General features: G+C 37.5%; 66 protein-coding genes (2 of these 66 running past the window's edge). 46 read left to right on the top strand and 20 right to left on the bottom strand.

What is annotated here, in order from left to right:
* Positions 1-75: the start of an aldo/keto reductase gene (locus FA584_RS00650; RefSeq protein WP_167749954.1), read on the bottom strand. It extends 945 nt beyond the left edge of the window; only the first 75 of its 1020 coding nucleotides appear in the window; it begins with the start codon at positions 73-75; its stop codon lies beyond the left edge, outside the window.
* A gap of 92 nt (positions 76-167) precedes the next feature.
* Between FA584_RS00650 and pyrC the strand changes: the two genes are divergently transcribed.
* The 4 genes from pyrC to FA584_RS00670 are packed head-to-tail and all read left to right on the top strand — an operon-like array spanning position 168 to position 3531.
* Entirely contained in the window at positions 168-1175 is a 1008-nt protein-coding gene (gene pyrC / locus FA584_RS00655; RefSeq protein ID WP_167749955.1) for a dihydroorotase, read from the top strand.
* Positions 1165-1830 carry a response regulator transcription factor gene (locus tag FA584_RS00660; RefSeq protein WP_167749956.1) on the top strand — a complete coding sequence of 222 codons (666 nt, stop codon included), beginning with the start codon at positions 1165-1167 and terminating at the stop codon, positions 1828-1830. The genes pyrC and FA584_RS00660 overlap by 11 nt, the downstream gene beginning before the upstream one ends.
* Positions 1820-2668, top strand: coding sequence for a sensor histidine kinase (locus tag FA584_RS00665; RefSeq protein ID WP_167750666.1), 849 nt, complete (start codon positions 1820-1822; stop codon positions 2666-2668). The genes FA584_RS00660 and FA584_RS00665 overlap by 11 nt, the downstream gene beginning before the upstream one ends.
* A gap of 32 nt (positions 2669-2700) precedes the next feature.
* Positions 2701-3531, top strand: coding sequence for a PilZ domain-containing protein (locus FA584_RS00670; protein WP_167749957.1), 831 nt, complete (start codon positions 2701-2703; stop codon positions 3529-3531).
* A gap of 24 nt (positions 3532-3555) precedes the next feature.
* Here the strand turns inward: FA584_RS00670 and istB are convergent, their stop codons facing one another.
* From istB to FA584_RS00690, 4 genes are read right to left on the bottom strand one after another with little or no spacing between them, the layout of a single operon-like run.
* A complete protein-coding gene (istB, locus tag FA584_RS00675; protein ID WP_025344704.1) occupies positions 3556-4374 on the bottom strand; it encodes an IS21-like element helper ATPase IstB in 819 nt (272 codons plus the stop codon).
* Positions 4365-4709 carry a hypothetical protein gene (locus FA584_RS00680; protein ID WP_191342066.1) on the bottom strand — a complete coding sequence of 115 codons (345 nt, stop codon included), beginning with the start codon at positions 4707-4709 and terminating at the stop codon, positions 4365-4367. The genes istB and FA584_RS00680 overlap by 10 nt, the downstream gene beginning before the upstream one ends.
* Positions 4684-5136: a DDE-type integrase/transposase/recombinase gene (locus FA584_RS00685; protein ID WP_191342067.1), complete on the bottom strand. Its 453-nt coding sequence runs from the start codon at positions 5134-5136 to the stop codon at positions 4684-4686. Before FA584_RS00685 ends, FA584_RS00680 begins: the two co-directional genes overlap by 26 nt.
* Positions 5060-5479 carry a helix-turn-helix domain-containing protein gene (locus FA584_RS00690; RefSeq protein ID WP_167749959.1) on the bottom strand — a complete coding sequence of 140 codons (420 nt, stop codon included), beginning with the start codon at positions 5477-5479 and terminating at the stop codon, positions 5060-5062. Before FA584_RS00690 ends, FA584_RS00685 begins: the two co-directional genes overlap by 77 nt.
* A gap of 199 nt (positions 5480-5678) precedes the next feature.
* Here FA584_RS00690 and FA584_RS00695 point away from each other — a divergent pair, with 199 nt between their 5' ends.
* Complete coding sequence (locus tag FA584_RS00695) at positions 5679-5966, top strand: hypothetical protein (RefSeq protein ID WP_167749960.1); 288 nt, start codon at positions 5679-5681, stop codon at positions 5964-5966.
* 29 nt (positions 5967-5995) lie between these two features.
* Here FA584_RS00695 and FA584_RS00700 read toward each other — a convergent pair whose 3' ends face one another.
* From FA584_RS00700 to FA584_RS00720, 5 genes are all read right to left on the bottom strand, one after another.
* Complete coding sequence (locus FA584_RS00700) at positions 5996-6961, bottom strand: amino acid ABC transporter permease (protein ID WP_167749961.1); 966 nt, start codon at positions 6959-6961, stop codon at positions 5996-5998.
* A 3-nt stretch (positions 6962-6964) separates the two neighbouring features.
* Positions 6965-7768, bottom strand: a complete 804-nt coding sequence (locus FA584_RS00705; protein ID WP_167749962.1) for a transporter substrate-binding domain-containing protein — start codon at positions 7766-7768, stop codon at positions 6965-6967.
* A gap of 26 nt (positions 7769-7794) precedes the next feature.
* The gene (locus tag FA584_RS00710; RefSeq protein ID WP_087437453.1) at positions 7795-8535 is read right to left on the bottom strand and encodes an amino acid ABC transporter ATP-binding protein; all 741 of its coding nucleotides are present in this window, start codon (positions 8533-8535) and stop codon (positions 7795-7797) included.
* 98 nt (positions 8536-8633) lie between these two features.
* On the bottom strand, positions 8634-8948 hold the full coding sequence (locus FA584_RS00715) for a cytochrome C (RefSeq protein WP_096045538.1): 315 nt from the start codon (positions 8946-8948) through the stop codon (positions 8634-8636).
* A gap of 16 nt (positions 8949-8964) precedes the next feature.
* On the bottom strand, positions 8965-9279 hold the full coding sequence (locus FA584_RS00720; protein ID WP_167749963.1) for a c-type cytochrome: 315 nt from the start codon (positions 9277-9279) through the stop codon (positions 8965-8967).
* A 177-nt stretch (positions 9280-9456) separates the two neighbouring features.
* Here FA584_RS00720 and FA584_RS00725 point away from each other — a divergent pair, with 177 nt between their 5' ends.
* The 22 genes from FA584_RS00725 to FA584_RS00830 all read left to right on the top strand — a co-directional run bounded on the left by FA584_RS00725 (position 9457) and on the right by FA584_RS00830 (position 33295).
* Positions 9457-10362, top strand: coding sequence for a DMT family transporter (locus tag FA584_RS00725; protein WP_167749964.1), 906 nt, complete (start codon positions 9457-9459; stop codon positions 10360-10362).
* A 138-nt stretch (positions 10363-10500) separates the two neighbouring features.
* Positions 10501-10872 carry a Fur family transcriptional regulator gene (locus FA584_RS00730; protein WP_096045541.1) on the top strand — a complete coding sequence of 124 codons (372 nt, stop codon included), beginning with the start codon at positions 10501-10503 and terminating at the stop codon, positions 10870-10872.
* On the top strand, positions 10869-11351 hold the full coding sequence (locus FA584_RS00735) for a hypothetical protein (protein ID WP_167749965.1): 483 nt from the start codon (positions 10869-10871) through the stop codon (positions 11349-11351). Before FA584_RS00730 ends, FA584_RS00735 begins: the two co-directional genes overlap by 4 nt.
* A 9-nt stretch (positions 11352-11360) precedes the next feature.
* A complete protein-coding gene (nfo, locus tag FA584_RS00740) occupies positions 11361-12203 on the top strand; it encodes a deoxyribonuclease IV (RefSeq protein ID WP_167749966.1) in 843 nt (280 codons plus the stop codon).
* Positions 12204-12222: 19 nt separating this feature from the next.
* On the top strand, positions 12223-13440 hold the full coding sequence (locus FA584_RS00745; RefSeq protein ID WP_167749967.1) for an OmpP1/FadL family transporter: 1218 nt from the start codon (positions 12223-12225) through the stop codon (positions 13438-13440).
* A 2-nt stretch (positions 13441-13442) separates the two neighbouring features.
* A complete protein-coding gene (locus FA584_RS00750) occupies positions 13443-15008 on the top strand; it encodes a fatty acid--CoA ligase (RefSeq protein WP_167749968.1) in 1566 nt (521 codons plus the stop codon).
* Positions 15009-15099: 91 nt separating this feature from the next.
* Positions 15100-16833, top strand: coding sequence for an ATP-binding protein (locus FA584_RS00755; RefSeq protein ID WP_167749969.1), 1734 nt, complete (start codon positions 15100-15102; stop codon positions 16831-16833).
* Positions 16834-17025: 192 nt separating this feature from the next.
* Positions 17026-17415, top strand: coding sequence for an NAD(P)H-quinone oxidoreductase subunit 3 (locus FA584_RS00760; protein ID WP_096047761.1), 390 nt, complete (start codon positions 17026-17028; stop codon positions 17413-17415).
* Positions 17397-17906: a NuoB/complex I 20 kDa subunit family protein gene (locus FA584_RS00765; RefSeq protein WP_087437461.1), complete on the top strand. Its 510-nt coding sequence runs from the start codon at positions 17397-17399 to the stop codon at positions 17904-17906. Before FA584_RS00760 ends, FA584_RS00765 begins: the two co-directional genes overlap by 19 nt.
* Positions 17903-18703 carry an NADH-quinone oxidoreductase subunit C gene (locus tag FA584_RS00770; RefSeq protein WP_167749970.1) on the top strand — a complete coding sequence of 267 codons (801 nt, stop codon included), beginning with the start codon at positions 17903-17905 and terminating at the stop codon, positions 18701-18703. Before FA584_RS00765 ends, FA584_RS00770 begins: the two co-directional genes overlap by 4 nt.
* Before the next feature lie 2 nt (positions 18704-18705).
* Entirely contained in the window at positions 18706-19932 is a 1227-nt protein-coding gene (nuoD, locus tag FA584_RS00775) for an NADH dehydrogenase (quinone) subunit D (protein ID WP_096045548.1), read from the top strand.
* A gap of 8 nt (positions 19933-19940) precedes the next feature.
* Entirely contained in the window at positions 19941-20180 is a 240-nt protein-coding gene (locus FA584_RS00780; RefSeq protein WP_096045549.1) for an NADH-ubiquinone oxidoreductase subunit E family protein, read from the top strand.
* Positions 20180-21025 carry a hypothetical protein gene (locus FA584_RS00785; protein WP_167749971.1) on the top strand — a complete coding sequence of 282 codons (846 nt, stop codon included), beginning with the start codon at positions 20180-20182 and terminating at the stop codon, positions 21023-21025. The genes FA584_RS00780 and FA584_RS00785 overlap by 1 nt, the downstream gene beginning before the upstream one ends.
* Positions 21022-23499 carry an NADH-quinone oxidoreductase subunit G gene (locus FA584_RS00790; protein ID WP_167749972.1) on the top strand — a complete coding sequence of 826 codons (2478 nt, stop codon included), beginning with the start codon at positions 21022-21024 and terminating at the stop codon, positions 23497-23499. Before FA584_RS00785 ends, FA584_RS00790 begins: the two co-directional genes overlap by 4 nt.
* The gene (gene nuoH / locus FA584_RS00795) at positions 23492-24484 is read left to right on the top strand and encodes an NADH-quinone oxidoreductase subunit NuoH (protein WP_167749973.1); all 993 of its coding nucleotides are present in this window, start codon (positions 23492-23494) and stop codon (positions 24482-24484) included. The genes FA584_RS00790 and nuoH overlap by 8 nt, the downstream gene beginning before the upstream one ends.
* A gap of 9 nt (positions 24485-24493) precedes the next feature.
* Entirely contained in the window at positions 24494-25108 is a 615-nt protein-coding gene (gene nuoI, locus FA584_RS00800) for an NADH-quinone oxidoreductase subunit NuoI (RefSeq protein WP_167749974.1), read from the top strand.
* 7 nt (positions 25109-25115) lie between these two features.
* Positions 25116-25670, top strand: a complete 555-nt coding sequence (locus FA584_RS00805) for an NADH-quinone oxidoreductase subunit J (protein ID WP_087437469.1) — start codon at positions 25116-25118, stop codon at positions 25668-25670.
* A complete protein-coding gene (nuoK, locus tag FA584_RS00810; protein WP_087437470.1) occupies positions 25667-25969 on the top strand; it encodes an NADH-quinone oxidoreductase subunit NuoK in 303 nt (100 codons plus the stop codon). Before FA584_RS00805 ends, nuoK begins: the two co-directional genes overlap by 4 nt.
* A 2-nt stretch (positions 25970-25971) precedes the next feature.
* On the top strand, positions 25972-27828 hold the full coding sequence (gene nuoL, locus FA584_RS00815; RefSeq protein WP_167749975.1) for an NADH-quinone oxidoreductase subunit L: 1857 nt from the start codon (positions 25972-25974) through the stop codon (positions 27826-27828).
* Positions 27829-27838: 10 nt separating this feature from the next.
* Complete coding sequence (locus tag FA584_RS00820; protein WP_167749976.1) at positions 27839-29365, top strand: NADH-quinone oxidoreductase subunit M; 1527 nt, start codon at positions 27839-27841, stop codon at positions 29363-29365.
* On the top strand, positions 29365-30858 hold the full coding sequence (gene nuoN, locus FA584_RS00825) for an NADH-quinone oxidoreductase subunit NuoN (protein ID WP_167749977.1): 1494 nt from the start codon (positions 29365-29367) through the stop codon (positions 30856-30858). Before FA584_RS00820 ends, nuoN begins: the two co-directional genes overlap by 1 nt.
* 40 nt (positions 30859-30898) lie before the next feature.
* Positions 30899-33295 carry a DUF7494 domain-containing protein gene (locus FA584_RS00830; protein WP_167749978.1) on the top strand — a complete coding sequence of 799 codons (2397 nt, stop codon included), beginning with the start codon at positions 30899-30901 and terminating at the stop codon, positions 33293-33295.
* A gap of 9 nt (positions 33296-33304) precedes the next feature.
* Here FA584_RS00830 and FA584_RS00835 read toward each other — a convergent pair whose 3' ends face one another.
* Together FA584_RS00835 and miaA are read right to left on the bottom strand one after the other, a co-directional pair.
* Positions 33305-34723, bottom strand: a complete 1419-nt coding sequence (locus FA584_RS00835) for an aldehyde dehydrogenase family protein (RefSeq protein WP_167749979.1) — start codon at positions 34721-34723, stop codon at positions 33305-33307.
* A gap of 17 nt (positions 34724-34740) precedes the next feature.
* Positions 34741-35637 carry a tRNA (adenosine(37)-N6)-dimethylallyltransferase MiaA gene (miaA, locus tag FA584_RS00840; RefSeq protein WP_167749980.1) on the bottom strand — a complete coding sequence of 299 codons (897 nt, stop codon included), beginning with the start codon at positions 35635-35637 and terminating at the stop codon, positions 34741-34743.
* Between the two features lie 131 nt (positions 35638-35768).
* Here miaA and mqnP point away from each other — a divergent pair, with 131 nt between their 5' ends.
* From mqnP to FA584_RS00855, 3 genes are read left to right on the top strand one after another with little or no spacing between them, the layout of a single operon-like run.
* Positions 35769-36638: a menaquinone biosynthesis prenyltransferase MqnP gene (gene mqnP, locus FA584_RS00845; protein ID WP_088437174.1), complete on the top strand. Its 870-nt coding sequence runs from the start codon at positions 35769-35771 to the stop codon at positions 36636-36638.
* Between the two features lies 1 nt (position 36639).
* Positions 36640-37170, top strand: coding sequence for a hypothetical protein (locus FA584_RS00850; protein WP_167749981.1), 531 nt, complete (start codon positions 36640-36642; stop codon positions 37168-37170).
* Positions 37160-37675: a DUF6115 domain-containing protein gene (locus FA584_RS00855; RefSeq protein ID WP_167749982.1), complete on the top strand. Its 516-nt coding sequence runs from the start codon at positions 37160-37162 to the stop codon at positions 37673-37675. The genes FA584_RS00850 and FA584_RS00855 overlap by 11 nt, the downstream gene beginning before the upstream one ends.
* Before the next feature lie 49 nt (positions 37676-37724).
* On the opposite strand, the gene FA584_RS14960 is transcribed toward FA584_RS00855, so the two are convergent.
* Positions 37725-39173: a methyl-accepting chemotaxis protein gene (locus FA584_RS14960; RefSeq protein ID WP_167749983.1), complete on the bottom strand. Its 1449-nt coding sequence runs from the start codon at positions 39171-39173 to the stop codon at positions 37725-37727.
* Positions 39139-39651 (bottom strand): PAS domain-containing protein, encoded by a 513-nt coding sequence (locus FA584_RS00865; protein WP_191342068.1) that lies wholly within the window; start codon positions 39649-39651, stop codon positions 39139-39141. The genes FA584_RS14960 and FA584_RS00865 overlap by 35 nt, the downstream gene beginning before the upstream one ends.
* A gap of 127 nt (positions 39652-39778) precedes the next feature.
* On the opposite strand from FA584_RS00865, the gene moaA reads away from it, so the two are divergent.
* Positions 39779-40747, top strand: coding sequence for a GTP 3',8-cyclase MoaA (moaA, locus tag FA584_RS00870; protein WP_167749984.1), 969 nt, complete (start codon positions 39779-39781; stop codon positions 40745-40747).
* Here the strand turns inward: moaA and FA584_RS00875 are convergent.
* On the bottom strand, positions 40729-41883 hold the full coding sequence (locus FA584_RS00875; protein WP_087437481.1) for a molybdopterin molybdotransferase MoeA: 1155 nt from the start codon (positions 41881-41883) through the stop codon (positions 40729-40731). The genes moaA and FA584_RS00875 overlap by 19 nt on opposite strands.
* 80 nt (positions 41884-41963) lie before the next feature.
* On the opposite strand from FA584_RS00875, the gene FA584_RS00880 reads away from it, so the two are divergent.
* From FA584_RS00880 to mnmL, 15 genes are all read left to right on the top strand, one after another.
* Positions 41964-42374, top strand: coding sequence for a hypothetical protein (locus FA584_RS00880; RefSeq protein WP_087437482.1), 411 nt, complete (start codon positions 41964-41966; stop codon positions 42372-42374).
* Position 42375: 1 nt separating this feature from the next.
* Complete coding sequence (locus FA584_RS00885; RefSeq protein WP_087437483.1) at positions 42376-43044, top strand: 16S rRNA (uracil(1498)-N(3))-methyltransferase; 669 nt, start codon at positions 42376-42378, stop codon at positions 43042-43044.
* Between the two features lie 97 nt (positions 43045-43141).
* Positions 43142-43342, top strand: coding sequence for a 50S ribosomal protein L31 (rpmE, locus tag FA584_RS00890; protein ID WP_025343427.1), 201 nt, complete (start codon positions 43142-43144; stop codon positions 43340-43342).
* 12 nt (positions 43343-43354) lie between these two features.
* The gene (gene rsmI / locus FA584_RS00895; protein ID WP_167749985.1) at positions 43355-44167 is read left to right on the top strand and encodes a 16S rRNA (cytidine(1402)-2'-O)-methyltransferase; all 813 of its coding nucleotides are present in this window, start codon (positions 43355-43357) and stop codon (positions 44165-44167) included.
* A gap of 91 nt (positions 44168-44258) precedes the next feature.
* Positions 44259-44942, top strand: coding sequence for a 23S rRNA (guanosine(2251)-2'-O)-methyltransferase RlmB (gene rlmB / locus FA584_RS00900; protein WP_087437485.1), 684 nt, complete (start codon positions 44259-44261; stop codon positions 44940-44942).
* Positions 44935-45861 carry a hypothetical protein gene (locus tag FA584_RS00905; RefSeq protein ID WP_087437486.1) on the top strand — a complete coding sequence of 309 codons (927 nt, stop codon included), beginning with the start codon at positions 44935-44937 and terminating at the stop codon, positions 45859-45861. The genes rlmB and FA584_RS00905 overlap by 8 nt, the downstream gene beginning before the upstream one ends.
* Positions 45858-46673: a hypothetical protein gene (locus FA584_RS00910; protein WP_167749986.1), complete on the top strand. Its 816-nt coding sequence runs from the start codon at positions 45858-45860 to the stop codon at positions 46671-46673. The genes FA584_RS00905 and FA584_RS00910 overlap by 4 nt, the downstream gene beginning before the upstream one ends.
* 13 nt (positions 46674-46686) lie before the next feature.
* Complete coding sequence (locus tag FA584_RS00915) at positions 46687-47898, top strand: LL-diaminopimelate aminotransferase (protein ID WP_167749987.1); 1212 nt, start codon at positions 46687-46689, stop codon at positions 47896-47898.
* Between the two features lie 3 nt (positions 47899-47901).
* Positions 47902-49173 (top strand): homoserine dehydrogenase, encoded by a 1272-nt coding sequence (locus FA584_RS00920; RefSeq protein ID WP_096045572.1) that lies wholly within the window; start codon positions 47902-47904, stop codon positions 49171-49173.
* Complete coding sequence (locus tag FA584_RS00925) at positions 49173-49499, top strand: YraN family protein (protein WP_167749988.1); 327 nt, start codon at positions 49173-49175, stop codon at positions 49497-49499. The genes FA584_RS00920 and FA584_RS00925 overlap by 1 nt, the downstream gene beginning before the upstream one ends.
* Positions 49500-49584: 85 nt before the next feature.
* Entirely contained in the window at positions 49585-49905 is a 321-nt protein-coding gene (trxA, locus tag FA584_RS00930) for a thioredoxin (protein ID WP_087437491.1), read from the top strand.
* 123 nt (positions 49906-50028) lie between these two features.
* Entirely contained in the window at positions 50029-50961 is a 933-nt protein-coding gene (locus FA584_RS00935; RefSeq protein WP_167749989.1) for an NAD(P)/FAD-dependent oxidoreductase, read from the top strand.
* 18 nt (positions 50962-50979) lie between these two features.
* Positions 50980-51747: a 4-hydroxy-tetrahydrodipicolinate reductase gene (gene dapB / locus FA584_RS00940; protein ID WP_096045575.1), complete on the top strand. Its 768-nt coding sequence runs from the start codon at positions 50980-50982 to the stop codon at positions 51745-51747.
* A 19-nt stretch (positions 51748-51766) separates the two neighbouring features.
* Positions 51767-53104, top strand: a complete 1338-nt coding sequence (gene purF, locus FA584_RS00945) for an amidophosphoribosyltransferase (RefSeq protein ID WP_096045576.1) — start codon at positions 51767-51769, stop codon at positions 53102-53104.
* Positions 53104-54057 (top strand): tRNA modification radical SAM protein MnmL/YtqA, encoded by a 954-nt coding sequence (mnmL, locus tag FA584_RS00950; RefSeq protein WP_167749990.1) that lies wholly within the window; start codon positions 53104-53106, stop codon positions 54055-54057. The genes purF and mnmL overlap by 1 nt, the downstream gene beginning before the upstream one ends.
* Positions 54058-54078: 21 nt before the next feature.
* Here the strand turns inward: mnmL and FA584_RS00955 are convergent, their stop codons facing one another.
* The 5 genes from FA584_RS00955 to FA584_RS00975 form a co-directional block, all read right to left on the bottom strand.
* Positions 54079-54618, bottom strand: coding sequence for a DUF2393 family protein (locus FA584_RS00955; RefSeq protein WP_167749991.1), 540 nt, complete (start codon positions 54616-54618; stop codon positions 54079-54081).
* 10 nt (positions 54619-54628) lie between these two features.
* Complete coding sequence (locus FA584_RS00960; protein ID WP_167749992.1) at positions 54629-55165, bottom strand: DUF2393 family protein; 537 nt, start codon at positions 55163-55165, stop codon at positions 54629-54631.
* Entirely contained in the window at positions 55155-55838 is a 684-nt protein-coding gene (gene hisIE / locus FA584_RS00965; RefSeq protein WP_167749993.1) for a bifunctional phosphoribosyl-AMP cyclohydrolase/phosphoribosyl-ATP diphosphatase HisIE, read from the bottom strand. The genes FA584_RS00960 and hisIE overlap by 11 nt, the downstream gene beginning before the upstream one ends.
* Positions 55835-56923: an SPFH domain-containing protein gene (locus FA584_RS00970; protein WP_167749994.1), complete on the bottom strand. Its 1089-nt coding sequence runs from the start codon at positions 56921-56923 to the stop codon at positions 55835-55837. The genes hisIE and FA584_RS00970 overlap by 4 nt, the downstream gene beginning before the upstream one ends.
* 90 nt (positions 56924-57013) lie before the next feature.
* Positions 57014-57671, bottom strand: the 3' portion of a protein-coding gene (locus FA584_RS00975; protein ID WP_167749995.1) for a branched-chain amino acid transaminase. Its footprint extends 257 nt past the window's final position; 658 of the gene's 915 nt are visible here — the last part of the coding sequence; its start codon lies beyond the right edge, outside the window; it ends in the stop codon at positions 57014-57016.

The following is a 57671-nucleotide window of genomic DNA, read 5'->3' on the forward strand; positions in this document are numbered from 1 at the left end:
ACTGCCAAAGCTCATTGTACCCATACAAATGGGTGTCACTCTTAGTCCACTTTTCCCGATGTAACGATATTCCATCTCTCTTGCCTTTTCTCTTTTTTCAAAGTATAACATTTTGGCGATGCTTTGATATAATTAAATTTCTTCGAATAAGATCAAAAAGGTTTTGGATGACACATACACTTTTTTCTCCTTTAGATATGCATTTGCATTTACGTGATGAAACGATGCTCAAAGTGGTTGCTCCATTGAGTGCACACAGTTTTGCGGGCGGTATCATCATGCCCAATGTTGTTCCTCCTATTACGACCATTGAAGCGGTACTTTCCTATAAAGAGCGCATTATAAGCGCTATTGGCAACAATGTATTTGATCCTTTAATGACACTTTTTTTTCGTTCGGATTATACGCGTGAATTTTTAGAAAAAGCAGCTTTACATGTAAAAGCGTTGAAGCTCTATCCTTCTGGCATTACAACCAATTCTGAGGGCGGTGTGGCAAGCATGGATATTGAGACATTGCGCCCTGTTTTGGAAGCGATGAGCGATCTTGGGCTTGTTTTATGTGTGCACGGTGAAACAAATGGTTTTGTAATGGATCGTGAAAAAGAGTTTGGCTCCATTTATGAAAGTTTAGCTTCTGCCTTTCCTCGCCTCAAAATCGTTATGGAACACATCACTACCAAAGAGAGTGTGGCTCTTTTAGACAAATATGAAAACCTTTATGCAACGATCACACTTCATCACCTCTTGATAACGTTAGATGATGTTGCAGGTGGAATGCTTCAACCTCACCTTTTTTGTAAACCCATCGCCAAGCGTTATGAAGATCGCGATGCACTTTTACATGTAAGCCTTAAAGCACATCCTAAAGTGATGTTTGGAAGTGATTCTGCGCCGCATCCAATTCACAAAAAAGAGTGTTGCGGTTGCGCGGCAGGTGTTTTTACGGCACCGATTGCCTTGCAAGCTCTCGTAGAACTATTTGACAAACATAACGCATTAGCTTCACTACAAGCGTTTGTCAGTAACAATGCACAAACAATTTATGGCTATAAACCCCTATATAAAGAGGTTATTTTAGAAAAAGTACCCTTTTACGTCACACATAGTTATGCTGACGTTGTCCCTATGTTTGCTAACGAAACACTCGCTTGGAGTATTAAACATGTCGTATAAAATTCTTATTTTAGAAGACAACACACTGCTTCTTCAAACACTGGAAGATTTTTTAGGTGGGCATGATTATATTTGTACTTTGGTTTCAAGCGGAAAAGAGGCACTGAAACAGTGTTATGAAAACAAGTATGATCTTTATCTGTTAGATGTTAAAGTTCCAGATCTTAGTGGGTTCGATTTTTTAAAGGAACTTCGTGCATCGGGTGATCGTACCCCTGCGATTTTTGTGACGTCCTTAAGCGATCAAGATAGCCTTACAAAAGGTTTTATGTTAGGTGGTGATGATTATATTAAAAAGCCTTTTGATCTTGGAGAACTTTTGTTACGCATTAAAGCACTTTTAGCACGTGCAAAAGGGATTGTGGATGATTGGCTCGAAATTGATGATGAGTATAAGCTCAACCTTGCACGTAAACGTCTTTTTCACAATCAAGAAGAGCTTGACATCAATCTCAAAGATTTTGAATTGCTCTATTTGTTGGTCAAAGAGCGAGGTAAAGTTGTGACCAAAGAGATGATCCATGAAAGGCTTTGGAGCAGTAGTGAAGAGATCAATGAAGGATCAATCAGAGTTTACATCAATAATCTGAAAAAGATTTTTGGCAAAGATAGCATTTTAAATATCCGAGGAATTGGGTATCGTTTTGAGAAGTAGTGATAGAATTTTTTTTATTCGCTCCGTTTTAGCTTTTAGTGTTGCTATCTGTTTTGTAGCCCTCTTTGGCATTGCTTTATGGGAATATCTAGAAGAAAGCAAAGTTTGGTTTATTGTACCTTTGTTGGTTACTTCTTTAATCATCGGATATCTCATCGTCTCTTATACCCTTTCATCTTTGTTTAAAACAAACCGTTTTCTCGATATTTTGCTCAAAGACACACTTCATGAGCTTAACATTCCTCTTTCTGTCATCAATGCCAATCTTCAAATGCTCCAAGCTGATGAGCAAGATGTTAAAAAGCTCAAGCGCTTAGAACGCATTGAATTAGCCAGTAAAGACTTGTATACGCTTTATCAAGAGGTGGATTATTATATTAAAAAAGAGATTCAATCCGATGTTCGAGAGAAATTTTATCTAGATGAACTCGTAACGAAAGTCGTTGAAAAACAAAAAGAGATGGCTAATGGGGTGGATATTTTTTATAATGTTTTACATGTAGAGCTCTTTGCGGATAAACATGGTCTAGCCAAAGTCATTTCTAATTTGGTTCATAATGCTTTGAAATACAACCAAAATCATAACCCTCTTTCTATTTTTCAAGAAGAAGATACGCTTATCATTAAAGACCAAGGTATTGGTATGAGTGAGGCAGAGCTCTTTTTGGCATTTAATCGTTATTATCAGGGGGATACGACAAAAGAAGGATATGGTATAGGGCTCAGTCTTGTAAAGGCATATTGTGATGAGTTTAAAATAGCCATGCGTATTAATTCTCAAAAAAATGTGGGTACAGAGGTCATATTGGATATAGCATATCTCTTGAATAAAAAATGATATAATCAATAAAAATCATCATGGACATGACAATGGAAAATGAAGTCGTTTCTCAAAGTGACAAAGAGAAGTTTTTAGCCACATCAGAACTTTTTCTAAAAGAGTTTGAAGAGAAGTTTATAGACTATTTTACCTGTCTGTGTATCAGTTATGATAAGGTAATTACGAAAGAAGAGGCAAAAGAGGTTGCTTTGGCAATCTATCAAGGGCTCTTCAAGTGTGATTATGACATTGGTGAGCTTAGAGAAGATGTTTTTGTACATATGCGTCAAGATGGTGTGATGATAGGGTTTCTTATCAATCGAAGCATGTTTTATTTGATTGAAAATTATATTACCTTTACAAAAATGCATGATATGACACCACAAATTGAGCTTTTAATTGGGTGTGTGAGTAGATTTATTAATCTAATAGAAAGTGAAGTAACGCCTAAAGTATGTAATTTTACTGGAGCATTTGATATGAGCTTTAGTAATGATGTTATGTTCTCTCCAACCAATAATATTATTGAAACATTTAATCAAATGAAACAAGAAAAGCAGAGTGTTGTTTTCCTCAACCTTTATAAAGGTGTTCCTGTTAGCTCAGAAGCAACGGTAGTTGATATTGAAGGTGAAAATGTCACTTTTAAAATTGACCAATTGCAGGAAATTGCAATGAAGCTTGATGGTCAAGCCTTTATTGTCAAAAATGATTATTTTAATAAACATCTAAAAGCAGATATTGTTTATAGTAATTTTCAAACAAATACAGTGGTGTTAACCAACTTTATTTATTTACTCAATATGCCAGCCCTTCAACGAGAGTTTATCAGGGTACATCCTGATATTGTCAAGCGAAGCGCAGAACTGGTCAGTTTTTAGTGTAAAAAAGTTGCGAATTGAAACTTAAACCACCTCTTGATTTTGACCTTCTATGTTTGAAGATTTAGCTTCAAACTTATAGATTTCTGAGTGTAAAACTCCTGTTTGTTTCTTCTCTTTAAGTCGGTAGCTATCTCCTTGAATATTGATGATATGTGAGTGATGTAACACTCGATCTAATATAGCGGTTGTAACGATTTTATCTCCTGCAAAGACTTGAACCCATTTACTAAATACAAGATTTGAAGTAAAAATGGTAGAGCTTTTTTCATAGCGTTTAGAAATAATTTGAAAAAAGTGATTGGCTTCTTCTTTGCTCATATTGAAATATCCAATCTCATCAATGACAAGTACCGATGGAGAGGCGATAGATTTCAAGAAGCTATCATATTTTTTCTCTTTTTTGGCTCTATTTGCATTACTTAAAAGCTCACTTATGGTGGTAAATCTTACTTTATAGCGATGTTGCACCGCTTTGAGTGCTAGCGCAATAGCAAGATGTGTTTTACCCACACCACTTTCACCTAAGAGGATGATGTTCTCATACTTTTTAACAAATATTAGGCTTGAGAGTTCTTCAATCTGTTTACGGTTCACGCCAACGGAGAAAGTGTAATCAAACTGCTCTAATGTCTTAATAACTGGGAATCCTGCGAGTTTGGTCAACATATTTTTAGACCTTCCTAGTCTATTATCTACTTCCACTCGTAATACCTCCTCCAAGAACTGTGTATATTGCCAATTCTCTTTAGCTGCCATACTGGCAATATCATGATATTTTTCGCCTATGATAGAGAGCTTGAGTTCTTTACATAACTCATCGATAGAGGTATCTAACTCCATAATGCACCACCATAAAATCCAACAGGAAGGATGATGTTTGCAACCATGGGTATAAACTCATCGTAACATTGAATGTCTCTATTGGGGATATATAATTTTTCCAAGTCTTTGTGAGAATTGATTGGGGAATATTTTTTAGCTACACTTTCAATCAAAGCTTTAGGGTGGATTCCTTGATAGGCTTTAGGCACAGGAAGTAGCTGTAACTGCTCCTGTGCTAACAACTCAAATGGCATCTGTAATGTCGTTTGGTGGATGCGTTTATTGGCGGTATTGTCCAACCATTTTAGAACTTCCGCATTTGCATTATCAAGCGTTAATGTGTAATGTTTCATAGAGAGTCGCACCCCGTAATCCATTGTGAAAGTTATACCGCAGATAATGGTTAAATCTCTCAACTTTTCCTTTGGTCTTAGCACGATAGGGTTTGCATACTTTGATACTGAATCCACAATGTTTAGCAAAGTCAGCAAACAAGGGATTGAATCTATGATCACCTTTGCTATAGTCATTGCGCGACAATATAACCGTTTTCATATTGTCATAGAGACAGTTCCTAGAAACACCGCCAAAGTAGGCAAAAGCGTTCATATGGCACCCTATTAAGGTCTCAATCTTCTCATTATTAACGTATTCCACATAAGATGCCCTAGAGTAACCCATCGTCGCCACAAAGGCGGATAAATTATCCTTGGGAAACTCTACCCAGTCGACCTGCATTTTGCTGGGCTGGTTTGGTTTCAAAGCGTATAATAGGCTCATCTAATTTGGCTCGAGCTCTAAGCTCATATCTTAGTATGACTTGTTGAAGCCACCTCAGACTTCCATCGTATCCTAGCTTCTTAATCTCTTCGTAAATAACAGTTAATGGTATTTCACTTTTCTGCTGCTCTGCCGTCTCTAACATCTTGGCAATATGTGGCAAATAAGGATCAACACTGTTAATCACAGGAGGTCTATTGATATGGGGAATATAATCATCTGGAAGATTGGCATAGCGCCTTACAGTTTCTCTTGAAATACCTAACTTTCTAGCAATGGCACTTTTACTAAAACCTTCAGCTAAAAACTTCTTTATCATTTTAATTTCACCTTTTTTTAACACTCAACTCCTTTCCAAAAATTTTGAAAATGGAGTTTAACCAATTTAACTTGGTTCTTTAAGGTTTTAAATAAAAATGCAACTCTCAAATTACATTTTCTACTGACCAGTTTAGCAGTTCGTTTGACAGATATCATTGCTAAAGTTTTTCTACACCAATTTGGTAACCTTCAAACCAGTGGTCGGTTTATATGATCTTTCTATGAGTGGTTTAGGTGTTGTAAGTAATGAAAATAATGGCATGTTTATTGGTGCAAAAGTTTTAATAGCCTTTGAATTAAATAGTGCTTCCGTTTCAACAGATGGAGATAGGAAAATTGAGGTACAAGGCGAAGTTATCAATATTATTGAATACAAAGACTCCTATAGATATTGTATGCGTATTTTTCCAGATCGTATTATGAGTGAAAAGATTTTACGTTATATAACGTTGAGGGAGCATGAAATTCTCGAAGATCTTAATAGTGAGTTAAAAGATTATTTGGTGTAATAATGGCGATGGCATACAAGCTTTAAAGCTTACATACCACCTTGTTTTTTCATTTTCATTTCGATTTTATGTCCGAGTACTGAGAGTGAAAAGGTAATTGCAAAATAAACGGCAGCAATAATCAGCCACGTCTCAAATGGTGAAAAGGTGTTAGCAACGATTTCTCGTCCTACTTTGGTAAGATCGGTAATAGAAATAACAGAAACCAATGAAGAGTCTTTCACAAGCGCTATCATTTCTCCCACTAACGTTGGAAGTGCACGTTTGAGCGCTTGAGGCATGATAATATAAAGCATGGTTTGTGTATAGTTCATTCCAAGTGATTTAGCGGCTTCGTACTGCCCTTTGTCAATAGACTGAATAGCACCACGCAATACTTCTGCTATATAAGCTCCAAAGAAAAGTCCTAAAGAAATGGCACCAGCTAAAAAGCGTTCAAGTTCAAATATGGTAGCGATAATAAAATAGAAGATAAAGATTTGAACAAGAAGTGGAGTCCCTCGGATAATAGCAATATAAACCGTTGCTATATCTTTGAAAAATTGATAATTTGAGATACGCATAAAGGCAAGGAGTGCACCTATCGAAAATGCTAAAATTGCAGCAAGTCCTGAGACTTCAAGCGTGACAATTAAGCCTTCAAGTAAAGGTCCTATCTGCATTGATGTTTTTTTAGCAAGTGTGTCGCGTTCATAAACGCTATCACCGTCTTTAACGTTAATAGAATAACCATTTTCTATTGCTATCTCTTTACTGTCATCTCGTCCTTGAATGATTAAAGATGTCCCATTGATTTTTATCGTTCCATCGAGTGGGGCGGCTATGGTATCCGTTTTTTCATATGCGAAGTATTTAGGAACACTGGTCCATTTCCAAATATAGTTCATATTGGACGCAGCGACAAAGAGTAAATACCCAATGGCAACATAAAAAGCAACGGCCACTACGTGACCGAATGCTTTATTGTGCAAAAGATTTTGTTTTCCTTTTGCCACTGTTTACATTACCTTTTTTTGCCAAGCGGTATCTGTGAACCATCTGTCATAGATTTTTTTGTAGGTACCGTCATGTTGTGTTTGATTCAAGAAGTTATTAAGCCAGTTAAGGAAATCAGGATCGCCTTTTCTGATAGCAAAACCAAGAGGTTCGTATGTAAGCTCTTCATCTAAGTGAACAAGTTTACCAGTAGCACCTTTTTCAGCAAAGAAGATCGCATTGTAAGGTTTGTCATAAACCATTCCGTCTGCATTGCCATTAAGGACTTCTTGTGCCGCATCAGCCTCGGTTTCAAAGGTTCTAATTTTAGCTTTTTTGAACATTTTACGCGTTGCAATTTCGCCAGTTACACCAATTTTAGTAACGATTGTATATTCTGGTTTATCTAAATCACTCCATTTTTTACCTGCATGTTTTTTAGATGCAAGAATGGTTTGACCAACGCTGATGTAAGGATTCGCAAAGTTGATTTTGAGGTTTCTCTCTTGGGTAATCGTCATACCAGACATAATAATGTCATATTTACCGGTTAAAAGACCTGCAATGATACCATCCCATGCGGTTGGAACGAGTTGAAGCTTAACACCCATAGCTTTTGCCATTTCATTTGCCATATCAACATCAAATCCGATGATGTTACCTTGTTTGTCTTTCATCTCAAAAGGCATATATCCTGGCTCTAAACCAACGGTTAAGACTCCTTTTTGAATGATACTGTTGAGGGTTGATTTTTGCCATAGGTTGATATCATCAGCCATGGCATTAATGCCAAGCATTACAAGTAATGCTACTAAAATTTTTTTCATCGCTACTCTCCTTAAGGGTTTGTTTTTTAATGTGTTAATATTTCTTGTAAAAATTTCTGTGCGCGTTCCGTTTTTGGATTGGCAAAGAAAGCTTCAGGCGTGGCCTCTTCAATAATGACTCCCTCATCCATAAAGACAATACGATCGCAAACTTCTTTGGCAAAGCCCATTTCATGGGTCACACACACAATCGTAAAATTTTCATGTGCAAGTTCACGCATAACATCCAAAACACCACCAATCATCTCAGGATCAAGGGCAGAGGTTGGTTCATCAAATAAAATAATTTTAGGTTTCATAGCAAGTGTTCTAGCAATAGCTACACGTTGTTTTTGACCACCACTAAGCTCATTGGGATAGCCCTCAGCTTTATGTACTAAGCCTACGCGTTCTAGAAGTTTAAGAGCTGCTTCATTGGCATCATGTTTGCTAATACCTTTGACCTTGCGTTGTGCGATAGTAATATTTTCTAAAATCGTTAAATGGGGGAAAAGATTGAAGTGTTGGAAAACCATGCCAGTTTCGGCACGAACTTGGTTAATGTTAACTTTTTTTGCATAGAGATCAAATCCGTCAATGACGATCTCGCCATTATCAATCTCTTCAAGTTTGTTTATACAGCGAATAAGCGTTGATTTACCGCTACCGCTAGGTCCGCAAATCACAACAATTTCACCTTCTGTAACGGAAAAATTAATATTTTTAAGAACATGAAAATCGCCATAATATTTATTGACATTTTCCATGCGAACAATAGCTTGGCTCATTCAAACCTTTCTTGCGTTATGTGGCATAAATCATAATTGTAGCAGTAGAATATAAAAGTAAGATAAAGGGCTTTGATAGTTGAAAAAGACAAAAATTATTAATTACAGGAGGGTACATTTCCACTATCACTGGCAAAAGAGCTCAAAAAATGATATAAATTGGTAAGATCTTTTTCCGTAGTAATTAAAGGTGCATTGGGACATAAAGCTTTAATTGCAAGAGAGAGTTGGTTATTGTCATAAAAGATTTTCCATTCATTAGCGGTATGTTTTTTTCCCATAACGTCACCATTAAAACCACAAACAGGTTTTAAATACTGTGCGTAAAATACTTTCCCTTTTACGGTACTTGCATAAAGAGATGTTGAAAGCAAACAAGTGCCAAAAAATAGGGCACAGATAATCTTTTTCATCGCAATCCTTTAAAGGCTATTTTTGTAATTTTGAGACGTAGTTTGCAATTTCGTTTAAGTCTTCCATATTCATATTCTTGACTTGTTTAGACATGACTAACGTGGTGCTGTGGGTTTTAAACTCACTCTCTTTATAAAACTTTAGGCTTTCCATTAGCTCTGCTACACTCTGACCTGCAATGATGCCACTTTTACCAAAGGCTTTATTTCGACCGTCGGCTCCATGACATCCTGCACACTGTTTAAAAAGGGTTTCGCCATTATTTTGCGCAGATAAAAAAGAAGAGAGAAGAAGAAGAGTGAGAAGGGAATTTTTAATGTTTCGCGCCATAACCAAAAGCCTCCAATATTAAATAAGTATAAAAATATTTTACTAAATTTGATTATATCATGTTATTGTTGGGGAGATAAATAAAAATTTTTTTTTCGGAAGAAATTAATTTGTATGTGCTGTATTTTCACATATCATTTGATACAATGCCCCTTTTATCAAAGTGAGAGGTTAAGAGTGATAAGTAATAAATTTAAAGAGTTAGGCGCAGATTTTTTACTATTAATGGTTGCTGTGGCATGGGGAAGTACATTTTTTGTAGTACAAGCAGCGGTAAATGAAACACCTGTTTATACATTCTTGTTTTGGCGATTTTCTTTAGCGGGTCTTTTAATGGCACTTATTTCATTCAAACAAATTCGTTATCTCAATTTCAAGGTTTTAAAAGCAGGGGCTCTTTTGGGGCTTTTTATGTTTTTAGGTTATGCGTTTCAAACTTTTGCGCTTACGTATACGTATTCTTCAACAGTAGGTTTTATCACAGGGCTTAGTGTCATTGTCGTTCCTTTTGTGACATATCTTATTTTTAAACAAAAGGCTTCAATGTTTTCGACGTTGGGAGCCATTATAGCTTCAGTGGGACTTTACTTTTTAACACTCAATAGTGAACTAGGTTTATCTTTGGGTGAATTTTATGCTTTTGTCTGTGCAATGATGTTTGCATTGCATATTGTTTTTACAGGTCACCTCTCACGTCAACATAATATATACCTTTTAGTGATGATTCAGTTTTTAACAGTTGGGATTTGTTCTTTCATTGGAGGTTTTATGATGGAAGGTTCAATCATGCCTCCTAATACTAATAGGTTGTTTGTAGATGCCATAGCCATTACGGTTATTTTTGCAACAATTTTTGCCTTTTGGGTACAAACAGCGATGCAACGTTTCACAACGGCAGCAAAAACTGCAATTATTTTTACGATGGAGCCAGTAAGTGCAGGTGTTTTTGGTTATTTCTTCGCAAACGAACTTTTAACATTTCCACAAATATGTGGTGCTGTGATGATTTTAGGTGGCATGCTTACGGCAGAACTTGGCTCATACTATATGGAGCAGTATCGCAGAAGGAATAATGCTATTTAGTGTACAGAATATTAACGTCTTTCATTTTTTAGTTTCAAATACCTCCTTCTGAACTCGTTGGGTGATATATCTAATGCAACTTAGTTGTGACTTAATAGCTTTTTAGATAACATTCACTATTAACTAATGAGGAAAATCATGAGTGAACAAATTAAAACATTGTTTCAAGAACACGACATCAAATTTACAGCCGCACGCTCCTCCATTTTAGAGGTGCTCAAAGAGACGCATCATCCTATGAACTATGAGCAAATTAAAGAGAAGATGAATATTACAATGGATAAAGCGACGTTTTATCGTAATATCGCCAAGTTTGAAGAATTGGGAATGGTGCATAAATTTGAGGCCGATGATCGTAAGTGGTATTTTGAACTTTCTAGCACCACGCATGCCCATTTTATCTGTGAACAGTGTCATCAAATAACCTGTATGAATGTTGATCTTGGTAACGTAGAAGGTGATGTAAAGAGTATTGTACTTAAAGGTACGTGTAAGGAGTGTCGCACATGAAAAAACTTTTACATGTAAGCTTTTTAGTGCTATTTTTCTTGAGTGGCTGTGCTGTCAAAAAAAATATTACTATGTCAGAAACGTATGTCATTACAATTAAAAACAAACAGATTGCACTTTCTGATACGGGTTTTATTAATCAAGGGCAAGATTATACCAATGTGCAAATTTTTTCTGCAGGAAGTGTGCTTTTCAATCTTGAAATGATGGGAAATAGCATCTGTTTGGATGGAAGATGTATGGATAAGCTCTCTTTCAATCAGCAGTTCTTTCAAGAAGAACATTATGTAGGGTTAATGGAAGACATTATTGCGAAACAACCTATTTTTGAAGGCAAAAATTTACATCAAACGAGTCATGGTTTTGAACAAGAGTTAGATTTTCCTCATAGCCATATTATCTATAAAATTGAAGACTCAAATCTCTCTTTTAGAGACACAAAACAGGGTATTCTGATCCGTTTAAAACCATTACAATAAAGGAATTTTATGAAATTTGTTGGAGCGCATGTCAGTGCCAGTGGTGGAGTTTTTAATGCTCCCATTAATGCCACAAAAATTGGAGCAAAAGCCTTTGCTCTCTTTACTAAAAATCAACGTCAATGGGAAGGTAAACCTTTGACACAAGATGAGATTGATCGTTTTAAAGTCGAATTAGAAAAAGCACAGATTTTACCCAAGCATGTTCTACCTCATGATAGTTATTTGATTAACCTTGGTCACCCTGAGCATGAAGCACGTGAAAAATCGTTGAGTGCCTTTTTAGATGAGGTAAAACGCTGTGAAGCTTTAGGACTTGATAAACTCAATTTTCATCCAGGGAGTCATTTGAAACAGATAGATGAAGAGGCATGCTTGGAGCTCATTAGTGCATCCATGAATGAAGTGTTACGTCAAACAAGTGGTGTGAGCTTGATAGTTGAGAATACAGCAGGACAAGGAAGCAACATGGGTTACAAAATGGAACACTTAGGCTACCTGATGGATAACTCTATCGATAAAGAACGTGTCGGGGTTTGCATCGATACCTGCCATCTGTTTACCTCAGGTTACGATATTAGAAGTGAAGAGGTATATAGGCAAACGATGGAAAAATTTGCTACAATCGTCGGATTTAAGTATCTCAAAGGGATGCACTTAAATGATTCTAAGCCCGATTTGGGCGCTCGTGTTGATAGACATGATTCTATCGGCAAGGGAAAACTTGGAATCGAGCCGTTCAGGTTTATTATGAATGATGAACGCCTTAATGACATTCCTTTGGTTCTTGAAACAATCGATGATTCCATATGGGCAGAAGAAATCGCACTGCTTTATAGTCTTGTCAACTAAAAAACCTTAAGGAACCTATATGAAACAAACGGTAAAAGTAGTCACTCTGCTCAGTCTTAGTGCGGCGACGTTACTAGCTTCAGGATACCGTATACCTGAGCAATCTTTAAATTCTGTAGCACTAAGTGCAGCATATGTTGCAGGGGCAAATGGGGCAGATGCCAGTTACTACAATCCCGCGAATATGTCGTTTATGGAAAATGGCGCTTTTACTGAAGTTGCAATGACCTATATTAATTTGCCAAAAGTGAAGTATACCGATGCTCAAAGCAGTACTTTGAACGGTGATTCTAAGGAAGAGCAGTTTTTAATGCCGAATTTGCATTATGTCTCCCCTATGGTAGGAAATTGGCGTTATGGTCTTTCGATTACAGCTCCGGCTGGTCTTTCAAAACGTTGGGATGAAGCTTTTCAAAAAGCAAGTTCAGAGGAGTTTACACTTAAAGTTATTGAAGTGAATCCAACAGCAAGTTATCTTGTTAATGATCAATTTTCACTTGGTTTTGGTGTGCGAGGTGTTTATACGGATGGTGTTGTTAAGAGCAATGCTTCTGGACTTGGATCGCCAGCAAATAGAGACCTTACTGGAGATTCAATTGATTTTGGATATAACTTGGCTCTTAGTTACAAGCCAATTAAAGATTTAACTTTAGCTGCAACGTATCGCTCAAAAGTTGATTTAACGGTTGAAGGTGATGCAACGCTTGTAAGTGGCATGTATAGGGGAGGTGCTTCTGTTACCATTCCTTTACCTGCTTCTTTAGCATTAGCAACTGCCTATACGTATGATAAAACAACCGTTGAATTTGTGTACGAGCGAACCTATTGGTCAGCTTATAAAAATTTAGATTTTAATTATGATGTTGATTTAACAGCTACCGCTATGGCAGCATTTGATAAGCCAATTTTAAAAAATTGGAAAGATTCTAATGCTTATCGTATTGGGTTAAGTCACCAATGTACAGATAATCTTAAAATGATGCTTGGTTTTGCAATTGATAAATCGCCTACTCCAGATAATACTCTTGGTTTCGAGTTACCAGACTCAGATGCAAAACTATACTCGATTGGTTTTGAGTATAAAGTGACTCAAAACCTGAAAGTGGGTCTAGCTTATTTGTATGATGATAAAGAAGATCGAACAATTACAAGTAGAGCAAATTCAACAGCACCGTATGGAACATTTTCAGATTCTGCAGCCCATTTAGTGACGGCATCATTTAAATATAAGTTTTAAACATGCTAACCTATCCGTATCAGAATTTTTATGAGATTATAGAAGCGAATGCTAAAAATGCTCCTAAAAAAACAGCTATATTTATCGATGATCGCAAAGTTACGTATTCAAAACTCAAGCAAAATATTGATACCTTTGCACGTTTTTTAGAATTTAGCGGGATTAAAAGCGGAGAGAGAGTTGCCATGATTGTTGGCAACTCTGAAGAGTTTGTTGTCTCTTTATTTGCAATTACGAAAATAGGGGCTATTGCAGTACCCTTAAATACTTTTTTGAAAAAAGAGGAATTTGAGTATATTCTGAATGATTGTGGTGCGCGGATGCTTATTTCATCTGCATCATTTGCAAATGAGACAAAAAATTTGCTCAATACAACAAAAATCGAAAAAATTGTTTGGACAGATAAATATCCCTATTTAGATGAGCAAAATTACAGCTTCACTGAAATTGATGCAAATCTAGGAAATCATGAGCGCTTACTAAAACGACCACTATTAGATGATCTTGCTTGTATCGTTTATACATCAGGAACAACAGGTAAACCTAAGGGAGCTATGCTTTCTTATCGCAACTTTTTTTCCAATGCTATTGCTGGGTCTATTTCATTTCAAATCACAGAGAAAGATCGCTTCATCGTATTTTTACCAATGTTTCACTCTTTTACTCTCTCTATTATGGTACTTCTTCCAATGTTTACCTGTTCAAGCATTGTCATTGTTCGCTCTGTTTTCCCTTTTGCCAATGTGCTTAAGCAGACATTGCTTAAACAAGTGACAATTTTCTTGGGAGTTCCAACTCTTTATAACGCACTTTTAAAAGCAAAAATTCCATGGTATTTTATGTGGTTTAATAAAGTACGTATTTTTATATCTGGAAGTGCACCTCTCAGTGAACAATCACTCCATGATTTTAATGCAAAATTTAAAAAAGCAAAGCTTTTAGAAGGGTATGGCTTAAGTGAATGTTCACCAGCTGTTTGTGTCAATCGACTTGATCATCAAAAACCACTTTCTGTTGGGCTACCTCTTCCTAGCTATGAAGTAAAAATCGTTAATGAAGAGATGATGGAAGTTAGAACTGGTGAGGTGGGTGAAATTATGGTTAAGGGAGATTGTGTTATGCACGGTTATCTTAACCACGCAAATTCAACAGATGAAACAATTATGAATGGCTGGTTGCTTACAGGAGATTTAGGTAAAAAAGATGAAGATGGCTTTATCTACATTGTTGATCGTAAAAAAGACCTTATTATTTCCAAAGGAATTAATATTTACCCTCGTGAGATAGAAGAAATTATTTATAAATATGAAGGTGTTGATTCAGTTGCGGTGATTGGTGTTAAAGACGAAACCAAAGATGAAGATGTTTTAGCATTTATTCAACCCAAAGAGGGTATTGAACTTCAGGAAATGGAATTACGCCAATATCTTAAAAAACATTTAGCAAATTTTAAGTTACCTAAGCATATTTATTTTGTTGAAGAGCTTCCAAAAAATGCAACAGGGAAGGTTCTTAAGCGTATTTTAAAAGAGAAAGTACAAAGTGGTGGAATGTTACGTAAAAAATAGAGATTAACTTTTTCATCAAAGGGTTATTTTATCATCATCTTGTCATTATAAGTTATACTATAATTTTTTTATTTGGATTTAAAGGTTTGTATTGCAATATTTAGTAGATTTTTTAGAGAGTAAAACGGTTCAAACATCAAAAATTTATGAGCATCTTAAGTGTTCTATTGACGAAGCAAAATTTTTACAAATGATGACCAAAGAGTATGTCTTAGGTTCTGTAGAAATGGGTGTTGCTGATGGTCTTATTAAACTTTTTGGTGATAAAAATTATGCGCATTTACAACAACTTTCCCTTGTTAAAGACATCATTGAACAAGGCTGGATTATTCAAAATAGCTTTCTAACTTCGAAGATTATGGATGTCTCAAATTTAGAACTTTTAAACAGTACTGTTACTTTAAGCTCTGCTTTTTTGAAGCTATTAGAAGAAGGAACACTTGAAGTAGTGTTACCAGATGTTACGCCCTATGAAGATCATCTTGAATATTTAAAAGATCAATTTTTTCGTATTGAACTTTATCAAAAACTCAGCCAAACGAAGCACAACGCTACGGAAAATTCACCGAGTATTGGACGCCTAAAAAATAAACTTGAACTTTTAGAGAGTCGTATTGTTGAGCGTATAAAAGTAACACAAAATGAGATCATTGTAGAGACAATTTTTAAAGAAAATGAGTTGAATGCAAAAGAACAGCTCATTTTCCTAGCACTTTTAAAAGAAGAGTATGCGGGAGAGTTTGAAAGTTTACGCGATATGAATACGCTCATAAGTCTTATCAGTATTGATGATTACGAGAAGATTAAAAATCGCTCACTTTTAGAAGAGGGTTCTAAACTCATTGAAAATTTGATAATTGATTACGATGAAATGCTGAGTACTTTTGGTGGTGTGACACGAAGCTTCTTTATTAGTGAAGAGTTTTTGCAAAAGATTATGCATCCTAACAAAGAGAAAAAAAGCAAGAAAATAAAACTCGATATGCTCATCGGTGAGCAGGAACTTTTTGAATTGATCGACCCAAAGACCAATTTGGATGATGTGATTTTACATCCAAAGACCAAAGAGGTGCTTGATAATTTACTGAAACAAATTGATAAAAACGTGGTGAAATTGCTGCGCGAATGGGGAATAAAAGAGAGGCGTAGTGGCATTGATGCTAAGATTATTCTTTATGGTCCTCCAGGAACGGGCAAAACGATGACAGCTCTTTCTTTGGCTAAGTCAATGAAAAAACGTGTCCTTAGCTTTGATTGCTCTAAGATTCTTTCCAAATATGTCGGTGAGAGTGAAAAAAATGTACGCAGTATTTTTGATACCTACAAAGAACTGTGTAAAAAGACGAAAAGTGAGCCATTATTGCTTTTGAATGAAGCCGATCAGTTCTTGAGTGCACGCTCAACCGACAGCGGAGCGAGTGCCGATAAAATGCACAATCAGATGCAAAATATATTTTTAGAGCAGATTGAACGTTTCGATGGACTACTTATTGCAACGACAAATCTTTTGGAGACGATTGATCCCGCATTTTCAAGGCGTTTTGACTATAAAATTGCTTTTGAAAAGCCTGATTTAAAACAGCGAATTGAACTTTGGAAAAAACTTTTACCTGAAAATGCGACCTATGAAGAGGGATTGGATATTGAAAAACTCGCTTCGTATCCACTAACAGGTGGCCAGATTAAAGTGGTACTTAAAAATACAGCTTTAAAAGTGGCTACTAAAGCAAAGCCTCTGTTTACCTTTGAGGATTTCAAACTTGCCATTGATCGTGAAACCAAAGGTGCCTTTGGTGATGCTAAGTCGGTTGGATTCATGAACTAAAGGCATAAGCAAGCCTTTTTGAGTGTTTACATGTAAACATTCAGATGGATTTGTTGTGAAGTTATCTTTTTTGTTCATTAGAGGCAAGTTTTTTGAAGAAACATCTTTGTCTGGTACCTTTGTGGTTAACGTAGTTTTTGTGTTTTTACTCAAATAGCATTATAAAAAAATGAAGGAATGATGATGACCCCTTTGTCGCATATGGATTTTGCACATCCTTATTTTGGAGCTTTTTTTCTCCTAATCTTTGGTGCTGTTGTTTTTTATGGTATTACCGTGTTAGCACGCTCGATCAGTCGCAAGATGGCACGATTGGATACCGAAAAACTCAAGCTCGGCATTTATGAGTGTGGTCCTGAAGTCACCAAACAACCCAACAAAATTTCTGCACATTTTTATCTTTTTGCCGTTTTGTTCATTCTGTTTGATGTTGAAATTATTTTTATGTTTCCTTGGGCAGTAGATTTTAAAGTCCTAGGAATGTTTGGATTTACTGAAATGATTTTATTTGTCATCGTTTTAACCATTGGTTTTGTATATGCATGGAAAAAAGGAGCGCTCGAATGGCACAGCATAAGATAAATTACCTTCAAGAAGCGGGGCTTCCTGTGGCGTTGACTACAGTGGATAAGCTCGTTCAATGGGGTAGAAGTAATTCATTATGGCCACTCACTTATGGGCTTGCTTGTTGCGCGATTGAGATGATGGCAACGGGTGCGAGTCGTTACGACTTTGACCGTTTTGGAACGATTTTTAGAGCGAGCCCTAGACAAGCAGATGTGCTTGTGATTGCAGGTACACTTACTAAAAAACATGCACCGTTTATGCGTCGATTGTACGATCAAATGCCTGATCCAAAATGGGTGATTAGTATGGGAAGTTGTGCCAATACGGGTGGTATGTTTAATACCTATGCAACCGTTCAAGGAGCAGATCGCATCGTTCCTGTGGATATTTATCTCCCAGGTTGTGCTCCACGACCTGAAACCCTTCAATATGCCCTTATGCTTCTACAAAAGAAAATTCGAACGGAAAAAGCATCACGCAGATTAGAACCTAAAAGGTTGGTATGATGAGAAGTTATAGCGATAAACAAAATGTTCAAAAAAAGCCTTATTTTAGTGATCGTTACTTCGTTGCACCACAGATTCCGAAAGACGTTGTCGAAAGTGATGAAATTTTTACCAATGATTTGAGCGTACTAAAAGCAAAATTTGAAATTAAAGAAGCCTATATTCAAAGAGGGCAGTTAGTTGTTTATATTGATCCTAAAGATAATGTAGCGGTGCTCAAAACACTTCGAGACGAACTCTCCTATAACTTTTTAAGTGAACATAGCGCTATTGATTGGTTAGCAAAAAGTGGAGAATTTGAAATTTTTTACCAACTCCTTTCGACATCTAAACGTAAACGCTTACGCGTTAAATGTTTTATCAAAGAAAAAGAAGTGCTCAAAAGTGTCAGTAGCCTCTATGCGAGTGCGAATTGGGCAGAGCGTGAAATGTACGATATGTTCGGTGTCATCATCAGTGGACATCCGTATATGAAACGTCTTTTGATGCCCGATGATTGGTTTGATCATCCTCTTCGTAAAACTTATCCATTGCATGGTGATGAAGTGGCGCAGTGGTATGAGATCGATAAGATTTTTGGCAAAGAGTATCGTGATATCATAGGACCAGAAGAGCGTGATAGTGCACGTATTGATGTGAACGATACCTATCGTTTCGCGCACCTTAATCATGAAGTTCCTTTTGGGGCTGAACCAAGCCAAGAAAAAACGTTTACTGATTATCAAGAAGAGGGTGGCGTATTTATCGTGAAGAAGCTCAAAAAAGAAGATGCTAAAATCGTGAAAGAGAGATACTAATCATGCAAAAAGTCAACAGACTTAAACCCTTTTTTGAAAATGTGGTCTTTGAGCGTGAAGATAACCACATGATCGTAAACTTTGGACCACAGCATCCAAGTTCGCATGGACAGTTACGTCTGATTTTAGAACTGGATGGCGAGAAGGTTTCAAAAGCAACCCCTGATATTGGTTACTTGCATCGTGGTATGGAAAAGATGGCTGAAAATATGATCTACAATGAGTTTTTGCCAACGACGGATAGAATGGATTATATCGCTGCAAGTGCGAACAATTATGGTTTTGCGTTAGCGGTGGAGACACTCATTGGTCTTGAAGTCCCAAGACGAGCTAAAGTAATTCGTATGATGATACTAGAGCTGAACCGTATCTCTTCACACCTTTTCTGGCTTGCAACGCACGCGCTTGATGTGGGAGCAATGACCATTTTCCTTTATGCTTTTAGAGAAAGAGAATATACCCTCGATTTGATTGAAGATTATTGCGGTGCACGTTTGACGCACTCTTCAGTAAGAATTGGTGGTGTGCCTCTTGATCTTCCACAAGGCTGGATTGCAGGGCTCAACAAATTTATTAACCATTTACCCCTTGATATTGGTGATTATGAAGGGTTGTTAGATCAAAACCGTATTTGGAAAATGCGTTTGGAAGACGTGGGTGTCGTGACACCTGAACAAGCGCAAAGCTGGGGTTGTTCAGGTCCGATGCTTCGAGGCTCTGGTATCGCATGGGATATTCGTAAAGAAGAGCCTTATGAACTTTATAATGAAGTGGAATTTGATGTGCCAGTAAGTACAACCTGCGATAGTTACGGTAGGTATAAACTGCATATGGAAGAGATGCGCCAAAGTATTCGCATCCTTAAACAGCTTATCCCGATGTATGAGCAAACTTCTCCTGAGATCATTGCCCATGCTCCAAGTTATGTTTCTGCCCCTAAAGAGCAGATTATGACGCAAAATTATTCGTTGATGCAGCATTTTGTGTTAGTAACACAAGGTATGCGCCCACCTGTGGGTGAAGTGTATGTGGCTACTGAATCACCTAAAGGAGAGCTTGGTTTTTATATCAATTCCCAAGGCGATCCATACCCGTACCGATTGAAACTGAGAACACCAAGTTTCTTCCACACTGCATTTTTACAAGAGTTGTTAGTGGGTGAATATCTTGCCGACGTTGTTGCGATCATTGGTAACGCAAACATCGTTTTTGGCGAAATTGACAGATAGGAGAGAGAATGCAACGTTATGATTTACGCCATTTGGGCGATGATTTTTACGGACGTATGCTTGAGATCATTGATGAGACTTCCTTGGGTGAGGTTTCTATCTTTATGTTTGAAATCGGTGATTTCTCTCCTATTCAAAAAAGCGCGGATGTGATTAAAGAGGCAGGCTGGACACTGATGAACTCTTTGAAGTTTAATGAAGCCGACTGGACGATTGTTGTTAAAAAAGTAAAAAGTGAAGTAGCGTAATGGCAACGAAGCAATTTATAAAGGGCTTAAATCAATCCAATAATGAGCAATTTGCATTTACATGTAAAGGATTTGATCTTATTATCTGTGTGGGAACACTGCCTTCCCGCTATGATGCAACACTTTTTGAAAACTTACGTGCTAGTGATGCTCACATGGTCTATCTTTTTACGATGGAAGACCCAACCTTGGTTGCAAAAAGTGCTTTCTTTAGCCGTTATGAAGTAGGTTCAGAAGAGGGTGTATTTGCACTTTTAGCAAAAAGTTTTCTTTTACATGTAAAGATTCCAGAGCATATCAAAAACTATTTTGAAGAGCTTGATGAAGGGTATATCAGCGCTGAGAGTAATCTTGGTGAAGAAGAAATCGAAGAGATTGAAGCGTTGTATCAAGAGGCGAGTCATGTGTTGTTCGTGTTAGGAGAGGATCTTGTATGTCATCCAAGAGCTTCTGCTATAGCGCACCTTGCAGGATTAATCGCAAAGTATGGCAAAGCAAAGTTATTGGTTGTAGGTAGCACACCTGAAATGATCGTAACATCTAAGAGTGAAACTGCATTAGATGAGGTTGCAGAGTTAAAAAGCTTTGATGGGGTTGTTGTCTATCAATGCCCTATAACAAAAGCGGATGAAGAGCAACTTCTCATAGGTTCCGCCCAGTTTCAAATGGCAGCCAAAGTACAAAATAGCGATAAAATCAGTGTGACTATCAACCAAGAGGTCTATCCTCGCACCTTTGTACGCGACGATAGTTTAAAAGGCGTGATCGCTTTAATGCCCTGTGCGAAAGCGGATTCGAGCTATCCCTACCATGTAGTAAAAATAGTGAAGGCAGAAGTGCAATGAGCGATGTTTTAATAACCATAGATGGAAAACAGTGTACAGCCCAAGAGGGTGAATACGTTTTAGGTGTTGCGCGCAGAAATGATATTTTTATTCCCGCGCTCTGTTATGTGACCAACTGTTCGCCCACGTTAGCATGTCGTTTGTGTTTGGTGGACATTGATGGTAAGCGGGCGTACAGCTGTAACGCACGTGTCAAAGAGGGCATGACCGTCATCACCAAAACAGAGGAAATCGAAAAAGAGCGTCGTGCGATTATGGAGATCTACGACATTAACCACCCCTTAGAGTGTGGTGTGTGCGACCAAAGCGGTGAATGTGAGCTTCAGAACTACACCTTGCATATGGGTGTAGATAGCCAACATCACTGCATCGCTGACACACATCGCCCAACGAAACAATGGGGTAAAATCCATTACGACGCATCGTTGTGTATCGTCTGTGAGCGTTGTGTCACGGTCTGTAAAGATATGATCGGTGAATCTGCCCTTAAAACCGTTCCTCGTGGTGGAGCAGAGCTTGATAAATCATGGAAAGATAAAACTGAAAAAGACGCTTATGCGATGTGGAATAAACTCCAAAAATCCATCATCGGCGTTGCCAGCGGAGCTGAAACTTTAGACTGTACACAGTGTGGTGAGTGTACGGCGGTGTGTCCAGTGGGCGCACTCGTGGGCTCAGACTTCCAATACACTTCCAATGCGTGGGAGCTTAAAAAAATTCCAGCATCTAATCCACACAGTTCAGATTGCTCGCTTCTTTATTACGATGTAAAGCATACTAGCATTGAAAATTCTGAGCCAAAAATTTACCGTGTCAATAGTGACCACAACTACGCACCGCTTCATGCCGCCGCACGCTATGGCTTTGACTTCCAAAATGAGGTTACATGTAAAGATGAAAAAGCTTTTTCCAAAGTAGTGGAACTGCTTCAAACCAAAGTCGACACGATCGTTTTTGACAGTTACATGACCAATGAAGAAGCAATGATTTTGCAAAAACTCAAAGAGAAATTTGGCTTTAAGTTAGTCAATGAAGATGCCAAAGCGTATCAAAACTTCCTCAAAAATTTTGCAAGCACGGCGGGGTCAAGCCTTTACAGTGGCGATTTGAAAAGTATTTCTGAAAGTAATTTTGTGGTCAGTATAGGATCTGCGATTAAAACAGACAGCCCTAATGCGGGTTATGCGATGAACAATGCGATTGGCATGAATAAAGGGGCTGGACTTTATTTCCACCCTGTGGCTGACCCAATCGTTGCTGGATACTCTAAAAATCTACTCAGTGTCACCCATAAAATTGGTGCGGAAGAAGCCATTGCTTACCTCTTACTCGATCTTTTTGGCGACAAAGAGGCGATGCCAAAAAGTGTTGTGGAGTATTTGAACTCTTTCCACAGGGTCGAGAAAAAGACCATTCAAGAGAGCGTCAAAGAAGAGATCAAAGAGATGGTCAAAGACGAAGCGAGTGGTGAGGAAAAAGAGGTTGTTAAAACCATCACCAAAATGGTAGATACGGAGATTGAAGTCGATACCAATGCTTTGGTGGAGCTCATCGGCGCGGAAGCGGATTTGATAGAGAAAATTACCAAGCTTCTGGATAAAAAAGATAACTTTAGTTTGATTGCAGGTGAAGATCTCTTTAATCATCCAAGAGCAGAAAATATCGCTAAACTGCTAGGCTTGATCGAGCGATTTACTGCATTTAAATTGGTTATTATCCCATCACGTACCAATACACTCGGTGTTTCACTCATTTGTGATTTAGATGAAACAAAAGGCAACTTTAGCCTTGGCTATAACGTTAGAGGTGACTTTACACTAAGCGCTCTAGGCAAGGGTGATTTGGATATGCCTGCTCTTAATCAACAAGAGGGAACATTTACATCAATGAATAAACGCGTGGTCCCAACCAATGCGGCATTGCCATTTAAAGGGTATTGTCTCAATGACATTGCTAATGCATTGGGGTTAGAAGCAGAGTGGACGATTGATTATACCCCTTATTTACCGACTGAAAAGGGATTTCTTGCCGAAAAATTTGACACGTTACCCAACCGTTTTGAAAACGATGGTACTGAAAATCGTGGCTATGCACTGACCTCTCAAACTTTTACATGTAAAGATAATATTGAGCCAATAGCCAGCTTTACATGTAAAGAGGGTGACGTGGTTTACAGGGCCAACCCCGTGCATCAATTTAGTGCTTTTACCAACAAAGCACATCAGTTAAACGAAGCGGGAGCACTGTATGTTTCGACCGCTTTTTTAGAGGCCAAAGGGCTTCATGATGGCTCTGTGGTTACGTTAGAAAATGATGTAGGTGCAAAATTGGTCATTGCTGTGAAAGAAGAGAAGATGATTGATGGACTGATTGCCTATCTTCCAACATTTGATACCAAAATTGATACCGCGCCGTTCTTTAAAGAGGGTTACCGCTTTGCTCACGTCGTGATAAAAGGAGTTGAACATGCTTGAAGCAGCCATTGTGGTTGAAACCATTGTCAAAGCCGTAATCGTTGTGTCCATTGTGGCAGCTATGGCTGGATTTGCAACGTTTATTGAACGAAAAGTGCTCGCTTTTATGCAACGACGTCTTGGACCTATGAATGTGGGGCCGTATGGTTTGTTACAACTGGCGGCCGATGGTATTAAGCTCTTCACCAAAGAGGATATTATCCCTCAAAATGCAGTGAAACCGATCTTTATGATTGCACCTGTCATTGCAGCAGTCACGGCATTCGTAGCAATGGCTGCGGTGCCTTATTTTCCTGAATTTACACTTTTTGGTTATGTGATTCATCCTATTATTTCGGACATTAACGTAGCGCTTCTGTATGTTATGGGTGTGGCATCGGTGGGAATTTATGGACCGCTCCTTGCTGGTATGAGTAGTGCCAACAAATGGTCACTTTTGGGTGCAGCGCGCGCCGTGGTTCAGATGCTTTCATTTGAAGTCGTGAGTGGTTTGTCGGTACTTGCTCCAATTATGCTCATTGGTTCACTCTCTTTAATTGATATCAACGACTATCAAGTTGGAGGCATGAGTCATTGGCTGATTTGGAAACAACCTTTAGCCTTTATTCTTTTTGCGATGGCAGGATTCATGGAAACGAATCGTGCGCCCTTTGATACAATCGAATTTGAAGCCGAAGTCGTTGCGGGCTACGCAACGGAGTATTCAGGCATGCGTTGGGGTCTCTTTTTCATTGGTGAATATGCCAATATGATCACTATTTCAGTGCTTGTCAGTATTATCTTCATGGGTGGCTACAATCCAATTTGGTTTATCCCTGGTTCTATCGTAATGTTAGTGAAAGTTTCTCTGTGGATTTTCCTTTTCTTGTGGGTAAGAGCAGCATGGCCACATATTAGACCTGATCAATTGATGTGGGTCTGTTGGAAAGTGTTGATGCCTTTAGCCGTAGTCAATATCTTGATTACGGGCTTTGTGCTGATTTAGGAGGCGAGGATGGAACTAAAAGATTTTACACAACGAAATTGTGCCCCTGGATACATCTTTTTTGAAGGTGAAGAAAAGCCAGAAAACGGTTGGCAAGCTTTTAAAAAAGTGGTAAAACGAAGCCTAAAAGGTGAACTTTTTGTGGGGCTATGGATTGTTTTAAGGGAGATGATTCGTTTTGATATTCACACGATTCAGTATCCTGCCCAAAAATATGAAATGAGTCCACGGTACAGAGCTATTCATCGCTTACTTCGTTTATTTGAAAGTGGCAGTGAACGCTGTATCGGGTGTGGATTGTGCGAAAAAATTTGTATCTCGAATTGTATTCGCATGGACACACATATCGATGAGAAAAGCCGTAAAGTTGTGAGTGAATACAGCATTAACTTTGGGCGTTGTATCTTTTGTGGATATTGTGCTGAAGTGTGTCCTGAGCTTGCGATTGTACACGGGGTAGAGTATGAAAACGCAAGTGAACAGCGTGCTCATTTTGGCCTTAAAGAGGATATGTTAACGCCGCTTGATACTTTTAAAGCCAAACAACAAAAAGAATTTCCAGGATTTGGTGCATTAAGTGATAATGCCGATGACAATGTAAAACAAACACCATTAGCGTATTGAGGTAGCCATGTATGAAATTATAGCGTTTTATGTTTTTGCCACACTCACCATCGGTATGTTTGGCATTGTGGTGATGAGCTCTAACGCACTCTATGCCATGAGTGCCTTAGCCGGTGGAATGATTTTTATCTCGGGTTTCTTTTTTATTTTAGATGCCGAGTTTTTAGGAGTGGTTCAAATCGTCGTTTATTCGGGTGCGATTATGGCTCTGTATGCGTTTGGTATGATGTTTTTTGATACAACACGTGATGTTAGTGAAAAAATGCGTTCAAAAAAAATTGCCTATACGCTTTCTGTAATCAGTGCAATTTTAGTTGTAACGATTTTGTGTGCACCGTTAGCATCTGAAGAGATTGAAGCCATGTATCCATCCATTGACACTGTTGGCAATGTACAAATGATCGGTGTGGTTCTCTTTACCAAATATTTAGTACCCTTTGAGTTAGCGGCTATTATGCTTTTGGTAGCAATGATTGCGGGTATTGTTCTTGCAAGTAAGCGTATGGATGAATACTTAGCTATGGAAGAGAATGAAATCGAATATCCAAAGGAGACTAAATGATCACCTTAACACATTACCTTGTATTAGCAGGTATTTTATTTTCCATTGGACTTGTCGGTGTGATGCGACGGACCAACCTTTTAATGCTTTTTTTCTCAACGGAGATTTTATTGAATGCCATTAATGTTGGCTTTGTAGCAGTTTCAAAATACTATGGAGATCTTACCGGACAAATGTTCGCTTTTTTTATTATTGCGGTTGCCGCAAGTGAAGTAGCAGTTGGTCTTGGACTTCTGATCTTATGGTACAAGCGCAACGGCTCAGTTGATCTTAATAACCTTCAGACGATGAAAGGCTAAGTATGGAAAACTATCTTTACACCGCACTTTTTGCTCCGTTAGTAAGCTCATTGTTTGTGGCTCTGTTTGCGGCACGCCCAAAGATGCTCATGACGGGAATTATTGCTTCTTTACTTATTGCTACATCAATGGTTGCATCTTTTATTTTGTTGATTAATGTGAATACCTATGGCCCTTTACATGTAACGATGATGGACTGGATTGCAGCTGGTAATCTAGAGGTTCCTTTTGGCTTTGTTGTGGACGAAGTTTCCGTGATTATGATGGTGACGGTAACCTTGGTTTCGACCATTGTTCATGTTTATTCAATTGGCTATATGGATCATGACAAGAGTTTTAACCGTTTTTTCTCTTACCTGTCAGCTTTTGTTTTTTCAATGATGATTTTGGTTATGAGTGATAACTTCGTAGGTCTTTTTATCGGCTGGGAAGGTGTGGGTCTCTGTTCATGGTTACTCATTGGTTTTTGGTACGAAAGGCACTCAGCTTCTTGGGCAGCCAATGAAGCCTTTATTATGAACCGCATTGCCGATCTAGGAATGCTGATGGGTCTCTTCCTTATTTATTGGACCGTTGGATCATTTCAATACGATGATGTTTTTGCAAGTGTCAAAACGATGGATCCGGTACTTCTTGCAACGATTGGATTATTTTTATTCATCGGTGCAATGGGTAAATCAGCGCAGTTTCCACTCCATACATGGCTTGCCGATGCGATGGAAGGTCCAACGCCAGTTTCTGCTTTGATTCATGCGGCAACGATGGTAACAGCAGGTGTTTATTTGGTTATTCGCTGTGGTGAAATGTATACATTGATTCCAGATGTTGGCTTTGCCATCGCATCTTTAGGCGCTTTTGTAGCCGTTTTTGCCGCATCCATGGCACTTGTCAATAATGATCTTAAACGTATCATCGCCTACTCAACCCTTTCACAGCTAGGGTACATGTTTGTAGCAGCAGGATTGGGTGCTTATTGGATTGCACTGTTTCATTTAATGACACACGCTTTCTTTAAATCGCTGCTCTTTTTAGGTGCAGGTAACGTTATGCACGCGATGCACGATGAATTGAACATCAAAAAGATGGGTGGTTTGTATGGTTCCATGAAAGCAACGGCTATCTTAATGAGTGTAGCTTCTGTAGCATTGGCAGGAATTTACCCATTTGCAGGATTTTTTTCCAAAGATAAAATTTTAGAAGTTGCCTTCAATGAAGGTGCATATTTTTTATGGTTTGCACTCTTTATAGGAGCGGGATTGACCGCCTTTTACAGTTTTCGTTTAGTAATGCTCGTTTTCTTCGGAGAGAAAGAGTATGTGAAATACGGTTTACATCCACATGATGCACAACCCTTTGTTATTTATGCGATGCTTCCATTAGGACTTTTAGCGGTTGTTGCAGGCTTTTTAGAGCATACCTTTGAAGGTTTTGTAACTCGCCTTTTAGCACAGTATGAAATTCACATTGCACACGGGACGGAAGCACTGCTAATTGCTGGAACATTAGGCATTGCCCTTAGCGGTATTGCCTTTGCTGTTTTTATGTACAAACGTGGAGGTTTTCCAAAGTCATGGGAAGGGAGTATAGGTTATAAGTTACTCAGTAATCAATACTACATACCTAAACTATATGAACTTTACATTATGCGTCCTTTTACTTCTATTGCACGATTTGCATGGTTGAAAATAGATACAAAGATTGTGGATTTTACAGTGGATTTAATTGCTAAAATAGTGTATTCAACAGGGCAAAATGCCAGGAAAATGCAAAGCGGAAATCTTTCTGATATGCTCAGATGGATGGTTGTAGGTATGGTTGTTTTACTTGCTCTTGCACTTTTTTATAGACCAATGGTGTAGGGAGTAGGGCATGGAACATATTTTATCGCTTCTTGTATTTTTTCCAGCGATGGCAGGACTCTTAGGCTTTTTGGTCACAAAAGAGAGTATTAGGGCGTATGGCATCAGTGTTAGCGCCATTGAATTTTTTCTTTCCATCGTTTTATGGATTGGCTTTGATAGTTCAAACGCAGGCTATCAGTTTGTGGAGTATTATCCTTTTGTACCAAGTTTTGGTATGAGTTATTATCTCGGAGTGGATGGTATTTCGCTTTTCTTGATTATTTTATCAACGTTTATTACGATGATTGCATTTATAGCGCTGAGTATTAAAAATGAGATTAAGAATTTAATTATCTCCGTTCTTTTCTTAGAGATGACGATGGTGGGTGTTTTCGTGATCTTAGATGTTATTTGGTTTTATGCCTTTTGGGAGCTCTCTTTGGTACCAATGCTTTATATTATTGGTGCATGGGGAAGTGTGAACCGCGTGTATGCCGCTATCAAGTTTTTTCTTTATACGTTTGCAGGTTCTGTTTTAATGCTGGTAGGCATATTGTATATGGGCTTTTTATACCATGAGGCGACAGGCATTTGGAGTTTTGCACTTCCTGATTGGTATTTATTGCAAGTCCCCTTTGAAACACAATTATGGCTCTTTGGAGCATTTTTCTTAGCCTTTGCGATTAAAGTACCTATGTTCCCCTTTCATACATGGTTACCCTATGCACATGGACAAGCCCCAACCATTGGTTCGATCATCTTAGCCGCGGTACTTTTAAAAATGGGAAGTTATGGTTTTGTGCGTTTTTCACTTCCGCTTTTTCCAGATGCTTCAGCCTATTTCTTAATACCAGTTGCAACTATTTGTATCATTATGGTCATTTATGCTGCGATGATTGCATATGCACAAGAAGATATGAAACAAGTTATTGCATATAGTTCCATCTCTCATATGGGAATTGTTATATTAGGAACATTTGCAATGAATGCGGAAGGTATCACTGGCTCAATTTTTTTAATGCTCAGTCATGGTATTGTGAGTGGTGCACTGTTTATGTTAGTGGGTGTTATTTACGATCGTCGCCATACAAAAATGATGCGTGATTTTGGTGGACTTGCTTCAGTGATGCCAAATTTTGCAACGATTTACGGCATTATGTTGATGGCTTCAGTAGGACTTCCTTTGACGATTGGCTTTGTTGGAGAATTTTTATCATTGGCAGGATTTTACCGCATCAATTGGCTGATGACACTTTTTGCAGGAACGGGAATTATCTTAGGGGCTGTCTATATGATGGTTCTTTATAGAAAATCATTTTTTGGTCCAGTTGTTCATGAAGAAAATAAAACACTGAATGATTTAAATAGTAAAGAACTTACTGCATTGATTCCTTTAGTAGCGCTTGTGGCAATTTTAGGTGTTTATCCAAAACCAGTCTTAAGTGTCATCGATATGAGTGTTCAAAAAATGCTTGTTTTAATGGAACAAAAGGCGGTAGAGCAAACGACAAAAGATCTTATCATTAAAGCCAATACTATAGGAGGAACACACTAATGTTAGAGCCTATTTCGATTGATATGGCAAGCCTCAATCTTCCGGCACTTCTTCCTATGGCAATTTTAACGATAGGAGCTCTTGCCGTTATTTGTATTGATTTGGCAGTCAAAGGGTTAAACCGTAGTTTTTTAACAATGTTTACAATTCTTTTCATCATATTAGATTGTGGTGCCGTTCTTGGTTATAATGGACCAGCGCGTGGCTTTTTTGATGTAATGCTTGTCGATGGTATCTCCATTATTGCACAAGTGATTATTCTTGTTGCATCAGCTTTTTTCTTACCTCTTTCGCTTAGCCATCGACATTTTAAAGAATTTAGAATGGCAGAGTTTTATGCTCTCTTCATGTTTATGATTGTAGGTTTCCAATTTATGGTGGTAAGTGATAACCTTATATTGATTTTTATCGGTCTTGAAACTTCAAGCCTTGCTCTTTACACTTTGATAGCAATGCACAATCGTGCAAAAGCATTTGAGGCAGCTATTAAATATTTCACCATGGGAGCATTAGCCGCAAGTTTTTACGGTATTTCAGCGCTTATCTTTTATGCCTTAACTGGCAGTGTTGAGATTAATCAAATTGAAAAAATTTTAATGCAAAGAGAGTTTGAACCACTTATTGGTGTCCTTGCAGCAACCGTGTTTATGTTAGGGGCTCTTGGATTTAAACTTTCCCTTGTGCCGTCTCATACATGGACACCCGATGTTTATGAAGGGAGTTCAGCTCCACTCGCAGGATATATGTCTGTTGTACCAAAAATTGCAGGTTTTGTTGTTGCTATACGTTTGTTTGAAATGCTGGTAAGCTCAGGCGTTGTTTGGTTAGAGAACATTTTATATATCACAGTTGTTTTAACAATGACACTTGCAAACTTGACAGCACTGGTACAAGATGATGTCAAAAGAATGCTAGCATTTAGCTCTATTTCACATGCTGGATTTATGATGGCAGCGATTTTAATTGGTACGACTCAAGCCAATACAGCGCTATTCTTGTACTGGATTTTGTTTATGTTTACCAACTTGGGTGCATTTACAATGCTTTGGATTGTCAGACACCCAAAAAACCTTTGGGATGAGCGTTATCAACATCCGTATGCGAAGTTCTCAGGTTTGGTTAAAATCATGCCTACAACAGCAACGATAATGGGTATTTTTATGTTTGCCCTTGCGGGTATGCCTCCATTTTCTGTCTTTTGGGGTAAGCTTTATCTTATTAGTGCAGCCATTAACAGTGAGTATATTTCATTAGCCATTATTATTGTCCTTAATAGTGCTATTGCCATTTATTATTATATGAAGTTAGTCATCTATATGTTTTTAAAAGATCCAGATCCTGTTAGAGCTGATGCCGCACTTTATGCAACGAATGCCTCAACACCTCTTAAAGTTATTGTAGGTGTTGCCGCTATTATCACAATGTTTGCTATTGTATTTGTAGAACCTTTATTAATAATTATTACCAAATACGTTACTGCCAGCGGTTTTTAAATAAGGGGTGAAAATCCCCTTATTTTGCTATAATATAGGCATGAAATACATACTCATCTTCCTTTTAGCATCAGTACAACTTCTCGCACTGGATATTGTTTTAAACAGTGGTAAAGAGAACAAATCAAATTATGCTATTTTACATGTAATCGATGCAAAGCCCTTTCTCTGCCAAACTATACCGGATGCTCTTGATAAAAAACACTATATTTGTAAAATCAGCCGACCTATTAATAAACCCATAGAATCAAAAAAAATGAAGCTTGCGGAACTTGATTTTTACGAGAAAGATGGTGACTTTTATATTACGATAGATCCTAAAGTTGATTCAAAATTAGTGCCTGTGGAAGAGAGCTTATACGATACCAGTGAAATTTTAAGTAAACCTACAGAAACATTATATTCCCACTGGACAATTTTATTGCAAGAAAAACCTTTATATCAAGAAAAAGAGGTTTTAGATGGACTGGATTTCCCTGTAGAATTTCCTAAATATCAAAAACCTTATATAGGGGCACTTGATCTTAATGGTGCACCTATTTCTTATGCGCAAAGTAAAGATATTCAACTTTATTTAGATATTAAGCAATCGTATGAGAGCGGTGATTATGACAGTGTTGTTAAAGATGTGAAACGTGTTTTAACACTATTTCCTAACTCCATTTTTCGCAGTGAATTAGAACTTTATCAGATGCGCTCTATGGACAAGGTCTTAAGTGCAAAGGGCGAAGATAAAACTGATACTTTATCCTTTAATGAAAATGACATTATTAATGTCGCGAAAAGGTGGAGTAAAGAGTTTGCTAGCGATGAAAATATTCCTGAAGTTTTAATGTTGATGACAAAAGCCTATTTGAAAACGAATTCGAAATCAGATGCAAATTATGCGCTTGATATTTTAGTAGGAGAACATTCCGATAGTCCTTTCACCAAACGTGCAATTTTACTGTATGCTGATAATCTTTTCCTTAAAAAAGAGAAAGATAAAGCGATGAAACTTTACTTAGATGTTCTCTTCAGCGCACAAGATTTAGACATTGCTTCAGAAGCAGCGATTCGTTTGAGTGACCACCAAATGGATGCGGGCAAAATGAAAGAAGCCAAAGAGTATTTGCTTAAAGTGCTCAATGTGAATGCCCAATATTTACTCAAAGATAAAGAGGCAAGTTATAAATTAGCACGAAGGCTTTTTGAACATCACCTTTATGATTTAGCGGCTAAGATTACAGATTTGTTGTTAGAAAATACCCCTAAAAAAGCTGATAATCGAGAGTTGCTTCTTAAAGAGAGTGGGGATTGGCATGCCAAAGCCAATGAAGTAGAAGTGGCTCATGCACGCTATCAAGAGTATTTGGCAGATTATAAGAATAGTGGTGAGTATGTTCAAGAGGTAACAGAGAGTTTGGATGAACTCTTTTTTAAACTGAATGAAAATAATGAAACAAAACTGGCTAATTATTATGATAAATTAATTGAGACGTATAACAATGAAATTGGGCAAAAAGCATTGTTAGAAAAAGCAAAATTACTGCTCAAACAAAAACGTTATGAAGAGGTATTAAAGTTACAAAAAGATCTTGAGAAGCTACCCGATCGTTATGAAATTAAACCTGAAGAGTTGATTTATGAAGCGGCAAAATCTCTTGCGTTGCAAGAGCTCCTCAAAGATGAGTGTCAAAATACAGTTGGACTTATAGAAGAGTATAAACTTCAAATCAATGAACCGCAATATGAAGAGAAATTGTTTCAATGTTTTATGCGTGTTTCACGTTATGATCGAGCCAAAGAGATTTCAGATACACATCTTAAAGATGCACAACTAATCAGTCGTTACGCATGGTCACAAAAACAGGTTCAAGTGCTTTTTAAAATGGGAAAATATCAAGATGCTCTTGCCTTCAAAGAAGATCTGAAAACACTTTCCTTTACATTGCGAGAAAAAATTGGGTTGGAGACAATTCGTGACCTCTTCTTCTCGTTGACAAAACTTAAAAATCTAGAAGGTGCAGCTTCACTTGCTGAGAGTATTAAAATTCTCTATCCTGATGAATCAAGCAATTTGGATATTTATTATGAAATTGTCAAAATGGCCAATGATGCTAAAAATGATCTTCTTCTTGTGACATATGCACAAACGAGTATTGAAATGCAAAAGAAGTTTAAATCCAATGCTCTTAGCCCAGAATTGGAGTTTATGTACATAGATGCACTCAAACGATTGGGACGCGACCAAGAAGCACTCACGCTTGCGGAAGGACTCTTGCCTCAGTCTTTAGCCCCTAAGGATAAAATACGACTCTTCTATCAAGCGGGAGAGTTAAGTTTAAAATTACAAGATTCGAACAAAGCCAAATCTTACTTTACACAATGTGTCTCTATTAACGATAACAGCTCATGGAAGAGCATTTGCCAACAAAATCTTGATCTCATACCGTAAGAGAAGGTATTAAAAAAGGATTGATTTTATCTCGCAGAATGCATCCATGGAGTATTTTCCCCCCATTCTTCCAAGTCCTGATTGTTTCATACCACCGAAGGGAGGGGTTTTTGCTTTGGATGTAGCGGTATTGATCAAAACTCTTCCCGTTCGTATATGATTAGCAAATGCAAGTGCTTTGGTCTCATCGTTAGAGAAAACATACGCGGAAAGTCCAAAAATAGTATTATTGGCTATCTGGAGAGCTTCTTGCTCATTTTCATAAGGCAGAACACATAAGACAGGACCAAATATCTCTTCTTGAACGATTTTCAATGTCTCGTCGGTGCAGATAAAAACAGTTGGTTTGACAAAATACCCTTTCTGAAATCCTTCCGCTCTTCCAAGACCACCACACAGAAGTTTTGCACCATCTTCAATACCACTCTTGATGTAAGATTGCACGGTATTAAACTGTGTTTGATTGATCATAGGACCAATTTGTGTTTCTTCCTGTTTTGGGTCTCCAATTTTGAGCTTATGGATATTTTGAAGAAGTAAATTTTCCACTTCTTGAAGTTTTGATTTTGGAACTAACAGCCTACTTCCTGCATGGCAAGCTTGACCGCTATTGCTATAGGCACTGCTTAAAACCTGGGGGATAACTTCTTGTAAATTAGCATCTTCTAGGAGAATGGTTGGAGATTTTCCGCCTAGTTCAAGGGTCATTCGTTTAATAGTTTTAGAGCAGTTTTCAAAGATTTTTTTTCCTGTTTTCGTACTGCCAATAAATGAAATGGCATTCACAAGTGGATGTTTCGTTAAAACTTCACCTACAATCTCACCAGTTCCTTGGATAACATTAACAACGCCATTTGGAATTTTAGCCTTATGTAAACACTCTAAAAACGCTTGTGTCTCTAGGGCATTAAATTCACTGGGTTTAATCACTAGTGTACAGCCAAGCGCAATGGCAGGAGCGATATTGCTACACAAGTGAGCGAGATTTGCATTCCAAGGAATAATAACACCAATAACCCCCACTCCTTCTTTGAGTGTCAAAGAGTAGGCATCTTTTTTGATAAAGTCATAATTTTTAAGTTCTTCTTTGATGACTAAAAAGAGATTGATCGCATTTTTAGTCCGTCTGCGTGTCGTTGTTATGGTTGCACCAAATTCTAAAACAGCTAGGTCAATCAATGTTTCTTCGTGCTTGATGAGTTCATCATGGATACGTTGTAAAATTTCCATTCGCTCATCAATCGATGTTTGTGAAAATGATTCAAATGTTTTGGATGCACATTCAATGGCTTGGTTCATTTCAGAGGGAGTACTTAAGTAAATTTGAGCAATTTCTTGCTCTGTCGTAGGATTTTTGAGTGTTAAGCTCTCATTTGAATCAATGTTGACAAATTCACCATTAATATAGTTGTGATTGATTATTTCCATTTATTTTACCTGTATAATTATGATTTAAAATACGTTTCAATAGTGTTAAAAAGATGCTTGATATCACCTTGGATATGGGGTGGAAATTGAGAAGCATTAAAGGTGCGCTGGCGTTTGGCTAGATGCAATGTATTAAAGGTGATACGCTCTTCAAGCCCTGAAATTTTGAATCTACCATCAAAATAATCCAGTACCTCTTTAATCCCAATAGCTTTCATACATTGAGGTGCCCTTGTATAACGTTTTTCTAAGCTAAAGACTTCATCAATGAGTCCTGCTTTAATCATCAGCGCTGTTCGTAAGGCAATTTTTTGAGCTAAAATCTCTTTGGGTGTTTCTATCTCAAATAAGGTAATGTCTTTAATAATGGGCTCTTGTTTAGCATTTAAAAGATACCAGGAAGGTATTTCGTTTGTGGTTAAAAATATCTCCAGCCACTTTTCAATGCGGTAGCGATCATTGGAAGAAATTTTATTCGCATAAGCTTGGTCATGCTCGAGTATCAAAGCATACGAAGCTTCTAAATTCAACAGCTGTTGATCGATTTTTTCTTTTACATGTAACGATATTTGAGGTTTCGAACTGAGCCCATCCATCATAGCTTTGAGATAAAACCCTGTACCACCTACGATAATAAGGTTTTTTCCCTCTCGCAAAGAAGCTTCATGTGCCTCTTTGTAAAGATCAAAAAACATGGTTACATCAAAATGCTCACTAGGAGATAGGACATCCATGCCATAATGATGAACTCCTTGGCGTTCATCAAGGCTTGGTTTAGCAGAAGCAATATCAATTTCTTGGTAAATACTCAGAGAATCAAGCGATAAAATATGTGCGTTATATTTCAGAGCAAATTCTATGGAAAGAGCAGTTTTCCCTGAAGCTGTTGGTCCTAAAATAGCGATGGTTTTCAATGAGTTTCTCTTACATGTAGTCTTGGCACAACTGGTACTTTTACGCTTTTTAGCGATGCTGTGCGTGCAATTATAACACTTTTAAAGGGTTTTGTTGTAAAATCAAGCTATCTTAAATGTAAAGGTTAGTATTGCAACAACTCTGGCTCAAACTCAAAGATATTAGTGATTTAATCGTCTTTAAACACTCCGTTTTTGCACTCCCATTTATTTTTGTGGCGATGATCGTCTCTTCCAAGGCACAGAGTGGTACTCTATGGTTTGGATTTAAACTTTTAATTTTAGGGCTTTTAGCCGCTGTCAGTGCACGTAATTTTGCGATGGCTTTTAACCGTTATGCCGATCGTGATATTGATAAATACAACCCAAGAACGGCGAGTCGCCCAAGTGTTGATGGCAGAATCGGTAGCCTTAATATGCAACTTTTTATTGCACTCAATGCTGCAATTTTTATTGCGGTAGCGTACCTGATCAATAATCTGGCTTTCTATCTTAGTGTGCCTATTTTAATTATTTTGGGTGGTTATTCGCTCTTTAAACGCTTTTCGCCTTATGCGCATTTGGTGTTAGGTCTTTCGTTAGGGTTAGCCCCTATTGCAGGTGTGGTAGCAATTCAAGAATCTATCCCTTTATGGTCCATTTTGCTCTCTATTGGCGTAATGTATTGGGTAGCAGGGTTTGACCTTCTCTATTCGCTTCAAGATATGGAGTATGATACAGCCAATGGACTTTTCTCTATTCCTTCACGTTTTGGTAAAGAGGCGACCTTTTTTATCTCACGTCTTTTTCATGGACAAACGATTCTCTTTTGGTTCTTATTTGCACTCAGTGCCAATCTTGGTTTTTTTGCGTATCTCGGTGTTTTGATCGCTGCGATTGTACTCTTTTTTGAGCATCGTATTGTGCTGAAAGATTTTTCAAAAATTGATCGTGCGTTTTTTACGCTGAATGGTTATTTGGGCATCATCTTTTTTGCATTTGTCTTTTTAGATAGGATTTAAGATGGAAGACATTCGCTTTGTACCTGCATTTTTAAAAATAGTGTACGAGCCAGGTAACGTCGAAAATACAGCGTTTATGCAAGAGTATTACACTCTTTTACAGCTGAATGATGACCCTTTGGGTCTTTGGCTTAAATCCTCTAAAGTTCGTAAGGAATCGGAACAAAGTGATCAAGTTTTGCTCACACTTTTGGTTGAGTTGCATCGTAAAATTGATAAATTAACCCACTTAATTACCAGTGACACACCTTTGCATCTACCGCTTGCCTTAGAAGGCAATTTGAAGGCAATTGGACATGGATACATTGAATTTGATAGTAATGTATTAAAACCGGATGAAAGTTATTATGCAAGAATTGATATGCCGACGTTTCCGAAACGGCAAATGCCTCTTTTTTTTGAAGCGTTAAATGAAAGTATTGGGAAGATTGTAATGATGCATGAAGATGATGAAAAGGATTGGAGCACTTATATGGTGGCATGCGAGCGTGTGATGATACGCCAGATGAAAGGAAATCAAAATGAGTATTGAAACATTGGCTTTTATTGCATTAGCGGCTCTTGTCGTGATCATTTTTTTAATGGTGTATATTCGCGATGTTGAGGTCAATAAAAAGTTGCTCATTTATGAAAAAAGCATTGAAGAATTGAACTACCAAAATCATGTCCTCAATAAAACATTAGGTGAATTAACTTCTGCTGCAAAAGAGCCTGCTGTAGATATGAAAGCACTTGAAAGTAAGATATTGGGACGTGTAAAAGAAGAGATTCAGCAAAGTGTTTTTCCTCTGGTTGGATCGCTTAAGGATGTTGAAAAAATTATGCAAAATTTTCGGGATGAACAAAGTTCTCGTATTGATCGTTTGGAGAGTCGAACGAAAGAGATGAGCTTTGCTTCTTCTTCACCTTCAAGTTCCAATGAAAAAGTGATCGTTTCGCAATATGCAAAAGGTAGAAGTGAAGCAGAGATTGCTAAAGATTTGCGTATTGGTATTGGCGAAGTGGATTTAGTCTTAAAATTGGCTAATTTGAAATAGTGTTCTTGCAAAATTCAAACGGCTTTACATGTAAAGCCGTTTGAGTGACTTATTTTCTCGTAGAACGACACTCTGAAGCGGATTCTTGAATCATTTGATCTAGTAATCCAAAGAGCGTTGTACTGGCATTTTCCATCTTTTTAAAATTATTGATAAAGAATGCAATAGTATCGGCATTGTAACCATTTTGAAGGTGTTGTATATTTTCAGCAACGCATTCATGCACAGTTTTATGTGGTTCAGCAAGTAAGGTATACGCTTTGGTACTATGAAAACGCTCTTTTGTTATATCTTCTTGATACCATTTCCCCAGTCTACAATTTTCATGATTCGCAAAATTGGCATCTGTTTTTTCATTCAATACAGCAGAGTACGCATTGGTTTTATAAACGATGTGATCGATTTTGGCAAGAATAGTAAAGATTTTATTTTCAAGTTTATAAGAGATATCCGCAGTATCATTTGCATCTTTGTTGAAGGCACGAAGCGCATCTTCAAAATGAATAACATTTTCACCGCTACTGTTGGCAATCGTGCTAATACGATCAGAATTGGAGTGAATACCATTTGTTTCTTGTTGTAAGGTTTGAATGGTCATGGCAATCTCTTGTGTTGCTTTTTGGGTACGTTCTGCTAATTTGCGTACTTCATCGGCAACAACGGCAAATCCACGTCCATGTTCACCCGCGCGCGCAGCTTCAATAGCTGCATTAAGTGCTAAAAGATTGGTTTGGTCGGCAATGTCTTTAATAAGGTTGACTACAGAAGATATTTCTGAAGTGCGTTCACTGAGCGACGTAATAGCTTCATTGGTACTGGTGAGAAGCTCTAAAAGCTCCTGAATCCCTGATGAGAGTGCTGAAACTGTATCTAAGCTATCATTTGATTTTTCAGCTGTCATATTTGAAACTTTGGTAATTTGCGTCATCTCTTTTATGCTATTAGAAAGGTCTTGCTGAATGCGTAAAACACCGTTATTTCCATTTCCAAGGTCTGAAAATGCTGAAGAGAGAACACCTCTTGCTTTACCTTTTTGCCCTTCTATAATGCCTTTAACACCTTCTGAAATGTAGTGTGCATTGATGGCAAAAAGGCCACGGAAGCCTTCATTAAAGATATTGCGATAAGTTTTACCTTGACTGGCAGATTCGATGGCTGTTTTAGTTTCTCTCATCAAGGCTTCCATCTGATCAAGAAGGTCATTAATTTCTAAAGCAATTTTGCCCATGGGTTTATTGGGATCGACATTAACAACACGAGGTTCTAAATTACCATGAGCTGCCTCACGAATGACTTTCAAAGTTTTTTCATAGAGTTCAGTATCACATTCCATTCTCTTTCGACTTCCAAAAAAAGAACCTGCCGCAACACCAAATAGAAGTGATGATGTGACAATACCTTCTGTAGCATTCGCATAATAAGTTCCTATTCCAATACCAAGAAGTAGAGCAAAAAGAACCAGTTTATAATCGTTGCAACGTGTTAGAAAATTCTTCATAACTGACTCCTTTTTGATTTAATAGATCGGTGAGATAGGCAGAAGAAGCTTCCATGCTACCTGTCTTTTCAAGCTCTAATAATTTGGCATACAGCGGTTCAATAACTTGAAGTGCTTTAGGATTGGCTTTTCGTCTTACCGAGTAATAGCCAATAATACTTCCTGATTGATCGATTGAGGCCGTTATGTTTGCATAGACCCAATAATGCCCCCCGTCAAAGCTTAGATTTTTGACATAGGCAAAAATTTCTTCTTTATTTTTGACTTTATCCCATAAAAGTTTGAAAATAATACGAGGCATATCGGGATGGCGGATGATATTATGCGGTTTACCAAGAATATCTTGTTCACTCGCGCCCACAATTTTGATGAAAGGTTCATTGCAGTAAGTAATTTTGCCATGGGTATCTGTTTTAGAAACCAAAAACGCATCAGCACTTACACTGTGTTCCTTGTTATTGGGGATAGGCTTTTGCATACCTAAACTCCTTTGAGAGGTTTCTTAAGATAATGTAAGATAATTTTATCCCAATACTTTTTAAAAATAGCTTCAAAGTGACATTTTGTGTATAATGCTTTTTTGACTTAATAGGAAGAGGGGAAAAATGCTGATAGATGGATTTGGAAGGAATGTGACGTACCTTAGGATTTCAGTCACGGAACGATGTAATTTTAGATGTCAGTATTGTATGCCTGAAAAGCCTTTTTCATGGGTACCCAAAGAGAACTTACTCAATTTTGAAGAGCTGTTTTTATTTGTCAAAGTTGCTATTGATGAGGGAATAACAAAAATTCGTATTACCGGAGGCGAGCCTCTTTTGCGGACGGATTTGGACAAATTTATCGCGATGATCAATCACCATAAAAGCGGACTCGATCTAGCCCTCACCACAAATGGTTTTTTACTCAAAGATGCTGCACAAAAACTTAAAAATGCGGGACTTCAGCGTGTTAACATCTCGCTTGATAGCCTTAAAGCAGATGTCGCTGCAAAAATGGCACAAAAAGATGTCTTAGCTAAAGTGCAAGCGGGGATTGAAGAGGCACTTAAAGTTGGGCTCAAAGTCAAAATCAATATGGTTCCCATTCAAGGAATCAATGCAGGTGAAGTTTTAGATGTTCTTGAGTACGCTAAAGAGCGTGGAATGTCGATTCGTTTTATTGAATACATGGAAAACACCCACGCGAAAGAGCAACTCAAAGGTTTAAGTGGCGATGAAGTACAAGCAATCATTGCCCAAAAATATCACTTTAAAGCGATCGGACGCGTAGGGCCTAGCCCTGCGCACCTATTTGAGTTGGATGATGGCTATGTCTTTGGTATTATTGATCCGCATAAGCATGATTTCTGTGAAGATTGTAACCGTATTCGCCTTACCGCAGAGGGTATGTTGATTCCTTGTCTCTATTTTGATGAGGCGATGAGCATTAAAGATGCGGTTCATAAGGGTGATGTTGCGGGAGCTGCCGAGATTTTAAAAGAGGTATTACGTAATAAGCCTGAAAAAAATAAGTGGAGCGACGATGATCAAAATGAGACATCAACGCGCGCTTTTTACGAAACAGGTGGATGAGTAAAATAGAAGAAGGGAATCTCTCTTCCCTCTTCAATGCTCTCTTGATCTTCCATAAGGGTATAACCATTGCATTGGCTTAGGATATTGAGCCTTCCTGCCTCATAATAAGGGGCACATACAAAGTTTCTCCCATCGCTGTATCCTGGTATGGCACTCATACAATTATCTTTACATGTAACACGTTTTTGATTGATGCAAGTAATAAAATCAGGAATAATGCACAGTTGATGTTGCAATTGTCTCAGGAGTGGAACTCCTAGCATCTCAAAACCGAGCATACATCCAAGGGGCAGACCAGGAAGATGTAAAATAGGTTTGTTCTCAAGTAAAGAGAGTGCACTAGGTTTGGCTGGAGCAATGCGTACATGATGGAAAAGCGGTGTTAGTGTCTTTGTCTCCAATAAATAACGCATTGCATCATGCCGGCTCATCGCTCCAGTCGTAATCACACAGTCTGATTTTTGAACGAGTGCCTTTAATCTTTCTAAAATTTTTGTTTCATTTTCCTCACAAATTTCAATTTCATCCACTTTCCCACCCAGTTCAATAATCCTTGCTGCTAAACTCATCGCATTTGAGTTGTGAATTTCACCCGAGGCGAGTTGATTGCCTATGCTTAAGATGCTAACAGTCGTTTTTTGGAATGTTTTGATTTGAGTGATACCTTGTGAAGAGAGAGCTGTAATTTTTTGGGCACTAACACGTTCACATTTTTTAAGTAATAATTCACCTTTGGCGATGTCTTCACCCTCTTTTTTGATGTGCTGTGTTTGCGTTACATGTAAAGGAATTTTGATGCAATTTTCTTGCTCCAACACGACATCTTCTTCCGCAATAATGGTATCAGCTCCTTCAGGAATTCTCTCGCCTGTGGATAAACTCACTCCATAACCCAAAGGAATAGGGTTTGGATAGGGAGGTGAGAGTAGGGTATAAACTGTTTTATCCACAGAAAAAGCGATACCATAACCCTCTTTAAGACTCATTGGATATTTGGGAAGTGCAAATTTAGCATAAACATCGGCACTTGCAATACGATTAATTGCCTTAAGAAGAGGCAATGTTTTGTTTACATGTAAAGGTTTGATGTGCGTCTGAATAATCTTTAGCGCTTCTTGATAAGAAATAGGCATTTATGAACCTTGTGATTTATGGGGAATATTATACTAAGAATGATAGAATTTTAGATTATTTTTGTGAAGGATTTTTCATCATGGATGAACTAATAAGACTATCAATCCAACTGCATTTGCTTTTCATCATTCTTTTAGTGGTATTAATTGGATTAAATATTTATCTTTTAAAAAGTGACAAAACATTTCTCAAACTTTCAAAAAGGCTTGAATTAATTGCCCCTCAATATTACATTGTACTCTCAGCTATTTTCTTTACGGGTATTATTGTGATGGCAGTCCAACAGTTTAACTTCTCTTTTTCTGTATGGATTATGATTTTAGTGTGGCTTCTTATCGTTGCTTTTGGTATCAGAGGGCATAAACTTTATAAAAAAATTGAGCGAACAGAAGAGTCTCAAAGTGCCTATAAGCACTATGCCATCAAAAAATATAGCATAGATTTACTTGCTGTCATTGCGATAAGTATCCTTTTTTACATGGTACATTAAAATGCAATTTGTTTACCATCCCAATGCAGGTATTCAAACACTGAGTGTTGATGTAAGAGAGTATGAGCACATCTTTAAAGTACGGCGTATGAGTGTAGGCGAGAAGCTTCAGTGGCGCAATTTGGAAGATGTATTTCTTTATGAATATGAAATTTCTAAGATAGGCAAAAAAGAAGCAGAACTTGATCTGATAGGCAAAAAAGAGTTACCACTTTTACCTTCAAAAATTTTACATGTAGGATGGAGTATCATCGATCCCAAGATTATTGAAAAGACGCTTCCAATGCTCAATGAACTGGGAGTTTCTAAGATTAGTTTTGTCTACGCCGAATTTTCGCAAAAAAGTCACAAGCTTGATTTAGAGCGCATGAAACGAATTTTGATTAACTCATCCCAACAATGTGGACGTAGTTTACTGATGCAAATTGAAGTGCTTCCAACGCTACAAGACTATATAAAGGCATACCCTCAAAGCCATATCTTAGATTTTTCAGAAATAAAACTGAATGAGACTGAAAAAATTTCTTCCATCTTGATCGGACCAGAGGGCGGTTTGAGTCAAAAAGAGCGAATGTTACTTCAAAATCAGTCAATTGTTGGTCTTACATGTAACACAATTTTACGAAGTGAAACGGCTGTTGTCGCTGCGGCTTCCAAAATATTGGCATGACTTGAAATAATGAATCTTTTGTGCTATAATTTGCACCCTTTGGCAAGCTGTGCCAAATAATAGATTTTATTTTTATGAATAATTAAGGAAAAACATTATGAAAAAAGATATTCATCCTGAATATGTACCATGCGTTGTAACTTGTGCATGTGGAAATAGTTTTGAAACTATGTCTAACAAAGCCGAGTTAAGAATTGATATTTGTAGTTCATGCCACCCATTCTTCACGGGCAGTGAGAAGATAGTGGATGCTGCAGGTAGAGTTGAGAAATTTAAGAAAAAATATAGCTTAAAATAGTTCTTAAAACCATTGATCTATTTCATTCCTACCCCCATAGGAAACTTAGACGACATCTCCGTTAGAAGCCTTAAACTTTTAGCGGAGTGTAAAACATTGTTCTGCGAAGACACCCGAATCACTAAAAGACTTCTTTCTCTTCTGGCTCAAAAACATAACCTTGAATTTCAAATTAAAAACTTTATTTCCATGCATTCACATAACGAAGATACTGTTTTATCCACTATTGATAAAAAAATATTTGAAGAGACTGTGGGGTATCTTAGCGATGCAGGAATGCCTGGCGTTAGTGATCCAGGGGCTGCTCTAGTGCGCTTTTGCCAAAACAATGCACTCTCCTATGAAATTCTTCCAGGAGCGAATGCAGCCTTACTCGCATATGTTACAAGTGGTATTGAAACGCATCAGTTCTTGTTTTATGGCTTTTTGTCCCACAAAGGCATGGACCGCCAAAATGAGCTGTTTGAAGCACTCAATTCTCCTTATGCTGTTATTGTGTATGAATCTCCGCATCGTATTGAAAAACTTTTTGAAGAGTTAGCACAGTTTGCACCTAATCGTCAAATATTTGCGATTAAAGAGGCAACGAAATTGTACGAAAAACGTTTTTTAGGAACAGCTCTTGAAGTGCAAGAAGCATCCAAAAAAGCCAATCTCAAGGGAGAATGGGTGATTGTCATTGCACCTGAAATTCACCAAGGTGGTGAAGCCATCACTAAAGAAGATTTGATTGATCTCGACTTACCTCCTAAACAAAAGGCAAAACTCCTTTCGAAACTGACAGGCGAGAGTATTAAAGAGTGGTACACGAAACTTCAAAATTAATATCTCTATTTTGTTACATGGAATCTCCTAAAAATCGTGTTTTATAGTAAAACTAGTATTATTTTAAGCCAGTTTGGATACAATATTTGCCATGATAATCTATGGAAAACAACTCTTTTTACATCTGTTAAATCACTATCCTTCAAGGATCGAGACGGTATTCTTACCCAAGAAGTGTGACCCTAAGCTTTTTTCACAAATCGCGCGTGTCACACAAAATATCTGTACGATTGATGAGCGAAAAGCACAAGCCTTGTGTCATGGTGGAAACCATCAAGGTTTTATTGCGGAGATTAAAGATCTTGAACTTGTTCCGTTTAACGAAATCAAGCAGGGCTCTTTTTTGGTGATTTTAGACGAAGTAACGGATGTAGGCAATATTGGTGCTATTGTCCGTAGTGCCTATGCGTTTGGAGCAGACGGTTTAATTTTAAGCGGTATGAAAACCTGTAACTTGGAGGCAATTTTACGTACGAGTAGTGCCGCAGCATTTGAATTACCGATTGCATTATGCCCTTCCACACGTGATATGCTCAACGAACTGAAACAGATAGGGTTCACACTCTATGGCGCAGACATGGGTGGTGTAGATGTTAAAGAAGTGACTTTCGCACCTAAACGTGTTTTGATTATGGGAAGCGAAGGAAAGGGTTTATCGCCTAAAGTAAAAGAGCGATTAGATACAGTAGTTTCAATCAAAATGGCAAGAGCATTTGACTCTTTAAATGTGAGTGCAGCAGCTGCTGTACTGTGTGATAGGATTGCCAATGGATAATGATATCAGGGTCTTAGAAAAAATTGGTTTGCAAGAGGTTTGTAAAAGAACCCACATTGAAGTCAAGCAACTAGAGTATATGATCAACAATCAATATGACAAACTCAATAAAATTAACACATTAGGTTTTGTGAAAATTCTTTCTCGTGAGTATAAGCTTGATTTAACCGATTGGCTTGAAGGATTTTACGATTACTGGGCTGCACATAAAGCGGAAGATGAGTCTCACAAAGAGAAAATATTTATTCATGTTAAAAGTGATCGACCTTATAAAAAAGGAGCATGGATTTTTTTAGTGTTGGTTTTAATATCAGGAATTTTTGCTCTTTTCTCAATTTTTAAAATAGATATTAATTTTGACATTATGAATCTTCTTGATAAAACAAAAGTAGAAACTAATCAAACCAGTGCTTTCCAAAGTACTCCAGTCGTGCAAGCAACGGCCACTTCTTTGGGTGTTAAGGTGGAAGAACGCGTTGTTGATACCAATAGTAGTAACAGCACGACAGAAGCCGTTGTTGTGAGTATTGATGAAAACTTGACTCGTAAAACAGAAGCTAATGATACGAATAGTACGGGTTCTTCACCCCTACCAACACTGATTGAAAGCAACACAACGTTGGTGAAAGATATCCCTAAAAACAGTGCAATTATGATTCCAACTAAGCGTATTTGGGTTGGTTTTGTGAATCTTGAGACCTTTACACGTAAAGAAAGCACAAGTGATCAAAATATCACTATTGATTTAACAAAACGTCAAATTATCAAAACGGGGAATGGCTTTTTTAAACTCTCTTACGATGGGAGTGTGGAAGACTTTACCGAACAAGGATCAACGCGTTTTTTAGTTGAAGAGGGAACAATGAAAAAGATTTCCGAAGAAAAATTTATAGAGCTTAATCGAGGCAAAAATTGGTGAAAAAGCTACTTCTTATCCTAACCCTTTCGCTCTCTTTATTTGGCGCACAGACACTTCAAGACAAAATCAAAAGTTTTGTAGGTCCCACTAAATATGAAACGCAAAAGAATTTAATTCAAGTTCTTTTTGCACAAAGTAGTAATTTTACAAAGCCTAATGGCGAAGTTGACAGTGTAAAAGTGATCTCTGTTCTGAAAAAAAATGGCTTATTACAGCTTTTATACGATAAACCTATTCAATTACGATTGGCTTTTCGTACACAAAGCGATCCACTTATTTTTCTTAAAATAATCAATGAGTCCCTCGAAGCAATGGGATATAACTATTTTTTAACCAGCAATGCTTTGCGTGATAGTGCTGGGTTTGTTTGGGAAATTTATCTTCAAACGGAACATATCGTTGATCCTGAATCTTTTGCAGGGGCCCTTGTGGCTAGAGGATGCAACATAACAAATATCGTAAAAAATGATGACAATTACTGGTTCTATGACATTGATTCAAGTAATGCTTATTTAGGGGCAAAAAAACTAGAAAGTGGTGTAACAACGCCACTAGGTAAACCTTTAAAGCCTTATTGGATTGATGTTAGAAACCTTAAAGAGATCACAGTAACGGTTCATTCAGGGGATAGATGGTTTCCAGATGTAGTCTTTTTTGATGAAAATTTACATCTTTTAAGTGATGTAAAATCTGAAGAATCGACGCGAACGCTTAAGCTAAAAGTTCCTAGTAACGCAGCTTATTTGAAGATGAGCGATGCTTTTATGCTTGAAAATATAAAGCACGGATTATCTTTACAGGTAAAAGAGTAAAAGAGGAGAAAAAATGTTTGATGAAATTAGATTTAATACAATTGATAGATTACCAGGATATGTTTTTGCCGAAATTAATGAATTAAAATTAGCGGCCCGTCATGCAGGGGATGATATTATCGATTTTTCAATGGGTAACCCTGATGGAAGGACTCCACAACATATTATTGATAAGCTCGTTGAGTCAGCCCAAAAGGATGGCACGCATGGCTATTCTGTAAGTAAAGGTATTTATAAACTTCGTCTTGCCATTTGTAATTGGTATTTACGTAAATATGGAGTTACTTTAGATCCCAATACAGAAGCAGTTGCAACACTAGGAAGTAAAGAGGGTTTTGTACATTTAGCACAAGCTATCATGAATCCAGGTGATGTTGCGGTTGTACCAGATCCTGCTTATCCAATTCACGCCTATGCCTTTATGATTGCAGGTGGTAATGTTCATAAATTTGGAATAGATTATAATGAAAAATATGTACTTGATAAAGTACAATTTTTTGCAAAATTGAAAAAAGTATTTAAAGAATCAGCACCTAAGCCAAAATTTGTGGTCGTCAACTTTCCGCATAACCCTACATGCGTTACAACGGATGTTGCTTTTTACGAAGAGTTGGTTGCGTATGCTAAAGAGGAACGTTTTTACATTATCAGCGATATCGCATATGCTGATCTCTCTTTTGATGGGTATGAGACGCCTTCTATCTTCCAAGTGAAAGGTGCTAAAGATGTTGCTGTTGAGTGCTATACACTCTCAAAAAGCTACAATATGGCAGGTTGGCGTGTTGGTTTTGTTGTGGGTAATAAAAAACTTGTGGGAGCCCTTCAAAAAATCAAATCATGGTTTGATTATGGTATGTTTACTCCGATTCAAGTTGCCTCAACTGTTGCCCTTGATGGTCCACAAGAATGTGTAGATGAAATCAGAGAGACGTATCATAAACGTCGCGATATTTTGGTTGAGAGTTTTAACAATGCAGGTTGGCCGATGGAAAAACCAAAATCAACCATGTTTGTATGGGCAAAAATTCCTAAAGTTGCTGCACATTTAGGAAGTATGGAATTTGCAAAACAACTACTTCAAGAAGCAAAAATTGCTGTGAGCCCAGGCATTGGTTTTGGCGAGAGTGGTGAAGGATATGTCAGAATTGCCCTCATTGAAAATGAGAATAGAATACGCCAAGCAGCACGTAATATTAAGAAGTATTTGAAGAGTTTAGAAGGTTAGCGAATGATCAAAGTTGGAATTATTGGTGTAGGAACTGTTGGCAGCCACGTTATTAAAATTTTACAAGAAAATGAAGATATTATCACTGCGCGTAGTGGCAAAAAAATTGTTCCTATTATGGGTGTCGTAAAAGATATAACCAAAAAAAGGGATGTTAACATCCCTTTAAGTAGTGATGTTAATGATATTTTAGAAAATCCTGACGTTGATATTGTGGTCGAATTGATGGGTGGTGTGGATGAAGCTTATAAAATTGTAACACATGCTCTCAAAAATAAAAAAGCGGTTGTGACAGCGAATAAGGCTCTTTTGGCATACCACCGCTATGAACTACGCGATCTTGCAGGTACTATACCTATTGGCTACGAAGCAAGTGTTGCTGGAGGTATTCCTATTATCAAAGCTCTTCGCGAGGGGTTAAGTGCCAACCATATTGAAGCCATTAAAGGCATCATGAATGGTACATGTAATTTCATTTTAACGAAGATGATGAATGAAAAAGCAGAATTTGCAGATGTTCTGAGGGAAGCCCAAGCATTAGGGTATGCCGAAGCTGATCCAACGTTTGATGTGGGTGGATTTGATGCTGCGCATAAGCTACTCATTTTAGCGAGTATTGCCTATGGAATTGATGTGAAGCCTGAAGAGATTTTGATCGAAGGAATCGAACATATCAATAGTGAAGATATCTATTTTGCAAAAGAGTTTGGCTATAACATTAAATTGCTTGCAATTGCTAAAAAAAGTAGCGACAAAGTTGAACTTCGTGTACATCCAGCATTGGTACCTATCAAGCAGATGATTGCCAAAGTTGATGGTGTCATGAATGGCATTAGTGTTATTGGAGATCGTGTAGGTGAGACAATGTATTATGGGCCAGGTGCTGGCGGAAGTGCCACTGCAAGTGCTGTTGTTTCTGACCTCATTGATATTGCTCGGCATACACAAAATTCGCCAATGCTAGGCTTTATTAAACCACTTGAGAAAAGTGGTTTAACATTGATGAATAAAGATGAAATTTATACACAATATTACATTCGAGTTACAGTAGTAGATAGAATTGGTGTCCTCTCTAAGATTTCTGAAATTTTAGGAAAGCATTCTATTTCAATTAGTAGTTTTTTACAAAAACAAGTTGCTTATAAAAATGAGAGTGCAGTATTACTCTTTTCGACTCATATCTGTAAAGAAAAAGATATTCAAAAAGCAATTCAGGAACTAAGTGAATTGCCATTTGTTGAATTAAAACCAGCGATGATACGCATCGAGTCTTAATGGGTTTGCAAGAAGGACTAGAGGCTGAAAACAAGGCCTCATTCTTTCTAGAAAAAGAGGGCTACACACTTCTCGCACGCAATTTTCATTCAAAATTTGGTGAGATTGATATCATTGCGCTAAAAGACAACATTCTCCATTTCTGTGAAGTTAAATTTTCGGAAAAATATGACCCTATCTTAAGAATAACTGCCACAAAAATGACAAAAATCATTAAAACAATTAAGTATTATTTATTGCTGCATCCCAATTCTTATGATTATCAAATTGATGCTATTCTCGTTACACCTGAAAAAATAGAAATAATAAAAAATATTAGTTACTAAAAAAATAACTTTAACTGCTATGGTAATTTTAAAGTTAGAGTGAGTATAATTGAATATATATAAAATAACGTTTTAGGGGAAAAAAATGGGAAAATACATAGAGTTGAATGCATCAAATTTCGATAGTACTGTAGCTGATGGTGTAGCATTAGTAGATTTTTGGGCACCATGGTGTGGACCTTGTCGTATGATTGCTCCAGTGATTGAAGAATTGGCCAGTGATTTTGATGGTAAAGCAAAGATTTGCAAAGTCAATACTGATGAAGAACAAGATGTCGCAATTAAATATGGTATTCGATCAATTCCAACTATTCTTTTTTTTAAAAATGGTGAATTAGTAGACCAAATGATTGGTGCATCATCCAAACAAGTTTTAGCTGATAAAGTTAATTCACTTCTTAAATAAAATTTCTCAAGGAAGTCATTGACTTCCTTGGCTACAAAACCTCTTTTAGACTAAAATATGATTTGTATCTGTTAAATAGGCATTATATCATTCAAAAAGTTTAAAAAAAGATAAGGAAAAATCATGTTAGATCTAGCAATTATTGGTGGAGGTCCTGCTGGACTTAGTGCCGGATTGTATGCAACGCGCGGTGGTTTAAAAAATGTAGTAATGTTTGAAAAAGGACTTCCTGGTGGACAGATCACTAGTAGTAGTGAAATTGAAAATTATCCAGGAAGTGCAGAAATTTTAAGTGGATTAGATTTTATGGCGCCTTGGTCAGAACAGTGCATGCGTTTTGGCTTAAAACATGCAATGGAAGAGGTCACTCGTATTTCTAAAAATGAAGATGGTACATTTCAGATTGATTTAGCAGGTGGTAAAAGTGAACAGGCTAAAAGTGTCATCGTTTGTACAGGAAGTACTCCCAAAAAAGCTAATTTTGAAGGTGAAGCTGAATTATTTGGTAAAGGTGTGAGTACCTGCGCAACGTGTGATGGATTTTTTTATAAAAATAGAGAAGTTGTCGCTTTAGGCGGCGGTGATACTGCTTTAGAAGAAGCACTTTATCTCTCTCATATCTGTTCAAAAGTCTATTTAGTTCACAGGCGTGATACATTTAGAGCAAGCCCCAGTACGATTGAAAAAGTGAAAAATAACCCTAAAATAGAACTTGTATTAAATGTTACAGTGAAAAAAGCCTATGGCGATAAAATGGGTTTAAATGGTATTATTGTCGTAGATAATGCAGGGAACGAAAGAGATATTGTTGTTCCCGGTGTATTTGTTTTTGTTGGGATGAATGTCAATAATACCATTCTAAAGCAAAAAGATGGCAATTTTCTATGCGAAATGGATGAAAACGGTAATGTTGTTGTAGATCTTAGCATGAAAACATCTGTAAAAGGGCTTTTTGCAGCAGGTGATTTAAGGACAAAAGCTTCAAAACAAGTGGTATGTGCAGCAGGAGATGGCGCGACAGCTGGTATCCAAGCTTTAGAATATGTGAACCATTAAAAAGAAGGAAAATTTAGAATGATACATGTTGGAATTCACGGCTCAACGGGTAGGGTAGGCAGGTTGCTTATTGATAATCTGATTAAAGACAAAGAAGCAAAACCGTATGTTTTACATGCCATAGAAGAGTTTAGTTTTACTCCTCCTAAGGATGCAGTTGTTACGGATGACGTACTTACTCTTTTGCAAAAGAGTGATGTGGTCATTGATTTTACAATCTCCATTGGTACAGAAACATTGCTTGAAAATGCTTTAAAACATCCAACGCCCTTAGTGATTGGTACAACAGGATTAAATGAACACCAACATAATCTTTTAAAAGAAGCAGCCAATAATATGCCTATTCTTTATTCTACAAATATGTCTTTAGGAGTGGCTGTTCTCAATCGTTTAGTTGAGCTTGCTTCTAAAAGCCTCAGTGATTTTGATATTGAGATTGTAGAACAGCACCATCGTTTTAAAAAAGACGCACCTAGTGGTACAGCATTAACTCTTGGTGAGCATGCTGCGCGTGGACGAGGTCTCAATTTAGATGATGTTCGCATCAGTGGGCGCAATGGTCTTATTGGGGAACGTAGTAAAGATGAGATTGCCATAATGGCGCTTCGTGGTGGTGATATTGTAGGTCGTCATACGGTAGGATTTTACAATGATGGCGAGTTTATTGAAATGAATCATACTGCAACTAGTCGTGATACCTTTGCCAAAGGCGCAATTAAAGCCGCAAAGTGGATCATCAATCAACCAAATGGTCTTTATACGATTAGTGACTGTTTAGGTCTTTAAAAAAAGGTGATATGAACTTATGTGCGCAATTGTTGGTGTATTTGATGTAAAACATGCTTCTAAGATAGCCTATTATGCTCTGTTTGCGATGCAACATCGTGGACAAGAAGCAACAGGTATCAGTGCCAGTGATGGCAAAAAAATTCGTACCATTAAAGACAATGGATTAGTCACCGAAGTCTTTAATGAAGGAAAACTGGCTTTCTTACACGGAGATATGGCAATAGGTCATAATCGTTACTCTACGGCAGGAAGCGACTCAGTGAAAGATGCTCAACCCGTTGCAGCAAGTTATAAATTGGGTGATATTTCGATTGTTCATAATGGTAACCTCATTAATAAGCATGAAGTAAGAAGTAAACTTGTTGAGCAAGGTGCTATTTTTCAATCTTCTATGGATACAGAAAATATTATTCATTTAATTGCACGCTCTCAACAAGGTAAACTTAAAGACCGTATTGTGGAAGCACTGAATGTCATCAAGGGTGCTTATTGTCTTTTAATTCAAAGTAGATCAAAAATGTTTGCGATACGTGATCGTTATGGTGTCCGTCCTTTGTCGATTGGTAAAATGAAAGAGGGTGGTTATATCGTTGCAAGCGAAACGTGTGCACTTGACCTTGTAGATGCAGAGTTTGTAAGAGATGTACGACCTGGTGAGATGGTGATTTTTCAGCAAGGTAAAGAGGAGTTTGAAAGTATTCAACTCTTTGAGCCAGATCCCCATATCTGTGCTTTTGAATTTATCTATTTTGCGAGACCTGATAGTGTAATTGAAGGTAAAAATGTCTATGCTGCGCGTAAAAAAATGGGTATGAAACTGGCGGAGCTTGCTCCTGTCGAAGCAGATCTTGTTATTCCTGTTCCTGATAGTGGCGTGAGTGCAGCATTAGGTTATGCTCAAGCCAGTGGCATTCCTTTTGAAATGGCAATTGTTCGAAATCATTATGTTGGAAGAACATTTATTGAACCTACGCAAGCGGTGCGTGATCTCAAAGTGAAACTTAAACTCTCTCCTATTCATAAAATTTTAGAAGGTAAAAAAATTGTTGTGATTGATGATAGTATTGTAAGAGGTACTACTTCGAGACAAATCGTTAAATTATTAAAACGTGCAGGTGCTGCTGAGGTACACATGCGTATTGCTTCTCCAACAATTGAACATCCTTGTTTATATGGTATTGATACGCCAAGTTATAAAGAGTTGATTAGTGCCAATAAAAGCGTTGAAGAAGTTAGAGAATATATTGAAGCAGATTCATTGGCATTTTTAAGTATAGATGCACTTAAAGAGAGTATTGGAAACGATATGAATTACTCATTGGTGAGTTTTGATGGAAATTATTTTATTAAATAATGCGCGAGATTTTAACAGCGGGGCGGTATTTTAGAGGAAAATTTGGGGAGACTATTTATAAAATTCCTGTCTCAATCTCTGGATTTACCTGCCCTAATATTGATGGTACCGTCGCCAGGGGCGGTTGCATTTTTTGCGAAAATGAGTCTTTTAGCCCCAATCTAGAGCACAAGCAACCTAAGCGTTTTTACTTACACCCAACTTCTGAAAATCCTTATTTAGAGTTCCAGCTCATTCAACTCGAAGCACAGTATAAAAAGACAAGGAAAGTATTGTCAAAAAAATTTGGTGCACAAAAATTTATTATCTATTTTCAATCTTTTACCAATACTTATGCACCCCTTGCAACACTTAAAACACTCTATACAAAGGCTTTAAGCTTTGAAGGTGTTGTAGGTTTAAGTATTGGAACACGTACTGATAGCGTGACAGAAGAGGTGATCGCTTATTTAGCGGAACTTTCAAAAGAACATGAAATTTGGCTGGAATATGGTGTACAATCTTCTTCTGATGAAACATTAAAACGAATCAATAGAGGGCATGATAGTGCTAATATTGAAAAATACATTACTTTATCGCGTCAGTATGGACTTAAAATATGTGCTCATGTTATCTTTGGACTACCTGGTGAGACACCTGAGATGGCTTTAGAAAGTGTCAAATTTGCACTTAGGCTAGGTGTTAAGTCTTTTAAATTTCATCCTTTATATGTTGTTAAACAAACAGCGTTAGCCAATGATCTTAATAGAGGAGACTTTATTCCAATTTCTGAAGAGTCTTACATTCAAACGATTATTAAAGCCATCAAACTTTTACCAGAAGGTGTTATGCTTCAACGGGTGAGTGCAGGCATTGAAGACGCTACTCTTTTATCTCCATCATGGTGTTACACCAAACATCAACAAATGTTTAATATTCGTGAAGCTCTTAAAAAAGAGGGACTTCTTTACTAGAAGTAGAAGCCATCAATGGGATTAGTGACAAAAAAGCTCATAGCGTATATATGGCTTTGAAAAAGATGGAGGGTATCGCATAAAGACAGTAAAATTGCGCATTTCATTTTTATGTAGATTCTCTGCAATGACAAATTCTTTAGTTGTATCTACAGAACTGCTAGAATCCCTGCTAAAAAGATTGTCAAAAGCTGATTTTGGTTCAAAAACAATAGATCCAGATCCTGCAGAGTCGCCAAGTTCATTAGAAATTTTAACTTCTAAAATGCATTTACCTATTTGAAAATTGCCAATATTACGAATTTGTCCTGAAATAGAAAAAGATTCATTAATCAACACTTTTTTCTGTGTTATGTTTTCTAATCGAGCAACTTTAGTATATTTATCGAGTCCGTAAATGGCAAAAAAAGCAAAAATAGCCATAATAAAGATATTGGCTATAATCGGCGCAAATAGAGAAGATTTACCATCATGATTACGAATAGTTAACACGAGAACAAGAGAAAATATAAGAAGAATAAGAATAAGAATAAACCAATGAAGTAGCGTAAAATAGGTCACAGTTACTCCTTTAGTAGCACTCTGCTTTTAATGTTGCAAATACATCACCATTATATTCAAAACCATCAAAAACAGCTTGATATTCCATACTATCCTCTTTTAAAAGGTCCTTTGTAACTAATATCGACTGATTAGATATTGGTTTTAGAGAATTGAGATATGCTTTGAACCCTTGTGCCCCTGTTTGTTTAAAAATAGAAGTGCGAATCAAACAAAGCGAAAAATTTTTAGTTGATTTATTGTAGATATTTCCTTCAACAATAAGTGATGCTGAAAAGGTTAATCTCTTGACCATAGTGATTTCGGTTGTTGTTGTTCTGAATGTTTCTTCTAGTTTTTCTTTAATAAAGAAAGGTGAAATGACAAGAAGGAGAAGAGCAAAGATAACTAAAAGAAGAGACGCCGTAGAAGAGCGTCTCGCTACTAAGCTTGCTAAGATTATTAAAATAATAAAAGTAAAAAACAACCAACTAAATGCCAAATAATCATAAAGACCAAAGTGTTTAATATAGGTCAATAGTGATAATTTGAGTGCATCAGTGTTCATTACGGCTATTTTTCTCCTCTATCCCGCTGAGTCCAAAGCGTCTTTCAAGCTCTTTGGAGATCAGTGATGGATGAATATTCTTAGCTCCCAATGCAACAAGAGCATGGAACATAAGATCGGCCGCCTCATAAATGATCTCTTTGTTATCATTGTCTTTGAAGGCAAAACAAAATTCACCTGCTTCTTCGACAACTTTTTTCAAAATACTATTGTCACCTTTGTGTAGCAGTGATGCCACATAAGAGGTTTTAGGATCAGCTTTTTTGCGTTCTTGTATAATATGATAAATTTTATCGCTAATAGAATAAGCCTCAATCTCTTTGGCTGGCTCTTTAGGGGTTTCTTCAACATCTATACGGTTAAAAAAGCATGACATGCGCCCCGTATGACATGCTACACCTTCTTGCTCAACTTTGAGCAATAACGTATCGCTATCGCAATCCAAATAAGCCTCTTTAACGTGTTGTACGTGACCACTCGTTTCACCCTTTTTCCAGAGGCTTTGGCGGCTTCTGGAATAGTAGTGAGCAAATCTCGTTTGAAGTGTTAAAGAGAGCGCTTCTTGGTTCATATATGCGAGCATTAAAACCTCACCACTCTTGACGTCTTGTACAACGACAGGCAAAAGTGGTGAAGCGTTCCAGTCGATGGAATGAATTAGTGCTGAACTCATTTGCTTATACTGACCGCTTTTTGGCTATCTTTGGTATCGACCCAAATATTAGGGGTTGAACCACCGGGTGTTAGGAAAATTTTTGCATCTTTATTTTCTTTAAGTGCCTCGTTAAACTTTCCTTGGACTTCAATTTGGCGAAGTTTTAAGAGTGGATCAGAAATGCTTTCACTGATTTTTTTATTAGCATAGGCATCTGCATCCGCTTCAATTTTAACAGCGTTTGCTTCACCTTGAGCATTGATTTGTCTCGCTTTTGCTTGACCTTCCGCTTCAGCAGCACGTTTAAGGGCTTGTTGATTGGCTATTTCTACTTCATACCTTGTTCGCTCAACCTCTTGCTTCGCTACTTGAACTTTTTCAATTTGCTCTTTAATTTTTGCAGGAAGTAAAATTTCTCTGAGTTGCATGGTAAGAAGTTCTACAGGTTTGCCTGGTTGTGCGTCAATCGCTTTACGAATACCTTCTTCGATATTGACAGCAATCTCATTACGTCTTTGTGGTAACTCTTCCGCATTAAACTTACCTATAACAGCTCTTGTGACATCTCTGACAACTGGGTTAATAATTTTATCTTCCCATGCCATACCCCATGTTGCAATCGTTTGTGGTGCAGTTGTTGGTTCTAATTTATATTGAACTGTGAGTTCAATTGAAACAGGTAAGCCTCTTGCATCAAGAACAGAAATAGCTGCATTTTTTTTGATGCCAGATCCTCTTTGCAAGACTTCACCTAAGTCTTCGCTTGAAGAGTAGTTCATAATACGCACTTTAGTATCAACAATAAAAACTTGTTGAATAAAAGGGATAAAAAGATGAAATCCTGGTTCCATCGGGATCGGCTCAAATTTACCAGTCGTTGCTTTAATTCCCATTTCGCCTGAATTAATAATCACAAAAGGTTTGGCAATAACAGCAATGACGATGATTGCAATAAGCACATAAATGATTCCTGCCTTTTTACCAAGGTTTTTCATAAAATCGGGAGGTTCGATATTAAAAGGGGTGCGATTGTCATTATCGCCATTATTACTGCTTCCTCCCCCATTTTTCTTTTTAAAATAGTCGTTCAAATCTGCTGGCATAATCTTCCTTTGTTTCAATTATAAAATACGGTTTCAAGCAAAGCCAAAACTGTGCTTGGCGCTAAAGCTTGCCTCTTTCGAGGCAGGAATTTAGATAAATGTTAAGAAATGTTTGTATTTTGGATTGCGTCCGTAGACCACATCAAAATACGCTTCTTGAAGTTGTTTGGTGATAGGACCACGTTTACCATCGCCAATAATATAATTATCGATATCTTTGATTGGAGTTACTTCTGCGGCAGTGCCTGTGAAGAACGCTTCATCAGAGATATACGCTTCGTCACGTGTAATGCGTCTGCGCTCAATAGGAATGCCTGCTTCGCGCGCAAGCTCTAATACGGTTGCTTGAGTGATACTCTCAAGAGATGTGTCGTTTGGTGGAGAAATCAGCTTGCCATTTCTGACGATAAAGAAGCATTCTCCACTGCCTTCAGCGATAAATCCATCTTCATCCAAAAGTAACGCTTCTTCATAACCCGCTTCGAGTGCTTCGTATTTTGCCATTTGTGAGTTGAGGTAGTTTGCAGCAGCTTTAGCTTTTCCCATATTGGCACTGACAGGATTTCTAGCAAATGAAGAGATTTTAACGCGAATGCCGTTTTCAATGCCATCATCGCCAAGGTAACTGCCCCATTGCCATGCTGCAATCGCTGTATTCACCGGTGCTTGTGCAAGATTAAGCCCCATAACGCCGTATCCTAAATAAATCAGCGGTCTAATATAGACGTTGGAGGTAAAGTTGTTTGAT

Source organism: Sulfurospirillum diekertiae (assembly GCF_011769985.2).
GTDB lineage: Bacteria > Campylobacterota > Campylobacteria > Campylobacterales > Sulfurospirillaceae > Sulfurospirillum > Sulfurospirillum diekertiae.

Bases quoted from the DNA above. Each gene is read 5' to 3' on its own strand.
- trxA (WP_087437491.1), top strand. From the start codon at position 49,585: ATGGGAAAATACATAGAGTTGAATGCATCAAATTTCGATAGTACTGTA.
- nuoH (WP_167749973.1), top strand. From the start codon at position 23,492: ATGCTTGAAGCAGCCATTGTGGTTGAAACCATTGTCAAAGCCGTAATC.
- FA584_RS00960 (WP_167749992.1), bottom strand. From the start codon at position 55,165: ATGAACACTGATGCACTCAAATTATCACTATTGACCTATATTAAACAC.
- FA584_RS00970 (WP_167749994.1), bottom strand. From the start codon at position 56,923: ATGCCAGCAGATTTGAACGACTATTTTAAAAAGAAAAATGGGGGAGGA.
- FA584_RS00885 (WP_087437483.1), top strand. From the start codon at position 42,376: ATGCAATTTGTTTACCATCCCAATGCAGGTATTCAAACACTGAGTGTT.
- FA584_RS00790 (WP_167749972.1), top strand. From the start codon at position 21,022: ATGAGCGATGTTTTAATAACCATAGATGGAAAACAGTGTACAGCCCAA.
- FA584_RS00875 (WP_087437481.1), bottom strand. From the start codon at position 41,883: ATGCCTATTTCTTATCAAGAAGCGCTAAAGATTATTCAGACGCACATC.
- FA584_RS00730 (WP_096045541.1), top strand. From the start codon at position 10,501: ATGAGTGAACAAATTAAAACATTGTTTCAAGAACACGACATCAAATTT.
- FA584_RS00780 (WP_096045549.1), top strand. From the start codon at position 19,941: ATGCAACGTTATGATTTACGCCATTTGGGCGATGATTTTTACGGACGT.
- pyrC (WP_167749955.1), top strand. From the start codon at position 168: ATGACACATACACTTTTTTCTCCTTTAGATATGCATTTGCATTTACGT.
- moaA (WP_167749984.1), top strand. From the start codon at position 39,779: ATGCTGATAGATGGATTTGGAAGGAATGTGACGTACCTTAGGATTTCA.
- FA584_RS00715 (WP_096045538.1), bottom strand. From the start codon at position 8,948: ATGAAAAAGATTATCTGTGCCCTATTTTTTGGCACTTGTTTGCTTTCA.
- FA584_RS00835 (WP_167749979.1), bottom strand. From the start codon at position 34,723: ATGGAAATAATCAATCACAACTATATTAATGGTGAATTTGTCAACATT.
- FA584_RS00770 (WP_167749970.1), top strand. From the start codon at position 17,903: ATGATGAGAAGTTATAGCGATAAACAAAATGTTCAAAAAAAGCCTTAT.
- FA584_RS00880 (WP_087437482.1), top strand. From the start codon at position 41,964: ATGGATGAACTAATAAGACTATCAATCCAACTGCATTTGCTTTTCATC.
- FA584_RS00935 (WP_167749989.1), top strand. From the start codon at position 50,029: ATGTTAGATCTAGCAATTATTGGTGGAGGTCCTGCTGGACTTAGTGCC.
- FA584_RS00705 (WP_167749962.1), bottom strand. From the start codon at position 7,768: ATGAAAAAAATTTTAGTAGCATTACTTGTAATGCTTGGCATTAATGCC.
- nfo (WP_167749966.1), top strand. From the start codon at position 11,361: ATGAAATTTGTTGGAGCGCATGTCAGTGCCAGTGGTGGAGTTTTTAAT.
- FA584_RS00865 (WP_191342068.1), bottom strand. From the start codon at position 39,651: ATGCAAAAGCCTATCCCCAATAACAAGGAACACAGTGTAAGTGCTGAT.
- nuoK (WP_087437470.1), top strand. From the start codon at position 25,667: ATGATCACCTTAACACATTACCTTGTATTAGCAGGTATTTTATTTTCC.
- mnmL (WP_167749990.1), top strand. From the start codon at position 53,104: ATGCGCGAGATTTTAACAGCGGGGCGGTATTTTAGAGGAAAATTTGGG.
- FA584_RS00830 (WP_167749978.1), top strand. From the start codon at position 30,899: ATGAAATACATACTCATCTTCCTTTTAGCATCAGTACAACTTCTCGCA.
- nuoI (WP_167749974.1), top strand. From the start codon at position 24,494: ATGGAACTAAAAGATTTTACACAACGAAATTGTGCCCCTGGATACATC.
- FA584_RS00735 (WP_167749965.1), top strand. From the start codon at position 10,869: ATGAAAAAACTTTTACATGTAAGCTTTTTAGTGCTATTTTTCTTGAGT.
- FA584_RS00745 (WP_167749967.1), top strand. From the start codon at position 12,223: ATGAAACAAACGGTAAAAGTAGTCACTCTGCTCAGTCTTAGTGCGGCG.
- FA584_RS00680 (WP_191342066.1), bottom strand. From the start codon at position 4,709: ATGAAACATTACACATTAACGCTTGATAATGCAAATGCGGAAGTTCTA.
- FA584_RS00850 (WP_167749981.1), top strand. From the start codon at position 36,640: ATGGAAGACATTCGCTTTGTACCTGCATTTTTAAAAATAGTGTACGAG.
- FA584_RS00670 (WP_167749957.1), top strand. From the start codon at position 2,701: ATGGAAAATGAAGTCGTTTCTCAAAGTGACAAAGAGAAGTTTTTAGCC.
- FA584_RS00695 (WP_167749960.1), top strand. From the start codon at position 5,679: ATGAGTGGTTTAGGTGTTGTAAGTAATGAAAATAATGGCATGTTTATT.
- FA584_RS00905 (WP_087437486.1), top strand. From the start codon at position 44,935: ATGGATAATGATATCAGGGTCTTAGAAAAAATTGGTTTGCAAGAGGTT.
- nuoD (WP_096045548.1), top strand. From the start codon at position 18,706: ATGCAAAAAGTCAACAGACTTAAACCCTTTTTTGAAAATGTGGTCTTT.
- dapB (WP_096045575.1), top strand. From the start codon at position 50,980: ATGATACATGTTGGAATTCACGGCTCAACGGGTAGGGTAGGCAGGTTG.
- hisIE (WP_167749993.1), bottom strand. From the start codon at position 55,838: ATGAGTTCAGCACTAATTCATTCCATCGACTGGAACGCTTCACCACTT.
- istB (WP_025344704.1), bottom strand. From the start codon at position 4,374: ATGGAGTTAGATACCTCTATCGATGAGTTATGTAAAGAACTCAAGCTC.
- FA584_RS00920 (WP_096045572.1), top strand. From the start codon at position 47,902: ATGATCAAAGTTGGAATTATTGGTGTAGGAACTGTTGGCAGCCACGTT.
- rlmB (WP_087437485.1), top strand. From the start codon at position 44,259: ATGATAATCTATGGAAAACAACTCTTTTTACATCTGTTAAATCACTAT.
- FA584_RS00925 (WP_167749988.1), top strand. From the start codon at position 49,173: ATGGGTTTGCAAGAAGGACTAGAGGCTGAAAACAAGGCCTCATTCTTT.
- FA584_RS00915 (WP_167749987.1), top strand. From the start codon at position 46,687: ATGTTTGATGAAATTAGATTTAATACAATTGATAGATTACCAGGATAT.
- FA584_RS00765 (WP_087437461.1), top strand. From the start codon at position 17,397: ATGGCACAGCATAAGATAAATTACCTTCAAGAAGCGGGGCTTCCTGTG.
- FA584_RS00660 (WP_167749956.1), top strand. From the start codon at position 1,165: ATGTCGTATAAAATTCTTATTTTAGAAGACAACACACTGCTTCTTCAA.
- purF (WP_096045576.1), top strand. From the start codon at position 51,767: ATGTGCGCAATTGTTGGTGTATTTGATGTAAAACATGCTTCTAAGATA.
- FA584_RS00785 (WP_167749971.1), top strand. From the start codon at position 20,180: ATGGCAACGAAGCAATTTATAAAGGGCTTAAATCAATCCAATAATGAG.
- FA584_RS00710 (WP_087437453.1), bottom strand. From the start codon at position 8,535: ATGAGCCAAGCTATTGTTCGCATGGAAAATGTCAATAAATATTATGGC.
- nuoL (WP_167749975.1), top strand. From the start codon at position 25,972: ATGGAAAACTATCTTTACACCGCACTTTTTGCTCCGTTAGTAAGCTCA.
- FA584_RS00855 (WP_167749982.1), top strand. From the start codon at position 37,160: ATGAGTATTGAAACATTGGCTTTTATTGCATTAGCGGCTCTTGTCGTG.
- FA584_RS14960 (WP_167749983.1), bottom strand. From the start codon at position 39,173: ATGAAGAATTTTCTAACACGTTGCAACGATTATAAACTGGTTCTTTTT.
- FA584_RS00685 (WP_191342067.1), bottom strand. From the start codon at position 5,136: ATGAGCCTATTATACGCTTTGAAACCAAACCAGCCCAGCAAAATGCAG.
- FA584_RS00720 (WP_167749963.1), bottom strand. From the start codon at position 9,279: ATGGCGCGAAACATTAAAAATTCCCTTCTCACTCTTCTTCTTCTCTCT.
- FA584_RS00805 (WP_087437469.1), top strand. From the start codon at position 25,116: ATGTATGAAATTATAGCGTTTTATGTTTTTGCCACACTCACCATCGGT.
- rpmE (WP_025343427.1), top strand. From the start codon at position 43,142: ATGAAAAAAGATATTCATCCTGAATATGTACCATGCGTTGTAACTTGT.
- FA584_RS00820 (WP_167749976.1), top strand. From the start codon at position 27,839: ATGGAACATATTTTATCGCTTCTTGTATTTTTTCCAGCGATGGCAGGA.
- FA584_RS00750 (WP_167749968.1), top strand. From the start codon at position 13,443: ATGCTAACCTATCCGTATCAGAATTTTTATGAGATTATAGAAGCGAAT.
- nuoN (WP_167749977.1), top strand. From the start codon at position 29,365: ATGTTAGAGCCTATTTCGATTGATATGGCAAGCCTCAATCTTCCGGCA.